The organism is Nitratireductor sp. XY-223 (genome assembly GCF_004959855.1).
Classification (GTDB): Bacteria; Pseudomonadota; Alphaproteobacteria; order Rhizobiales; family Rhizobiaceae; genus Hoeflea_A.
The window spans coordinates 1-49324 of the sequence record NZ_SPNT01000017.1 but is presented as its reverse complement, the minus strand read 5'-3'; the positions used below and the strand labels follow the sequence as shown (position 1 = coordinate 49324).

38 protein-coding genes and 9 pseudogenes are annotated in these 49324 nt (G+C 62.4%); 21 read left to right on the top strand and 26 right to left on the bottom strand.

Annotated features, from left to right (window positions below; genetic code table 11):
• Window positions 1-535 precede the first annotated feature (535 nt).
• Window positions 536-1897: a TolC family outer membrane protein gene (locus E4M07_RS26635; protein WP_136661453.1), complete on the bottom strand. Its 1362-nt coding sequence runs from the start codon at window positions 1895-1897 to the stop codon at window positions 536-538.
• 165 nt (window positions 1898-2062) lie between these two features.
• Here E4M07_RS26635 and E4M07_RS29730 point away from each other — a divergent pair.
• Window positions 2063-2188: pseudogene (locus tag E4M07_RS29730) on the top strand (conjugal transfer protein TraF); the annotation flags it as partial.
• Window positions 2189-2381: 193 nt separating this feature from the next.
• On the opposite strand, the gene E4M07_RS26625 reads toward E4M07_RS29730, so the two are convergent.
• Both E4M07_RS26625 and E4M07_RS26620 read right to left on the bottom strand, forming a co-directional pair.
• The gene (locus E4M07_RS26625) at window positions 2382-3074 is read right to left on the bottom strand and encodes a calcium-binding protein (RefSeq protein WP_136661451.1); all 693 of its coding nucleotides are present in this window, start codon (window positions 3072-3074) and stop codon (window positions 2382-2384) included.
• A 38-nt stretch (window positions 3075-3112) separates the two neighbouring features.
• Window positions 3113-3505: a hypothetical protein gene (locus E4M07_RS26620; protein ID WP_281405004.1), complete on the bottom strand. Its 393-nt coding sequence runs from the start codon at window positions 3503-3505 to the stop codon at window positions 3113-3115.
• A gap of 1211 nt (window positions 3506-4716) precedes the next feature.
• Here E4M07_RS26620 and E4M07_RS26610 point away from each other — a divergent pair.
• From E4M07_RS26610 to E4M07_RS26595, 4 genes are all read left to right on the top strand, one after another.
• The gene (locus tag E4M07_RS26610) at window positions 4717-5058 is read left to right on the top strand and encodes a type II toxin-antitoxin system VapB family antitoxin (RefSeq protein ID WP_246660630.1); all 342 of its coding nucleotides are present in this window, start codon (window positions 4717-4719) and stop codon (window positions 5056-5058) included.
• Entirely contained in the window at window positions 5045-5479 is a 435-nt protein-coding gene (locus E4M07_RS26605; RefSeq protein WP_136661449.1) for a type II toxin-antitoxin system VapC family toxin, read from the top strand. Before E4M07_RS26610 ends, E4M07_RS26605 begins: the two co-directional genes overlap by 14 nt.
• Before the next feature lie 218 nt (window positions 5480-5697).
• Window positions 5698-6531 (top strand): IS5 family transposase, encoded by an 834-nt coding sequence (locus E4M07_RS26600; protein WP_136661448.1) that lies wholly within the window; start codon window positions 5698-5700, stop codon window positions 6529-6531.
• 255 nt (window positions 6532-6786) lie between these two features.
• A complete protein-coding gene (locus E4M07_RS26595) occupies window positions 6787-7566 on the top strand; it encodes a hypothetical protein (RefSeq protein WP_136661447.1) in 780 nt (259 codons plus the stop codon).
• 244 nt (window positions 7567-7810) lie between these two features.
• On the opposite strand, the gene E4M07_RS26590 is transcribed toward E4M07_RS26595, so the two are convergent.
• Entirely contained in the window at window positions 7811-9040 is a 1230-nt protein-coding gene (locus E4M07_RS26590; RefSeq protein ID WP_348640545.1) for a helix-hairpin-helix domain-containing protein, read from the bottom strand.
• The gene (locus E4M07_RS26585) at window positions 9007-9486 is read right to left on the bottom strand and encodes a thermonuclease family protein (protein WP_136661446.1); all 480 of its coding nucleotides are present in this window, start codon (window positions 9484-9486) and stop codon (window positions 9007-9009) included. Before E4M07_RS26585 ends, E4M07_RS26590 begins: the two co-directional genes overlap by 34 nt.
• 391 nt (window positions 9487-9877) lie before the next feature.
• Between E4M07_RS26585 and E4M07_RS26580 the strand changes: the two genes are divergently transcribed.
• Window positions 9878-10300 (top strand): helix-turn-helix domain-containing protein, encoded by a 423-nt coding sequence (locus tag E4M07_RS26580; RefSeq protein ID WP_136661445.1) that lies wholly within the window; start codon window positions 9878-9880, stop codon window positions 10298-10300.
• Window positions 10301-10499: 199 nt separating this feature from the next.
• Window positions 10500-10802: a hypothetical protein gene (locus E4M07_RS26575; RefSeq protein ID WP_136661444.1), complete on the top strand. Its 303-nt coding sequence runs from the start codon at window positions 10500-10502 to the stop codon at window positions 10800-10802.
• 274 nt (window positions 10803-11076) lie between these two features.
• On the opposite strand, the gene E4M07_RS29940 is transcribed toward E4M07_RS26575, so the two are convergent.
• Complete coding sequence (locus E4M07_RS29940; RefSeq protein WP_136661443.1) at window positions 11077-11427, bottom strand: transposase; 351 nt, start codon at window positions 11425-11427, stop codon at window positions 11077-11079.
• A 78-nt stretch (window positions 11428-11505) separates the two neighbouring features.
• Between E4M07_RS29940 and E4M07_RS29935 the strand changes: the two are divergent.
• The 5 genes and pseudogenes from E4M07_RS29935 to E4M07_RS26540 all read left to right on the top strand — a co-directional run.
• Window positions 11506-11925, top strand: a pseudogene (locus E4M07_RS29935) (transposase); the annotation flags it as partial.
• A gap of 60 nt (window positions 11926-11985) precedes the next feature.
• Window positions 11986-12138 (top strand): annotated as a pseudogene (locus E4M07_RS29715) (plasmid partitioning protein); the annotation flags it as partial.
• 456 nt (window positions 12139-12594) lie between these two features.
• Window positions 12595-12843 (top strand): hypothetical protein, encoded by a 249-nt coding sequence (locus E4M07_RS26555; protein WP_136661441.1) that lies wholly within the window; start codon window positions 12595-12597, stop codon window positions 12841-12843.
• An 82-nt stretch (window positions 12844-12925) separates the two neighbouring features.
• A complete protein-coding gene (locus E4M07_RS26550; protein ID WP_136661440.1) occupies window positions 12926-13234 on the top strand; it encodes a hypothetical protein in 309 nt (102 codons plus the stop codon).
• A gap of 974 nt (window positions 13235-14208) precedes the next feature.
• The gene (locus tag E4M07_RS26540) at window positions 14209-15981 is read left to right on the top strand and encodes a calcium-binding protein (RefSeq protein WP_136661439.1); all 1773 of its coding nucleotides are present in this window, start codon (window positions 14209-14211) and stop codon (window positions 15979-15981) included.
• Between the two features lie 27 nt (window positions 15982-16008).
• On the opposite strand, the pseudogene E4M07_RS29700 reads toward E4M07_RS26540, so the two are convergent.
• A pseudogene (locus E4M07_RS29700) lies at window positions 16009-16173 on the bottom strand (transposase domain-containing protein); the annotation flags it as partial.
• 305 nt (window positions 16174-16478) lie between these two features.
• Here E4M07_RS29700 and E4M07_RS26530 point away from each other — a divergent pair.
• A complete protein-coding gene (locus tag E4M07_RS26530; protein ID WP_169054414.1) occupies window positions 16479-16805 on the top strand; it encodes a transposase in 327 nt (108 codons plus the stop codon).
• Window positions 16806-17282: 477 nt separating this feature from the next.
• On the opposite strand, the gene E4M07_RS26525 is transcribed toward E4M07_RS26530, so the two are convergent.
• The 4 genes and pseudogenes from E4M07_RS26525 to traA all read right to left on the bottom strand — a co-directional run bounded on the left by E4M07_RS26525 (window position 17283) and on the right by traA (window position 24717).
• Window positions 17283-18953, bottom strand: coding sequence for a transferrin-binding protein-like solute binding protein (locus E4M07_RS26525; protein WP_136661436.1), 1671 nt, complete (start codon window positions 18951-18953; stop codon window positions 17283-17285).
• A gap of 730 nt (window positions 18954-19683) precedes the next feature.
• The gene (locus E4M07_RS29695) at window positions 19684-20826 is read right to left on the bottom strand and encodes a conjugal transfer protein TraB (RefSeq protein ID WP_246660628.1); all 1143 of its coding nucleotides are present in this window, start codon (window positions 20824-20826) and stop codon (window positions 19684-19686) included.
• Window positions 20827-20860: 34 nt separating this feature from the next.
• Window positions 20861-21358: pseudogene (traF, locus tag E4M07_RS29690) on the bottom strand (conjugative transfer signal peptidase TraF); the annotation flags it as partial.
• Window positions 21355-24717 (bottom strand): Ti-type conjugative transfer relaxase TraA, encoded by a 3363-nt coding sequence (traA, locus tag E4M07_RS26505; protein WP_136661456.1) that lies wholly within the window; start codon window positions 24715-24717, stop codon window positions 21355-21357. The pseudogene traF and the gene traA, both read right to left, overlap by 4 nt.
• 256 nt (window positions 24718-24973) lie before the next feature.
• Between traA and traC the strand changes: the two genes are divergently transcribed.
• From traC to E4M07_RS26485, 4 genes and pseudogenes are all read left to right on the top strand, one after another.
• The gene (gene traC / locus E4M07_RS26500) at window positions 24974-25237 is read left to right on the top strand and encodes a conjugal transfer protein TraC (RefSeq protein ID WP_136661433.1); all 264 of its coding nucleotides are present in this window, start codon (window positions 24974-24976) and stop codon (window positions 25235-25237) included.
• A gap of 4 nt (window positions 25238-25241) precedes the next feature.
• Complete coding sequence (gene traD, locus E4M07_RS26495) at window positions 25242-25457, top strand: type IV conjugative transfer system coupling protein TraD (protein ID WP_136661432.1); 216 nt, start codon at window positions 25242-25244, stop codon at window positions 25455-25457.
• Entirely contained in the window at window positions 25444-27366 is a 1923-nt protein-coding gene (gene traG, locus E4M07_RS26490; protein WP_136661431.1) for a Ti-type conjugative transfer system protein TraG, read from the top strand. The genes traD and traG overlap by 14 nt, the downstream gene beginning before the upstream one ends.
• 77 nt (window positions 27367-27443) lie before the next feature.
• Window positions 27444-27709: pseudogene (locus E4M07_RS26485) on the top strand (WGR domain-containing protein).
• 50 nt (window positions 27710-27759) lie between these two features.
• On the opposite strand, the gene E4M07_RS29685 reads toward E4M07_RS26485, so the two are convergent.
• Entirely contained in the window at window positions 27760-28020 is a 261-nt protein-coding gene (locus tag E4M07_RS29685; protein WP_348640544.1) for a type II toxin-antitoxin system VapC family toxin, read from the bottom strand.
• A 336-nt stretch (window positions 28021-28356) separates the two neighbouring features.
• Between E4M07_RS29685 and E4M07_RS26475 the strand changes: the two are divergent.
• A pseudogene (locus tag E4M07_RS26475) lies at window positions 28357-29457 on the top strand (IS4 family transposase); the annotation flags it as partial.
• A 272-nt stretch (window positions 29458-29729) separates the two neighbouring features.
• Here E4M07_RS26475 and E4M07_RS26470 read toward each other — a convergent pair.
• From E4M07_RS26470 to E4M07_RS26455, 4 genes are all read right to left on the bottom strand, one after another.
• Window positions 29730-32498 (bottom strand): DEAD/DEAH box helicase, encoded by a 2769-nt coding sequence (locus tag E4M07_RS26470; RefSeq protein ID WP_136661429.1) that lies wholly within the window; start codon window positions 32496-32498, stop codon window positions 29730-29732.
• Window positions 32499-32686: 188 nt separating this feature from the next.
• Window positions 32687-33751, bottom strand: a complete 1065-nt coding sequence (locus tag E4M07_RS26465; protein WP_136661428.1) for an IS630 family transposase — start codon at window positions 33749-33751, stop codon at window positions 32687-32689.
• An 89-nt stretch (window positions 33752-33840) separates the two neighbouring features.
• Complete coding sequence (locus E4M07_RS26460; RefSeq protein ID WP_136661427.1) at window positions 33841-34101, bottom strand: helix-turn-helix domain-containing protein; 261 nt, start codon at window positions 34099-34101, stop codon at window positions 33841-33843.
• Window positions 34085-34369, bottom strand: a complete 285-nt coding sequence (locus E4M07_RS26455; protein ID WP_136661426.1) for a BrnT family toxin — start codon at window positions 34367-34369, stop codon at window positions 34085-34087. Before E4M07_RS26455 ends, E4M07_RS26460 begins: the two co-directional genes overlap by 17 nt.
• Before the next feature lie 125 nt (window positions 34370-34494).
• Here E4M07_RS26455 and E4M07_RS29380 point away from each other — a divergent pair.
• Window positions 34495-34653: pseudogene (locus E4M07_RS29380) on the top strand (transposase); the annotation flags it as partial.
• A 54-nt stretch (window positions 34654-34707) separates the two neighbouring features.
• A pseudogene (locus tag E4M07_RS29375) lies at window positions 34708-35018 on the top strand (transposase); the annotation flags it as partial.
• Between the two features lie 100 nt (window positions 35019-35118).
• On the opposite strand, the gene E4M07_RS26445 reads toward E4M07_RS29375, so the two are convergent.
• Both E4M07_RS26445 and E4M07_RS26440 read right to left on the bottom strand, forming a co-directional pair.
• Window positions 35119-36114 (bottom strand): PD40 domain-containing protein, encoded by a 996-nt coding sequence (locus E4M07_RS26445; RefSeq protein WP_136661425.1) that lies wholly within the window; start codon window positions 36112-36114, stop codon window positions 35119-35121.
• A 36-nt stretch (window positions 36115-36150) separates the two neighbouring features.
• The gene (locus E4M07_RS26440; RefSeq protein ID WP_136661424.1) at window positions 36151-37182 is read right to left on the bottom strand and encodes a carbon-nitrogen hydrolase family protein; all 1032 of its coding nucleotides are present in this window, start codon (window positions 37180-37182) and stop codon (window positions 36151-36153) included.
• 225 nt (window positions 37183-37407) lie between these two features.
• On the opposite strand from E4M07_RS26440, the gene E4M07_RS26435 reads away from it, so the two are divergent.
• Window positions 37408-38331, top strand: a complete 924-nt coding sequence (locus tag E4M07_RS26435) for a helix-turn-helix domain-containing protein (protein WP_136661423.1) — start codon at window positions 37408-37410, stop codon at window positions 38329-38331.
• Between the two features lie 55 nt (window positions 38332-38386).
• Here E4M07_RS26435 and E4M07_RS26430 read toward each other — a convergent pair whose 3' ends face one another.
• The 8 genes from E4M07_RS26430 to E4M07_RS26395 all read right to left on the bottom strand — a co-directional run bounded on the left by E4M07_RS26430 (window position 38387) and on the right by E4M07_RS26395 (window position 49197).
• Window positions 38387-39406 (bottom strand): IS5 family transposase, encoded by a 1020-nt coding sequence (locus E4M07_RS26430; protein WP_246660627.1) that lies wholly within the window; start codon window positions 39404-39406, stop codon window positions 38387-38389.
• A 333-nt stretch (window positions 39407-39739) separates the two neighbouring features.
• A complete protein-coding gene (locus E4M07_RS26425; RefSeq protein ID WP_246660626.1) occupies window positions 39740-40156 on the bottom strand; it encodes a hypothetical protein in 417 nt (138 codons plus the stop codon).
• Window positions 40128-40382, bottom strand: a complete 255-nt coding sequence (locus E4M07_RS26420; protein ID WP_136661422.1) for a type II toxin-antitoxin system prevent-host-death family antitoxin — start codon at window positions 40380-40382, stop codon at window positions 40128-40130. The genes E4M07_RS26425 and E4M07_RS26420 overlap by 29 nt, the downstream gene beginning before the upstream one ends.
• A gap of 108 nt (window positions 40383-40490) precedes the next feature.
• Window positions 40491-41078 carry a hypothetical protein gene (locus tag E4M07_RS26415; protein WP_136661421.1) on the bottom strand — a complete coding sequence of 196 codons (588 nt, stop codon included), beginning with the start codon at window positions 41076-41078 and terminating at the stop codon, window positions 40491-40493.
• 495 nt (window positions 41079-41573) lie between these two features.
• Window positions 41574-41783 carry a hypothetical protein gene (locus tag E4M07_RS26410; protein WP_136661420.1) on the bottom strand — a complete coding sequence of 70 codons (210 nt, stop codon included), beginning with the start codon at window positions 41781-41783 and terminating at the stop codon, window positions 41574-41576.
• Window positions 41780-42154, bottom strand: a complete 375-nt coding sequence (locus E4M07_RS26405) for a hypothetical protein (RefSeq protein WP_136661419.1) — start codon at window positions 42152-42154, stop codon at window positions 41780-41782. Before E4M07_RS26405 ends, E4M07_RS26410 begins: the two co-directional genes overlap by 4 nt.
• An 86-nt stretch (window positions 42155-42240) precedes the next feature.
• Window positions 42241-43890 carry a ParB/RepB/Spo0J family partition protein gene (locus tag E4M07_RS26400; RefSeq protein WP_136661418.1) on the bottom strand — a complete coding sequence of 550 codons (1650 nt, stop codon included), beginning with the start codon at window positions 43888-43890 and terminating at the stop codon, window positions 42241-42243.
• A gap of 249 nt (window positions 43891-44139) precedes the next feature.
• Window positions 44140-49197 carry a DEAD/DEAH box helicase family protein gene (locus tag E4M07_RS26395; RefSeq protein ID WP_136661417.1) on the bottom strand — a complete coding sequence of 1686 codons (5058 nt, stop codon included), beginning with the start codon at window positions 49195-49197 and terminating at the stop codon, window positions 44140-44142.
• Window positions 49198-49324: the final 127 nt, after the last annotated feature.

Genomic DNA, 49324 nt, shown 5'->3' with positions numbered 1-49324 from the left:
ATAAACCGTTTCGTCGCGTGCCATGTTCTTTCCTCTCCCGTGATTGCGTGTCGTGCGTCCGCTGCAGCACCCTGTTGCGATACCGTGTCAACCGGCGGTCTGCGGACAGCTTGCCCGGAAGGGTACCCCCCCCCCCTTGGGGATGTGACTATGAAATCAATAGGCAAACGCCCCGGAACAGACACCCCGCCCGACAGGAAAACAGACACTGCGTCTTTCAGGCAACAGATCCGACGCGCCTGAGCAACGCGGCCCTTCAACATGCCGACGCAGGGCCATCGGCCAGCCATCGCAAAAGCGCCGGCCGGGAAACAGGGCGCCCGGGTCAAATGGGCCAGAACGGCCCTCGGCAGCCGGCGCCACCGGTCCGCGCAACCGCCGCGCCAGGAATTCCGGGCGCAAGATCAGGACAGATGGAGCGGGCGCCCGGGCGCGCCGTGTCCTACGCTATATCGGGGGCGGCGAATTGCTTGTGGTTGCGACAAATATAACCGGGCCCGGAAGAAGCGCCCTCGATTATCCGTAGCAAAGTCGATTAGCGGCCATCCACGGTGCGCAGTCCGAACCACTTGTCCTTGACGGCATCGTAGTGTTTTTCGGGCCGGTATTTGGCCACTCTCAGGCCAAGCCGCGACACCGTCAGCCGGCCCATGGAACTCAGCAGGCTGTAGCTGGCGACGACCGCGTCACGCCGGGACTGGGCAAGGCTTTCCTGCGCGGACAGCACGTTGGACTGCGTCTCGAGCACATCGAGGGTCGTGCTCTGTCCGACCTTGCGCTCCTCGACAACGCCCTGCAATGCCAGTTGCGCGGCCTGGACCCGCGCAACGTTTGCCGCGGTCGATGCTTTCGATGCTTCCAGCTGAGCCCAGTCGGTGACGATATTCTGCTGCACTTCGCGGCGCGCCGAATCGACCAGCATGCGCGCCCGCCCGAGCGTCTCCTTGGCCTGCCGCACGGTCGCCGAAGCGGCGCCGCCCTGGTAGACCGGGACACTGAGCGCCGCCGAAACGCTGCCGGATGTCGTGCCGCCATCGGCATGGCTGACCGATCCCGAGAGCGAAACGCTCGGCAGCAGCGCACCTTCCGCGGCCTTCACCGTGAACGCGGCCGCGTCTACCGAATATTGGGCGCTCAGAATGTTGGGATGCTCGCGCAGCCCGATCTCGACCGCACTGGACGACGATCCGGGAATGGCCTTGCGCGTCGGGCTCGGCGATTTCAGGTTCTTCGGCGCGATGCCGATGATCTGAACATAGACCGCAACGCTCGATTTGTACTGCGCCTGGGCGGAAAGCAGGGACGCGCGTGCTGATTCAAGCTGTGCCTGGGCAAGGGCGATGTCGGTTCGGGTGCCTTCGCCGACATCGAACCGCGCCTGCGCCGCGTTGCGCTGCTCGCGCAGGAATTCGAGATTCTGCCGCCGGACGCGAACGATCCGGGCATCGCGCACGACATTGGCATAGATCTGCGCCGCCGACAGCAGGATTGTCATTTCCGTGTTCAGCAGGCTCTGCTGGCCGCCGAACACATTGGCCTGCGCCGCGCGGACATTGTTCCTCGTCCGAAATCCGTCGAACAGCGATTGCGTGAACGTCACGCCGACCGACGAGTCGAGGCTGTCGACCGTCACCGGCCGGCCGCCGCCGTCAACACGCTTACCGGAGACGCTCGCTGATCCCGCGATGGTCGGGCGGTACCCGGATTTTGCGATGGCAACGCCCTCGTCCGTGGCGCGAAGCCCGGCGCGCGCCGCGTTCAGGTCCGGGTTGTTCTCATAGGCTTTGGCCATGGCGCCGAGGATGGTTTCAGCCGAGACACCCGCAGGTGCCAGTGCCGCCACGCCGAGTGCAGCGGCCAGCAGCAGTGTTCGACGCAAACCGGACGAGATTTCCATGGATTTCATCCCTCTCGCTTTGTGCTGCAGATTTAGCCCCTTCCTGTGGCACGCGACCTATGGTTTGCATGCGCTGCGGGCAATGTTCGTGTGGGAGGTCTTTCGTTCACGGCCGCCCCGCCCCTGCCTGATTGCGGCCGCTCACACCCCGTCCCGGCAAGTGCGGTGCCGCCGGGTTTCCTGTTTCTCCATTCTCCCTCCAAAGGCTCCTGTGACTCGCGATATTTCGGGCCGGGCCTGGATGGCGGCGTTCTCGGACTGGCCGAACCGTTGTTCGCCTTCGGTCCGTGACACGATCGCCGCACGCGCTCCTGTTGCCTGCGCCGCCGCGGCCGGCGCAATCGCATGGAGCGGCAATGTCCTCGCACTGCCCGTCGCAGTCCTGTTTCCGGCGCTGTTGCGCGCAAGCGCTCAACCCCGGGGCGGCGCCTGGCAGGCGCTCCCGGCAATACGATGGGCGTCGATGCGATGCCCTGACAGAGCCTCAGACGAAGGTGAAGTCGGACTCGCTGAGTTCGGATGCATCCACGCCTTCCAGCGTGACACTGTTGCCGTGACCATATCCAGTGACGACCGCATCCCCATTCGAGTTGTTTTCGATGGTAAGATCGTCGAATTCCGCCACTTCGCCAAAGCCCAGTTTATCCCAATAAACAAAAGGATAGTCAAACTCCAGCTTGTCTTTCCCCACCTCGAAATCCGTAATGGTGTCCGAACTGCCCGTCCAACTAAACACAAACGTGTCCTCACCCTTACCTCCAGTCAGAGTGTTGGAACCATTACCACCATTAATTTCGTCGTCGCCCTTACCGCCATGGATGGTGTCGTCACCGGCACCGCCGCCCAACTGGTCATTGCCTTTGCCGCCCTTCAGCGTATCGTTGCCCTCGTCGCCACTCATCCTGTCGTCGCCGGTGCCACCATGAAGCCTGTCGTTGCCCTCGTTGCCGATCAGTGTGTCATCGCCGCTGCCGCCCCAGAGCGTGTCATTGCCCGTGCCTCCAGCTATAGTGTCGTCTCCTTTATAGCCCCACAGACGGTCATGGCCTCCACCGCCCCAGAGCGTGTCATTGCCATCGTTGCCCTGCCATTCGTTGTCGCCTTGCAGGTCCCATTGGACTAACGAGTTATCGTAATATATGGGTTCCCCGAGAAAATGAAATAGTAATAGTCGCATGATATCTCCTATACAGTTTGTGCAGATTATACAGAGCCTCAGACGAAGGTGAAATCGGACTCGGTGAGTTCGGAGGCGGTGGCGTTAAGCAGCGTGATGCTGCTGTCATCCGCGTAGCCGGTGATCACCACGTTGCCCTCCGCGTTGGTCGTGATGGTCAGATCGGAGAATTTCGTTGCCTTTCCGCCCTTGATCTCGATAACGTCTCCGTCTTCTTCCACATACTCCTGGCCGGTCCACCTTTTTCCAAATGCTATTATCGTGTCGTGGCCATTGCTGTTGCCGCCGAACACATAGGTATCCGCACCCGAGCCACCGTTCAGGGTGTCGTTGCCCATACCACCGATCAGCCTGTCATTTCCAGCGCCGCCGTTCAGGGTGTCGTCGCCCTTGCCGCCGCCTAGCGTGTCATCTCCACTATTGCCATGAATCCAGTCATCGCCCTTGCCGCCCCGGATGACATCATTCCCGTCGGCAGCGCTCAGCCTGTCGTTTCCGTCTCCCCCATAAATCCTGTTGTTCCCATCGCCGCCATAAATCCTGTCGTCTCCATCGCCACCCCAGATACGGTCGTTGCCTTCCTCTCGGCCGCCGTAAATCCAGTCATCGCCCTAGTTTCCGAATATCGTGTCGTTTCCCGAGCCGCCGTATATATTATCCGAATTGGCAGTGCCCCGTATGGTCTCATCCGAAGTGCGTTCGAAAAGTGAAGGCCCGATCTCGAAAGTATAGTCCGATAGCCATTGATGAAAGCTCTGATTGTGGCGCATGCTTAACCCTCCCTTTGCAAAATAACGATGGTACCCGAGCGTCCGAATTCCCACATGGTTGTCTTGTCGTCGGGGTCGAGGAATTCTCGCCGCGGCGCCGGCGGCGCGCCCGCGTCACAGGAAAGGTTACCCCCCCCCCTTGGGGAATGTGGCTATGGAATGAATAGGCAACCGCGCCGGACCGGACCGGGCCGCAAGGCCCGACACCTGGGCCGGAAAGGGGCAGCGCCGCCTTGGAACCGGCATGTTCTGACGGCTCACCGCCGCAAGCAGCCCGCCGCTCGGCGCAGACTGAAGGGGATCGTGCCTTCACGGCAGACTATGCGGCATCGTATCAGCGGGCCGAACCGGGTGTGGATCAAGCCGCCGGCACGCCTTTATTGCCGGCACGCCTGTATTGAACGGGATTGCGGTATGCGCGGCCGGCGCCGTTCAACGCGAGGCTCCCGGCGCCTCCCGGACCGCGATACGCCGGACCGTCAGGCCATTGCACAGGGGCGCAACACAGGACGTGTTGACATCGTCATCCGCGGGCGTTCGAGAATGTTGGGGGTTTCCCGCGGACGATGCGCGTGTCGCCTGCGATCCGCATACCTTGGTTCGCTGATGACAAAGGCAGCGCATTCGCCGGGCTATCGTTTTGATTCCTGCCATGCGGTATCGCACTTTACCGATACCGCATGTCCGACATAATCCTGACCATGGCAGTGACCCATCACCACCGCCAACAAGACATGGTGCGCTGAAGGTTTCCTGCGGCGCTGTCGTGGCGTTTCGAGCAAGTATCCGGGGAACTGCATGCGATGGTTTGAACGTTGTGAACTGCTTGACGCATCGTCCAGATCCTGTCTGGCCAACGCGATTGGAGTCTGATGCATGCGATTTCCGAACTGAGCCTGCATTTTTCATTGTCGGCATATGAGGAAGAGGATATCAATATATCCTCGAAAGGATATGCTCTTATGCCGCTCTATATCAAAGACCCCGAGGTCGACAAACTCGCCGAGGAACTTATCGGCCTCACCAAATCCAGCAAGGTCGAGGCTGTCAAACTGGCGCTCAAGCACGAGATCGACAACCGCAAGACCAAACTGCATGTTCGCGATCGTCTTGCAAAGACCCTTGCCATGGCCCGCGAGGCTGGGCCAATGGTTCACCTTGATCACAAGAAGGTCACGGATGAACTGTGGGGGGAGACTGATGCTGTTTATTGATGCGTCGGTCATCGTGGCAATCATCGGCCTGGAAGATGATGCAGACGACCTCATGAATCGGCTGACACCGCATGATGGCCCGTTCTACGTGTCGGCAGTTACCCGAATGGAAGCCGTCTTGTCGCTGACGCGGCAGTTTGCCGAGGTTGAAGGTCCAAACAAGCCTGCTACACCGGCTATGCTCGACAAGGCGCGGCGGTTGGTCGACCAGTTTATAGCCGATATGGCCGCGAGGGAAACGATGATCAGCGGCGACGTGGGCAGCAAGGCCCTCGATGCCGCGCAGCGATACGGCAAGATCGTCAATCATCCAGCGCGCCTCAACATGGGCGACTGCTTCGCCTATGCCTGCGCCCAAGCGTACCGGTTGCGGATAGCATACAATGGCGATGATTTCACCGAAACCGATCTGGCCTGGTAGCGGCAATGGCCTGGTCAGGTTCCGGCCTTTCGCTGGCGCTCCGCAGCAAAAGACCATCTGCATCAACAGTCCACCTATTGAGCATGTCTGACGTCATCGAATTTGCAGGCGAGAGATTCCGTGTTCGCCGCTATCCCTGAGAGCCGGATTTAAAAGTAGTTGAGCGATATCAATGGTTTGTGATTCAACAGTCTTTTCAAAGAAGATGGAGAATCACGATGCCATGGAATGATATCGCCCGCGCCGAACATAACAGAGACCATTTGAGATTTCCAAGCGATTTAACCGATGGGGAATGGGCGATACTTGCCCCGTTCATTCCGCCGGCAAAACGGGGTGGACGACCGCGTACGACCGATATGCGCGAGGTGATGAACGCGATCCTTTATATCGCAACCAGCGGCTGCCAGTGGCGCATGCTGCCGAAGCAGTTCCCACCGGTATCAACGGTACGCGGCTATTTCTACACCTGGAGCCGCATTGGTCTTTTTGCAGCCATCAATCACCTCCTGGTCCTCAATACCCGCGAACTGGAAGGCCGCGCGGCTTCACCGACGGCCGGCGTGATCGACAGCCAGAGCGTGAAAACCACCGAAAGCGGGGGCGTTCGCGGCTATGACGCCGGCAAGAAGGTCAAGGGCCGCAAGCGACACATCGTCACCGATACGATCGGCCTGATGCTGTTCATCATCGTTCACGCCGCCAACATTCAGGACAGGGACGGGGCCTGCGACCTGCTCAGGGCTGTCGGCGACCGCTTCCCCTGGCTGCGCCACATCTTCGCCGATGGCGCCTATGCGGGACCGAAGTTGCGAGCGGCGCTCGCGGGGCATGGCGACTGGACGGTCGAGACCGTCAAGCGCTGCGACAGCGCAGTCGGTTTCAAGGTTCTGCCGCGTCGATGGGTGGTGGAACGCACTTTTGCCTGGCTCGGGCGCTGCCGCAGACTGGCCCGGGACTGGGAGAGGACCATCCAGAACTCAACCGCGTGGGCGTTCATAGCAAGCATCCGGTTCATGACGCGGCGTCTCGCAAGGTATTGTTACGTTTGAATAACTTTTGAATCCGGCTCTGAGAGAATCGGCCTTCTTGAGTTGCGGTTGGCCTGCGATTTCTGAAAGGCTGTAAAGTTGTTCGGCGGCAGGGACGGCAGCGATGCGCCGGGGCGCAGGCCCGGCGGCGATGCGGGGCGGCAGCCCCGAAAACAGGCCCGGGAGAAAGGCGCAGGGGCCGCGGATGACGCGCGGGCGCAGGCATTGCGCGGGTAAGTGTGCGCGGGCAAGTGTGCGTGGACGAGAAGGACGTTCATGGCGAAAGACACGATATCGAAGCCGGCTTCGGGACGTGGCAGCCGCGGTCCCATGCGTTCCGACGCGGAACGCATCGCCGCGCTCGAGGCGCAGCTTCCGGCAATGCGGCGGCGGGCCGAGAAACAGTTGCTGAAGGCGGCATGGAAGGCGGGGCTCTTCGACTTCGCCTTTACGCAGCCGGAACTGCGGACCCTGCTTGAGGACGCCCTGGCGCAGGAGCCGCGCGCCCTGTCGCGTCTGCACAGGCGCGGGAAGGAGATCGGCCGGCTCAGGAACCGCAAGGCGAAGAGGGAACGCGCCGACCTTGCCCGCGTCAAGGCGCTGCTCGGCGGCTTCATGACGGCGCAGTTCCGCCACGGGCCGGACCTGCATGCCGAACTCGCCGGCGATCTTCGCGATCACCTTGCCGGCCACGCGAATCCGCGCATGGCGGCCTCCAACATCGCCTTCATGGCCGGGATCCTCGACGATCCGCGATGGGAGGAAGGGCCGGCGGACGCCATCGCCTCCGGCACGGGCATCGCGCATGAGCAGCAGCGCCGCAACCGGGCGCGGCGCATGATCCTGATCGGGTCCTGGGTGCTGGACCGGCGCGGCGGCGCCCCGGACGGCGTATCGGGCGTCATCGACCGGCTCATCCGCGACGAACTGGCGAACTTCCTTGCCCGGGAGAGATCGGCGGCGCGCAACGTCGCCCTGCTTGAGGCCGCGCTCGGACCGTTCCGGGGCCGGCCGGACCGTCGCGATGAGGATAAACATCGCTGTCCCGATATCTGAACTCGACTTTGTACAAAAACCAGCCACGTCCATGTCCAGAAGATTTCGTTTGTTGAGATTTCTTCCAGCGCTTGGTCGAGGGGCAAAATGATCCCTGCGAAGTCTCCAACATCTTGCCACCGCTCTCGGTAGGACCAGAACATTATCCTCATTTCGTCACCAGAACCGGTTGGCTGAAGTCGGGCGATCGGTGCCTCTGTGTCCGTGAGGTGGAGATTGTAGCCGTTCCGTATCCTGGTGATTGTCACACCACCCCCCCGTATCGTGTTGAACGCTTCGATACGTGCAAGATATGGATCAGGTTTTGCCATGGCGGTGTGATAGCAGAGCAATTTCCGACTGACAGAATGCGCAGGATCGAATTGACGGTCGTCGTCTTGCCCACGCCCGGCCCGCCGGTGATCACCATGATCTTGGAGGCCAGAGCAAGGCGGATGGCATCGGCCTGGCCTGTGGCAAGGCTCAGGCCGGTTTTCCGTTCGATCCAGGGCAGCGCCTTGTCCGCATCGATTTCCGGCCAGGGCAGGCACCCTTTCCCGATCCGAGAGATCTGCTGCGCCATGCCCTTTTCAGCGTGATAGAGCCCCGCGAGAAACACGCAGTCGGTCTCGCCCACCCGATCTGCGATCACGGTTCCCTCCTGCAACTCTTCCTGCATCGCGGTCTCGATCAGATCTGACGGCACCTCGAGCAGCTTGGCTGCGAGACCTGCAAGGTCCTGACGTGGCAGACCGCAATGGCCATCCCCCATGGCCTCGCTCAGCGCATATGAAATCCCCGCCTGCACCCGGATCATGGCGGTTTTCCCGACGCCGAGCTTTTCCGCGATCATGTCCGCGGTCCGAAACCCGATGCCGCGGATGTCCTTGGCTAAACGGTAAGGGTTCTCGCTCATCACTTGCACGGCGTCCGTGCCATAGGTCTTGAAGATCCGCACCGCCCGGGCAGTGCCCACGCCATGCTTGTGAAGAAACACCATGATCTCGCGGATCACTTTCTGGTCCGCCCACCCGCAGGTGATCTTGTCGGCGCGTTTCGGGCCGATGCCCTCGACCGCGCGCAGGCGTTCCGGCGCGGCCTCGATGATATCGAAGACATCCTTGCCGAACATCCGGATCATGCGCTTGGCATAGACCGGGCCGATGCCCCGGATCATGCCAGAGCCGAGGTATTTCTCGATGCCGTCGATCGAGGACGGGGCACAGGTGCGCACAAACTGCGCCTTGAACTGCAGCCCATGGCTGCGGTCGTTGATCCAGCCCCCGCAAGCCGTGATCCACTCCGCCGCGGAAATCATCGCGGCATGGCCCGCGGTCGTAACCGGATCCCGGTGACCCCGGGCTTTCACGCGCAGCACGCAAAAGCCGTTTTCTGCGTTGTGAAACGTCACACGCTCAACAAGGCCCGCCAGGACCTCGGTCCGAGGCGTGTCGGTCCGCGTCATCCGCCGCGCTGTGCGCGGCGCCAGTCCCATGGCATGTCAAAGCGCCCGGACCAGATATTGCGCCCTACAGCGCGGGCATCCGTCTCAGCGCGGATATAGTCCCGACTGTATCTGCGATAGGCGACGGCCCACCCTTCGCGCACGAGCCAACCGTTCAGGTCGACGCCGTCCTGGTGGCATACCGCAATAATGCGGCCATATCGATCGGTGTCGCGCGCGGTGCAGCTGACCTGCCCGCGGCCGATCCTGTCGGCCAGGGCAAATGCCGCCTGCTGCCCACAGCGCCAGCGTTGGCCCTCGGCCGTCATGCACAGCTGACGGCTTTCCGGCGCATCGATCCCATGCAGTCTAACCCGCTGGCCGCGAATTTCCAGAGTATCGCCGTCAACGACACTGGCAATGCCCGTCAGAGTGGTCGCAGCGACCGGTGTGGTCGCGAAAATAGAGACGAAAAGAAGGGCGAGAACGAAGCGCATGGATCAGGTCTTTCGTACACCGAACGGATAAGTAAAGTCAGATTGGGAAGTACGAAGTACCGCAAAGTGCGGAGCAGTGGTGCCGGGCACGGATGTAACAAACATTCAGGTGCACGTAAATATCCAAAGGGACCGCTCTCGCAGCGTGATTGTCCCACGCTTTGCGGTACTTCCCAAATCGAGCAACATCCGGCATCACCGCTGCCGTTTCGTCGTGGTGGTCCAGGATGCGGATTTAAACACATGGTTTACGGAAGAACAGCACAAGGACTATGGCCTCGTTCATTCGCCGCCTGATGACGCCATAAACGCCTATCATGTCAGCAGCCGCGTAAACAAAGTCTGTAGTTGGTGTCTTGTGCCGCGGCTTCGGGAACGATACAATCCCCGCATGAGAACTGCCGGATCGACAACCGTCCTGCCGAGGAAACCGCATCCCGTCGATGTGCATGTCGGCGCGCGCATCCGGCTGCGCCGCAACACGCTCGGCATGAGCCAGCAAAAGCTTGCCTCGGCGCTCGGCATCACTTTCCAGCAGGTCCAGAAATACGAAAGGGGCACGAACCGCGTCGGCGCCAGCCGGCTGTGGCATATCGCCCAGCTGATGAAAACGCCGGTGGCCTTCTTCTTCGAGGATGCGCCTGGCGATCCGTCGCCCGAACAGCCGCGCGCCGTCGGCCCGTCGGACACGGACCGCGTTCTGGAATTCCTGTCGTCACCGCAGGGCCTTCGCCTCAACCGCGCCTTCGTCGGGATCGGCGATCCGAAAATCCGCGACCGGCTGGTCAAACTGGCCAGCGCGCTGGCCGTCTAGCGCCGCCGCGGTCCGGGACAAGCCCTGAAACCCGCCCGCAAGCCGGCACCCGGTGCGGCGGAGCGTCGCAAAGCTGCGAAGGGTACGGTCGGGCGGCGCCTTTCCCGCCCTGGCACGGGCGCAATGCCCGCCAATCTTCGCCGCCTTGTGCCTCGGATGGCGTGAATGAGCCGGCAAGGCCGCACAAGGGGAAGAAACCATGGCAAAACGGTCCATCTACGCGCAGATCGATGAGGTTGCCGGGATCCTGGAACGGCGCCGGTGCGGGATGAGCCGCGCGCGCGGCGCCGAACGCAGCCGGATGGAGGAACATGTCCTGCGTCTTCAAAGCGTGCTCGCAACGCTCGAATTCGTCCGCGATCACCGCGACATCATCCGCCATCTGGCGGCGCGCGACAGGCCCGCCAGCGGTACGGACACGCCCGCTCCGGCGGCATCACCGGCAGCGGCGGCGGCGCCGACTTCCGGGATGTCCGGTGCGGCGGACCGCAAGGCAAAATGACGATGCGCAAGCGCGCAGCGGCTATAATCCCGGGCGGATCATGGAGACGTGAAATGCTCTGGTCGCCGTCAGGCAACGAAGATGAAGTCGGAATCGGTCAGGTCCGATGCGGATAGTATGTATTGCGCTCCATGATGGGTTTCGATGAGGTGGTCGTCCTCGCTGACGGCACGTGCTCTGGTGATCACAGGGATGGCCCCGCACTGACCGGCACAGGGATCGCGACGGACTGACGTTTCCCCTCGGAGCTGAACGTCTCCGGCGCAATCTCAGGTCAGGTGGTCACGGCGCCAGATTGATCATCATTGCCGAAGCGGAAGCATTTGCCCGTGATCCATATCTGATGCATGACGATGGCGATGCGGCGCGCGAGCGCAACAGTCGCCTTTGTTGTCCCGGATCGCTTTGCGACCTTCATCGCCCACGCTTTGAGGGAGCGCCATTTCTTCGACACCAGCATCGTCGAGGTCGCAGCCTCGACCAGCAGATAGCGCATGCGCCTGTCGCCGGAATTGGAGACATGCCCCGACCGGTCGATCTCTCCCGATTGACAGACCCGCGGCGTTGGCCCTAACTGGATGCGCCGGAACCAGTTTCGATTTCTTGAAACGGCCGGGATCTTCAATGGTCGCCTTGAACGCGAGAGCTGTCAGTGGACCGACGCCCGGTATCGTCTGGAACAGCTTGCGGATCGGATCGGCGCATGTCGGCGCGGATGCGGCCACGTCGCTGGTTGAGGAACTGGCGCTCACGCCGGGCAATGCCCACGATGGGAGGAATGGCGAACATGTGCCTCCCGACGATCCTGGCGATGTGTATGCCGACAGTGCCTGTCGGGGGCCTGTCGGGGGCCTGTCGGGGGCAGGTCTTTGCGGACGCCGTGACACTGCGCGGTGGTGTGGCCTTTGTGGTCCAAACCGGCGTTTGGACGAAAGACGATCCCGTGGCACTGGCGCAGGCAGAAAAGAAGATGGCGGATCGGAACGCGGCCATTCATGCCATTCGCTGTCGGATCGAGAAGATCTTCGGAACCTGGAAACGCTCCTGTGGTTTCCGCCGCATGCAATGGCGAGGCATCGCAAAAGCCCGTCTGCAAACGCACTTCACCGCAATCGCCTACAACCTCAAACGAACCCTCAACATCCTCAGCCCCGCGTCAAACCATCCTTCCAGGAATCAAAAGTGGCTCGCGAATATGGGCACGGAGGACTTCCTTGCGTGCCTGTCGCGTCCGGCGCTGGAAGCTGTCTGCGAGGGAACGCCCATTCAGCCGCGCCGGCGGGTGAAGGACACGCGCGCCGCGCTCGTCGGGCATTTCCGGGAAGGACGCTTCGTCGATGCCAGCCCTGCCGGTCCCGGCAGCGCCTATTCTGCGCCTGCCGATTCCGCAGACCTCAGCGAGGCCGCCGAATTGCAGCCTTGCCCGATTCCGGTCGATCGCAAGACAGGAATATATTCCATGAGCGCAACGCGCGATCGATCGGCGGTGGTTCGCCCGTGTGCGCCCCGCCGCGGTGGAGCGACGGGGCGCGTAACCGGACCCTTCTTCCATGGCTCAGTTCCAGGTTCCGGCGCGCCCGGTATGGCCCGCGCCGGCGCGGCGGTCAAGCCTGCACCCCGCGACGGCACCGGTCCGTTCGGCACGTTCCGTGCCCGCCCCGCGCCGGGCCTGCCTGCGCCCCGGGCGCATGCAGACGCCCGTCCGCGAGCACTTGCCATGTGATCCGGTCATACCGGCCGTCCGGTGAAGCCGGACCTGCGCATCGGGGCCGCAACGGTCCCGGCGGCGTCGATGACCCCCTGGCTGTCGGCGAAGGCGATGCAGGAGGCCATGCGCCGCACCCTCCCGCGTTGTCGTGTTTCTCATGGATGGACATGGCGCGGAACCCGCGCCCTGTTCACGCCCATCGAAACACAACCCCGGGAGAGTACGATTATCAATATCGCAAAGTTCAACATCACCGGCCGCATCGGGTCGGACAGCTTCGACAGGAAGGAGGAGGAGCCAAAGCCGGCGGCGAAGCCGAAGGCGAGGAAATGACGAACGGACCGGGGCCCCACAGGGGGTCCCGGTCTTTCCCGCCGCGAGGCAATGGTCTATATCACAGGGAACGGAGACGAACATGCTGATGATAGACACACTCAAGCTTGCCGAAGACCTGAAGAAGGGCGGCTTCAACGAGAAGCAGACCGAGAGCCTGGTCAATCTCGGCCGCGATCTGAGCGACCGGGTGATCGAGAAACTTGCCACGAAGGACGATCTGAAGGCGCTCAATGAGAGCGTGGATGACAAGCTGAAGGCGCTCGACAAGAGCGTGGATGACAAGCTGGCCCTGCTCGAGCAGCGCATGGTTATCAAGCTCGGCGGCCTGATGATCGGCGGCCTCGGCATTCTCGTCCTGCTGGACCGCTTGCTGCCGCCGGCAGGCTGACGCTTTCCAGGCCCGCTCTTCCTGTTCGGCCGGTCCGTCCTGCATCCCGAAGTGTACGTGCGGCAACGCTGGACCGGCGCGATTACGGCGCCCCGCGCCCGCTGTTCGGGCCGCAGGCGCGGCGGGACACGACCTACGCGCTGTGGACGACGCTGTCCAACCGGAACATCGACATTGGCGGCTTCACGCCGCAACTCACCCTGCGACACGAACGGCGCGACAGCAACATCACGCTGCACGACTACAGGCGCAACGTCATCGAACTGGGTGTCGTAAGGTCGTTCTGAATGCCGGCAGGGCAAGGCACCCGCGCCGGTTGCGCCCGCTGGGCCGGTGTATTGGCGCATTGCGCCTGGCGGGCAGTTCCGCGTGTCGGGCATGGCGGTCCGGTTCGGGCGGCCCGGTCCGGCGCGTTGCCTATTGATTTCATAGTCACATCCCCAAAGGGGGGGGGGTACACTTCCAGGCAAGCTGTCCGCAGACCGCCGGTTGACACGGTATCGCAACAGGGTGCTGCAGCGGGCGCACGACACGCAATCACGGGAGAGGAAAGAACATGGCACGCGACGAAACGGTTTATGTGTGCCTGGACGAGACCTCCAAGCAGTTGACCCGAGAGACGCGCGCGCATTTGCAGTTGACAGCCACAGACCCCGCCGCATCATCTGTCATCGGGGGATGACTTGCGCGCGTTCTCGAGGCTCTGGTCTGTACGGTCGGTCTGACGGCCAGCTCGCCGGAGCTTCACAGTCCCCTGACCATTTTCCTGAACTTTCGCGCACCGCTTTACAGGCGAGCAGGGACATTCCATGGCCCCTGACCTGCTGTGGTGCGCGCAATCTTCTGCGGCCATGTTCCTGCCTGGCTCCGGATGCCCAACCCTTGAAACCCTAATTCGACCCGGTTTCCGCATGAGCCCATGCGGCAGCGCTGCGGGCGGTCCACATGAAACCCAATAGGAGGACTTGAAGAAGATGAGCGCAGTCAGATATCACATCGGCGACGAAGCCGCGAACACAATCACCGGCGACGTCGGCACCGAAGCTGCCGATGCCCGCAACGACCAGATATACGGCCGGGAAGGCGATGACACCATATCGGGCCGCAGGGGCGACGACACGCTGCGCGGCGGCAAGGGCAACGACACGCTCAACGGCGGCGACGGCAACGACCGTCTCCATGGGGGTCGGGGCAACGACACGCTGGAGGGTGGCGCGGGCAACGACATGCTCTTCGGCGGCAAGGGCAATGACACGCTGCGCGGCGGCACCGGCAATGACCGGCTCTTCGGCGGGCGCGGCACCGACGCGCTCTACGGCGGCGCGGGCACAAATACATTCGTCTTTAGCAACGGAACGGATGCCTTCACAAACTCCGACGGTACTAACGTGACCTACCGGGATACTATTCACGATTTCAAGGCCGGTGACAGGATCGAGCTCAGCGGTTTTGCGGACGGCTTGACGTTCGATGATCTGAATATCACCTATGCAAGCGGCGACGCGATCATCACATTGCCGGATTCATCCGAAATCAGGGTTATCTTCACGGGCGGCAAGACGGCACTGGTTGCGGCGGATTTCAGCTTCGTGGCGAGCCTGACGCCGCCCGAGCCTCTCGGGTTTGACGGCACGGGAACCGGCGACACCATCGAGGGCACGTCGGAACGCGACGAGTTGTCCGGCGAGGACGGTGATGACACCATCAGGGGCCTCGGGGGCAATGACCTGATCTGGGGCGGGGACGGCGCTGACCGGATCGAAGGCGGCGACGGTAACGATCTCATCTACGGCGGCGGGGACGGCGATGTGGTGCGGGGCGGTGATGGCAACGACTTCATCTATGGGGGCGAGGGCGACGATTTTCTCTACGGCGGGGAGGGTCGCGACCATCTCTACGGCGGCTTGGGCGTTGACCAGCTGTACGGCAATGCCGGCAACGATGTGCTCTACGGAAACGAAGGCGAGGACAAGCTCTGGGGCGGCGGCGACAACGACAGCATGTACGGTGGCGGCGACAAGGACCAGATGTGGGGCGACGCAGGCAACGACCGCATGTGGGGCGACGCCGGCGACGACAGTATGTGGGGCGGCGGCGACCACGACAGCATGTGGGGCGGGGCTGGCAACGACACCATGCGGGGTGAGGGCGGCAGCGACAAGATGTACGGCGGCGCGGGCAACGACAAGCTGTACGGCGGCAATGGCAACAACACGCTGGAGGGCGGCACAGGAAACGACACGCTGGAGGGTGGCGCAGGAAACGACACGATGCGGGGCGGGGCTGACAACGACACCATGCGGGGCTGGGCCGGAAACGACCGGATGTGGGGCGATGACGGCACTGACACGCTCTACGGAGGCACGGGCAACGACACGCTGGATGGCGGCGATGGCACGGACACGCTCTGGGGCCATGGCGGCAACGACAGGATGATCGGCGGCGCGGGCAACGACACGATGACCGGTGGTCCCGGTGACGACATTTTCGTGTTCGGCGCGGGCAGCGGCCAGGATACGATCAAGGATTTTACCAGGCCATCGATTGTGGACTTGAATTTGGGTATCGAATATGTCGACCGGATCGAGATCGGGGGCAACGCGAGCAGGACGAAAGCCAACCTGACCATCACACAGGACGGGCAAAATACCGTGATAACCGGCTTCGGGGAGACTGGTGACAGGATCACACTGGAGAACGTGGTCGCGACAACCTTGACCGATGATGACTTCATCTTTGTTGCCTGAGGGGGGCAATTCGCAAGCGCCGCGCCGTTACCCTTGTTGACGGGTGACGCCCGGGATTGTAGGGGCGAAGTTCCAGGACATGAGTTCGTCGATGCGTGACTGGGGGTGCATGTCGATGATCCGGCGCAGGGTGTCGGTCAGGTAGACCTGCGGATTGACGCCGTTGAGCTTGCAGGTGCCGGTCAGGCTGGCGCACCGCGCCGGCTGATCCGTATTGTCGCCGTCGTTCCCATCGACCCGGATGCTGGCGTTGTAGCCGGTGATCGCCGCATGGCCTTGCGCGTTGTTGGTGATGGTCAGGTCGGAGAACTTCAACCCGCCCTTGATGGTGATTGTATCCGTCCCGTCCTCGAAGTCGTGCATGGTGTCGGCACCCTCCCCACTGCCGAAATTGAAGTCGTCATCGCCGGCCCCGCCATAAAGCGTGTCGTCACCGCCCTTGTTGAAGCAGCGCGATGACAATATCGCCCGGGACAAGAACACCCCAGCACCACGCCATGGTCGGACAACTCGCGACGATCCGTGGTTTGGGAGTCGACACGGCCGACATGCTGGTGGGCAAACTCTTCTTTCGCGACATCCCGGATGGTGGCTTGACGGGATCGCCGGACGAGAGTGGCCGAAAACGGCGTGAGAAAGGGCTGGCCCGCGCTGGTAACCCGCGCATTCGAAACGCCATGATCCAGCTCGCCTGGCGTTTCCTGTATCACCAGCGGGACAGCGAACTGGCGCGTTGGTACAGGAACCGCACACAGGACGGGCGGGCTGAAATCCGCAAAACGATGATCATCGCTCTGGACCGCAAGCCGCTGATTGCCTTGTGAAGTTCGTCACGTTAGGCGAAGTGCCCAAGGCGTCATCCTGAAACCCGCAACCTGATCCCGAATACAGAACTCCGAAATTCATCGGCCGGATCCGGATGGCCTCTGATCCAACCATGAAGATCCGGGGTGATGGCAACCCGATATATTGCCAAGGCTTCAATGCCGTTCTGGAGAATTGGTCCACCACTGCGGAGCAAGACCGCCGATGTGTATGAATTCATCACGGTCCCGATCCGAGACATGATCGACCGAATACAAGGCTGTGGCGCGAGACGTGTTACGCGGTAAACGGCTCCCCCGGACCTTCCGTAAACCGAGGAACACAGATGGACTGAAAACGCAGTTGACAAAAAATTCCCCATACAAGGCAATATGTGTGGCGGTGCATTTGTGTCTCGGTTTTCGAATTGTGCAGCAAGGCTCGACGCCCATCTGTTGCGGGGCCGGGCGCCGGGGTTCCGGTGTGGATGGGTCCCGTTACTCGGTGCCCGTCCTGCGGCCGCCGAAAGCGCCGCGGGCCTCGCCCGCCTTGCGGCCCTCGGAGGTGATGTCGAACACACCGCCGATCTCCTCGGCCTTCGGGCCGAAGAAGTTGCCGCTGAACTCGCCAGTGAATTCGCCTTTATTGTCCAAACCCAACGAGCTGTGACTGCTCACGGTTATATCGGTACCTGAGAACCTGTTGTCGTCGATCGTGCCCTTCAGCCAGGCCAGGCTGTTCAGCGTGGTCGTGAGGGTGTTATCTCCGAAGTCGACCGTTGTCGTCATGCCACTGTTCCAGTCATCAATGGTTCCATTGCCGTCTGGTGCGGCGGCGCGGATATTTGCCGTCCAGGTGCCTTTATACTCAGCGTTTCCGAAGTTCGGCATATCGCCGGTCGGGGTAACAACCCCGTCAGGCAGCTTGCTGACGAAACTTGTGCCGAGGTCAGCGATTGTGTTGCCATCCTCTTTCAATCCCGTCCAGAGGCCGTAGTTCAGGTGCTCGAAGGACCTCGCTTCCGGAAACCGGACATTTTCAACGACAGCCGGCTTATTGAACGTGAACGTTGTGGTGCCGTCGTCATTGACGATAGACGACTCCAACTCCAGATATGTCCTTACGCCATTGATCTCGTAATAGTAGATGTGCTTGCTGCCCTTCGCGTCGGCTGCGATGGTGAACTGGTTTAGGTTCTCTTTGGTCGGTGCGCCGTTACCAGTCACTGGGTAGAAATCGCCCTCCGCCCGCTTGATCGCATATTTGTTGCCATCCGCAGTATGCTCGCCGTAGGGTGCTTCCCCGGTTGATGTGGGTGTAATTCGTGTGCTTGGGCCGCCGGACTTATACACTTTGACCATCGTGTCTGTTTTCTGGGTCACGTATTTGTCGTACAGAACCAGGCGTATGCTGTCATCAGCGGACTCGATCACACTTCCACGAGGGAGCCGCGCGCTCTTGATGGTTGGCTGGGCCATGCGCTCCGGGGTTTCCCCGTTCGCCGCCTGATACCTGATTGCCCCGCGACCGGTTCTTCTGGTATGCAAAACATACCCTAGCTTCCCGGTCACCCGCTCCACGCCATTCACTGTCATTGTTTTCTTTTCCGCGTCAGAAAATACCGTGACCTCCCCGACCCTGTAGGTCGGCTTGCCGTCGTCGTCATAGGTGACCTTGACCTCCATCCCGGCGGCCTTGACGGCTGCGGCGGCCTTGTCCATGGCGATCTTTTGCTGGGCCTGCGCCGTCTTCAGCGCCGCCTGCGCCGCAATGCGGGCCTCCACCGCCGCCGTGTCCGTGGTCGCGGCGGCCGCCTTCGCCGATTCCGCCTTCGCCGTATTATAGGCCGTCATCGCCGCCCGCGCGGCGGCGCGCGCCGCATCGGCATGCGTTTTCGCCATCGGGTCGCCGGTCTGCAGCATGGCGAGACCCGTCAGCGCCGCCTCGGCCTTGTCCGCCTCCGTATCCGCCGCGTCGGACTGCGTCTTGGCCGCCTCCATCGCAGCCTTCGCCGCCGCCTGCGCCTTGCCGAGCTCGGTCGTCGGGGCCGCACCGCCATTGCCGTTCATGGGCGACGTCACCGTGCCCGTGCTGTTGCAGGCGGCAAGGCCGAGCGACAGCAGCGCCGCGGTGCAGCATGGAAGAAGTCTGTCGATCCTGTTGTTCATGTCTGACCTCATGTCGTTATCCCCAAAAATGCCGCTCCCCGGGATGGCGGCCTGTCCCGGCCGGCCCGGGCACCGGAACCGCAGCGGCGGCGACGCCGGCCAACCCCTCCGGCGGGCCGGACCCCGCCAGCACCGGATGCCCCGGATGCCCCGGATGCCCCGGATGCCCCGGATGCCCCGGATGCCCCGGATGCCGATGACGGCGGCGCGTTCGCGTCACGGGAAGTGTTACCCCCCCCCCCGAGGAATGTGGCTATGGAATGAATAGGCAAAAGCGCCGAACCGGACCGGACCGCCATGCCCGACACGCGGCACCGCCCGCCGGGCGCAATCCGCCAGCAGACCGGACAACAGATCCGCCGCAACACCGCAGACACACCCGCCGCGGACCGCCCGTACGGCCCGCCACACCTCCGCCAGACCCGGGCCGGACCCGCGAAAAGGCGAAACGAAACCATAGGCAAACGCCGCAAACGCCCCGGAACAGACACCACACCCAACAGGAAAACAGTCACTGTGTCATTCAGGCAACAGATCCGACGCGCAACAGCAACGCGGCACGGCAAAACGCCGGCGCAGGGCCATCGGCCAGCCATCGAAAAAGGCGCCGGCCGGAAAACAGGGCGCCCGGGTCAAATGGGCCAGGACGGCCCTCTGCAACGGGCGCTGTACGGTACGGAACCGCCGCGATTGTTTCTCCATTCCAGCCTCGGGGTTTTCACAGGTCCCATCAGGTGTTGAAGGCGATGACGAGCGGCAAACCGAACAGCGACGCCCATGCCCTGGCGCTGGCTTTCTGGATCGGAACGATGTTGGTGTCGCCGGTCCACCAGCCATTGCCTGTCGCAATGATGACATCGCGATCAAAGAGCATGGATTGCAGGACCGGCCAGATGATGAGCTGTTCGTAACAGATTAGCGGCGCGATGGTCGCCCCGGCCAATCTGCCGGAGGGATTGCCGAAGAAATGCGCCGATGCGCCCCCGGATGCCCAGGGCCGCCACATCGAAACCGGAACCGGCATGCGCTGCCTGTAGAGGATCCTCGCGCCCTCGCCTGTCAGTTCGACCATGACACTGTCATAGCCGCTCTCGTTGACGACGACGGCGCCGCCGGCGACGACGACATCGAGGTCGGCGAGGTTTCGGGTCCAGAGGCTCTCGGTGGTCGGCGTCCAGATCCCGAGCGCGCTCTCGGGCAGAACGACTGTGCCGGCACCATTCTCCACGGCGCGCCTGACAAGCGCGACCGTCGTCATATGCTGAGCGTAATCGGCATGTTCGCCGGCGACCTGGTAATCGAACGTCGTGTCAATTCCGACCCATCCCTCCGGCGGTCCGGGATCGGTCCAGGTGATTGAGGACAGTGCCACCGCCACGCTGATTGCGACACCCGCGAGCGGCCAGGCTCGTGTGGTCATCGCAAAGAGGACGGCAACCGTGGCCGCCAGTCCTGCCCAGCCCCAACCGGGAAAAAGCACACCGGAGGCGGTGATCGGACTGGCCCACCCGACGATGCCGAGTGGCGGGACGCTCATCAGCGTCACCGCCAACAGATATCGCAGCGGCCGATGCCACCCGGGCTTCGGCGACCAAAGGACCGTATGCACCGTGACGAACGGCAGCGACGCGGCGATCCAGAGAACGAGCCCCACCCGGATATCGCTCGCGTAGAAAATCGATACGCCGGCGGGCAAGCCTCTCGAAGCCGCCATGAAATACGCCATCGAGACCAGGCCTGCGGTCACACGGCCCGGGGCGAACGCCCAGAGTGCGGGAAAGAGGCACGCGAGCGGGAGGAGAAGCACTTCGCCGCTCCATCCGAATGCACCGACCGCGGCGGCGGCGGCGACGAACGTTGCCGCGGTGAACATGCCAGGGCGTGAAGGTGAAAACGGGTTTCGCCAACCCGAGAACGCCGGCGGCCGGGACCGGCCCGAAATAGCGCGAGTCATAAGACCCCCTGTAGGATGAGTGAAGAAACAGCATGCCGGGCGCAACAACCCCGCCGGGATCGGACGTCAGCGCCCTGCCCGATCCGTCACGCGGCTGAATCGCCGATCGGGGCAGCGCGAGACCGTCGACCGTCACGGATGTGCCGATCTCGACCGACTGCCCGGGCAGCGCCACGACGGTCTTGATGAGCGGGCTGAGCCAGCCGGGGCACAGGCCCCGTCGCACATATCCGCGCTCGCGTGCCTGACGAAATGCGTCGGTCAGCGGCGGGCAGATGAATATCCGATCCCCGACCCGCACATCGCGGTTCAGCGTTTCGATCCGCCAGAGCCCGAGCGGATAGCTCGGTGTCAGATTGACCCGAAAGCCCGTTCCATATCCCAGGCCGAACAGCGCAGGAGGGACGCAAGCGAGAGTGCCGACGATGACGATCCGGCGCCGTCGGCTCACTGCTTCAGCCCCTGGCTCCTGGTCTGCGTCTGCCGCAACGCCCCGGACTGTTTCAGGGCCTGCCGGGTACGCTCATGGGCGGCAAGCTGCTGGCCGGCACGCATTGCCTGCCATGCGGCTGTGAGCTTCTCCCGGTCGGCGGGCGACATGCCCTGGGCCGCCTTGTCGAACGTCGAGCCCGACGGGTCCCTTGCAGTATTTTCAAGCAAGGTGCGCTCGCCGAAGCGCTCCGAAACAGCCTTGTTGAGGGTGTCGAGTTCGGCTTTCACTTTTGCGTCGGCCAACGCAAAGCCGAGCGCGGCCGGCAGGTCGTTCCTGTCGATGGCGTCCCGGACCTTTTCCATTGCCCGCGCCGCCGCCGGCGACAGGGACGGAATGTCGATCGAAGTCCGCTTGCGGTGTCCTTCCTCTTCCAACCTGTACCTGGCCGTCGCCCTCTCCCTCATGTCGAGATAGCGTTCGAGGTCCTTGCGCAGTGCCGGCACGTTGACTTCCGCAACACGACGGTCCTCCCGGTCCGCGCGGCTCGCCAGCAACCCCTCTCGACCCTTGAGCGCGCCGAAGCTGGCCGCATTCCGCTCGATCTCGCCGAGGCGCTGCCTGGCCTCATTCGGGTTTTCGACAACGGCCTCCATGCGCATTGCCTTGAAAGCGCCTTCCGGATCCGCATAAACGAGCCGGATACGGTCGGAAAAGTTGTCCCACTGCTTCTGCAGGGCCGGATCGGATTGCAGTTTTGCCTCGGCGGCGTCGGTGACCGACATCGTGAAACTCGAAATGCCCTTGACCATCGCGGTGGCCTTTCTGATTGATTGCGGGGATTGCCGAAGCGGCTGGTCGACCAGGCCCAGACGCGCGCCGGCGGCCCGAAGGCGTGCGCCGAGGTCGAGGAGTTTCTGTCTCTGCAGGATCGTCCACTGCACCCGGCCGCGCATCAGTGTCCGCGCGACGCGGACGATATGCAGACCGCGATTGTCGGCGAACCGGAGCGCCTCGGCGTAGAAGCGGCCGCCCGCATAATCGAGCGTGACTTCCTTGGCGTTCTTCCTGGAAAGGAGCTTCTCGAGCCCGCCGGCGAGGTGGAAGGACCGGCTGCCGTAATAGAGCGCCATGTCTTCGCGATGCCTTGTCATCGCGACATAGGTCAGGTGCCGGTCGAGCGAGAGGGAAGCCAGCACCTTCACACGGTCAACGGTTGCGCCCTGGCTCTTGTGGATCGTCGTCGCGTAGCCGTGGTCGAGGTTGCGATAGAAGCGCTCATGGATCTCGACGCGCTTGCTTGCCTCCCCTTCCCCGACCATCACAATGATGCGGCCAGGCGTGGCTTCCGCCACCTTGCCGATCATGCCGTTCCTGACGCCAAGCGCGTTGTCGTTTTTCAGGAAGACGATCTGGTCGCCGGCCGCGAAATTCCGCACACCGTCCTCGGTCCTGAAGGCATGGCCTTCCCCGATCAGGCCGCGTTCGATCAGTTTCCCCCGCGCCATGGTATTGAGCTGACGCACATCGCGGCGCAGATGCGCCAGGATCAAACTCGACATCTCCGGATCGTAGTCCCGGTTCCAGTCGGCAATGAGCGTTTCGATCGCATCGGCCTTCAGCGTCTGCGCGATCAGCTTGCCATTGGCGCGATAGGCAGAGAGCGCTTCCGTCACCCGACCCCGCGCCAGATCGAGCGACGCGGCGCGCATCCATGGTTCGTTCTGGCGATAGATGGTTTCGAGTTCGGCGTAGCCGGTACGTTCGACGATCGCGCGGAAGGCGGCGCCGGCCTCGATCGGCTGCAACTGCTCGGCGTCACCGACCAGAATGAGCTTGGCGCCGGCCCCGGTGACGGCTTCGACGAAACCCGCCATCTGTTTTGACGAGACCATGCCCGCCTCGTCGAGAACGAAGACGGTCCTGTCGTCGAGCGGGCGTGTGCCTTCCTTCCAGCCGAGCTCCCAGGACGCCAGCGTGCGCGAGGCAATGCCCGCCTCCTTCTCCAGACCCTCGGCCGCCTTGCCCGCGAGCGCGCCGCCGACCACTTTGTAGCCGGCCAGTTCCCAGACTTCGCGGGCGGCCTTCATCATGGTGGTCTTGCCGGCGCCGGCGCGCCCGACGACGCAGGCAATCCGCTCCGCGCCCGCCGCATGTTCGATGGCCGTCCGCTGCTCGTCCGACAGCCGCCCATGCCTGGCAAAGACGGTGTCGAGGGCCCTGCCCGCAACCGCAAACCCGCTCCTTCCCGAAAGCCAGGTGGCGCGGCTGGCCATTTCGGCCTCGAGGCGGATCATCGCCCGCGTCGTCAACCGCGCCGGTATCCGTGCGCCGGTCGCGAAGTCGATGGTCTCATCGGCAAGCTTCAGGCAATCCGGGCTCTCCGTGATGCGTGCCAGGAGCCGCTGGAAGCTCTCGGGATCGTCGATATGGCGATTGAGGACCCTGGCGATGTCGCGCCGGTCGAAGACGCTCCTTTCGGCCGTGAGAATGTCGAGCACCAGTTCCGGGCGCGCCTCGATGCGCGCGGCGTTCCTTTGGCGAACGGCCTCATGCAGCGCCAGCCGTTCGAGATCGATGGCGCTGCCAGTATCGCCGGCCTTGCGCTGTAGCGCCTTTGCCGCAACCCCGATATGGGTGGTCGGCTCGATGTCGATTCCGCGTTCGGCGTAAGAACGCCCATCGACACGGACCTCCAGGCCGGCCAAAGCCAGATGACGGTTCTGGAGATCGAGCCATCTTTGCCGTTGTTCGAGGCACTCCGCCTTCTCGCCGGACCAGAGGGTGTAGCGGATTTTCCCGGTCTTGGTCCGAAGCGGTTGTCCATCCTGTCCGAGCACGGCGACCTTCTTGGACCCGAACCCATCCGCCGTCAGCGGGCGCAACGTGGTCATCAGGTGGATGTGCGGGTTGCGCGCGTCAATCCGGTTCCGATCAGGATCAGGGGTATTGACGCCACCGGAAAATCCCTCGTCATGGTAGACCCAGTCGGCGACCTGGCCTCGCGCCAGCACCTCTTCGCAGACGAACTGCCGCACGAGCGCGATGTTCTGGTCCCGGGTGAGCTCCACCGGCAGCGCGATGACGAACTCCCTGGCGAGCTGGGCATCGCTGCGTTTCTCGAAGGCTTCGACCGTGTTCCAGAAGGCCTCAGCCGCGCCGGCAACGGAGCGGTCCGCGATCATGTCGCGCGCCCACTTCGGCGCATCGGGCGGCAGCAGGAACTCCTCGTGGGCGAGGTTCTTCCTGTTGGAATAGTCGACCGTGCGCGCTTCGGCCTCGTGGCTCATCTTAGCGCAATGGCGATAGGCGGCCGACAGCACGGCGCTGCGGCCGCTTCCGCGCGAAATCAGCCGGGGTGTGAAATGCGTGATCGCCACGGCGCGGCAGGCTCCCGGGAACAAGTGCGTCATTGTTCCGCGGGAAAGTCCTCTGCCACCGGCGAGGGCCGCCGCTAGCCACGTCGCGTTACGCGACGTATTACTGCGCCCTTGGACGCATTCCTTCGGAACGCCGGGATGATCTCGCAAAGTGACGGGTCTGCCGACCCGGCATTTGTGCCGGGGTGCGCCGGGCGCGCACCCGGTTCATTTTGCTCATGGCGTTTCAGCATTCGCGGCAACCGGGAGACACGCAATGAAAAAATCCTCATCAAGGATCAGGCAAGAGATCGCCAGATTGCAGGAGCAGCTCAAGGCCGCCGAAACCCGCGAGGCCGAACGGATCGGACGGATCGCGCTGAAAGCCGGCCTGGGCGAGATCGAGATCGACGACGCCAGGCTCGTCAAGGCCTTCGAGGAACTGGCGAAACGGTTTCGCGGCGGCCGTGGCGACACCCGGAAATCCGCGCCCGCGCAAAACCCGGCCGGCGCGGCTTCGGGCGCGCATGGCGAGGCTTGAGCGCATGCGACAGGCAAGCCAGGCGCAAGCGCGCAAGAAGGACACGCGCGAAAAGATCCAGCTCGGCGGGCTGATCGTCAAGGCGGGACTTCGCCATGAGAAGCGCGCGCTCCTGCTCGGCCTTCTGATCGACGGCGCACGGCGCATCAGGGCGCACGAGGCAGAGCGCAAGCGCCTGACGGCGATCGGAACGGAGGCGTTTGCCGATGACAGCGACTAGGGTCGTTCTGCTGGTTGCGCCCGTCGGCCTGATGATCGCTGTTTGCATCGGCCTTACCGGCGCCGGGACCTGGCTGGCGCAGTTCGGGAATTCCGCCGGGGCGCAACTGACGCTGGGGCGGATCGGCATTGCCCTGCCCTACGTCTCCGCCGCAGCGCTTGGGGTGGTCGTTCTCTTCGCCGCCCGTGGCGCCATGGCGATCAAATCCGCCGGCCTTGGTGTTCTGGTGGGTGCGGTCGGCATGATTACCATTGCCGCGATGCGCGAAGTGACGCGCCTTGCCGGTTTCGCCGACGCGGTACCGGACGGCCGCCGGCTGATCGAATATGCCGACCCTTCGACCGGCGCCGGCGCCATGCTGTGCCTTGTCGCCGGCATGTTCGCGCTTCGGGTCGCACTGCGCGGCGATGCCGCCTTCGCGACGATGAAACCAAGGCGCGTGACGGGCAGGCGCGCCATTCACGGATCGGCGCACTGGATGGCGATGCCACAAGCCAGACGCCTGTTCGGCGCGAGCGGCGGCATCGTCATCGGCGAAGCCTGTCGCGTCGACAGGGACAGTGTGGCAGGTCACACGTTCCGCGCCGATGACAGGCAGACCTGGGGCGCCGGCGGCAAATCCGCCCTGCTGTGCTTCGACGCATCGTTCGGATCGACCCACGGCCTGGTCTTCGCCGGATCGGGCGGCTTCAAGACGACGTCCGTCACAATCCCCACCGCGCTCAAATGGGGCGGCGGGCTGGTGGCCCTCGACCCATCGAACGAAGTCGCACCCATGGTCATCGATCACCGGCGCAAGGCGGGCCGCGAGGTCTTCGTGCTGAGCCCCGCGGATCCGTCCACCGGCTTCAACGTGCTCGACTGGATCGGCCGCTACGGCGGGACGAAAGAAGAGGATGTCGTTGCCGTCGCAAGCTGGGTCGTGACTGACAGCGGAAAACAGGTTTCCCCGCGCGACGACTTCTTCCGCGCCTCCGCCCTTCAGCTCATCACCGCGCTGATCGCCGATGTCTGTCTCTCGGGACATACGCAAAGAGAAAGACAGACCTTGCGGCAGGTCCGAATGAACCTTTCCGAGCCTGAGCCGAAACTGCGCGAGCGGCTGCAGCGCATCCATGACAATTCCACGTCCGCCTTCGTGCGCGAAAACGTCGCTGTCTTCGTCAACATGACCCCGGAAACCTTCTCCGGCGTCTATGCCAACGCCATCAAGGAAACGCACTGGCTCTCCTATCCGAACTATGCCGCGCTCGTTTCCGGTTCGAGTTTCCCGACCGGGGACCTGGCGAACGGCAGGACGGACATCTTCGTCAATCTCGATCTGAAGACCCTTGAGGTTCATCCGGGCCTTGCCCGCACCATCATCGGCGCGCTGCTCAATGCGATCTACAACCGCAACGGTCAGGTGAAGGGCCGCACACTGTTCCTCCTCGACGAGGTGGCCCGGCTGGGTTACCTGCGCATTCTGGAAACCGCGCGCGACGCCGGCCGCAAATACGGGATCAGCCTGCTGCTGCTCTTCCAGTCGATCGGCCAGATGCGCGAGACCTGGGGCGGGCGCGACGCCACATCGAAATGGTTCGAGAGCGCGTCGTGGATTTCCTTCGCCGCGATCAACGATCCGGAAACCGCCGACTATATCTCCCGGCGGTGTGGCAGTACGACCGTTGAGGTCGCCCAGCTCAGCCGAACATCACAGATGTCGGGATCGTCGCGAACCCGCTCGAAGCAACTGGCCGCGCGGCCATTGATCCTGCCCGAGGAAGTGCTGCGCATGCGCGGCGACGAGCAGATCGTCTTCACCTCGGGCAATCCGCCGCTACGATGCGGCCGCGCCATCTGGTTCCGGCGAGACGACATGAAGAGCGTGGTGGGCAAGAACAGGTTTCATCGCGAAGACCAGGGATGAATGGCGTCAATCGATGATTGCGTATCGGTTCACAAAACCGGGTGGACACGGGAATCCCGCTCGGCGAGACGCTTCCCATGCCTTCACGCCAAACCGAACCGGTCCATCTTCGCCGCATCGACCCTGCCCGGAACATGCGGCGCTTCCATTGCCTCAGCGTTCAGCCGACGCTGTTCGGCGGCGCCTCGCTCATTCGCGACCGGGGAGGATCGGAACGCGCGGCCGAACCATGATGGAGACATTCGACAAGCCCGATGATGCCGACCAGGCATTCGATCGCCTCGAGCGCAGCAAGCGCCGCCGCGGATATCGCGAAGCCGGCTTCGGCAAGATGGAACGGTAGAGCCACGCTTGCCTGTCGACGGGAATATGGCTTCGCCTTGCCTGGCGGGTTCAAACTGCCCGCACCGGCGCCGGATATCGGGTGATCTTCGCATCTGTGGTCATCAGAACGATTTCTTCGGCAATCGCCTGTGCAATGAGCATTCGATCAAAGGGATCCTTGTGAATGGGAGGAAGCGTCGAAAGGCCGATTGCATGTTCGCCGCAGATCGCCAGTTCATTATAGCCGTTGTCTACAGTCCGCGCCTCGGCAAGCGCGAATCGACCGCAAATTCCGAGCGTGCCAACCCCGCCTTGATAGCGACTTCCCAAAGACTTGCCACGCTGAAGACAAGTTCATTTTCCGGGTTCAGGATTGCTTCACGCGCAATTGCCGGCAATCGCTCCGGCTCGCCAGCCGGACACAAGAGAAGATGGATATCAAGGAGCAGCCTCACACGTCTCCTCCAAACATGGCTTCGACACCTTCTCGCCCATGCGATCGAAATCATCCGGCACCACTAGTGTCCCAAGAACTTAAGGTAGCCTGGCTATAAGACAATGATTTAATGCAATAATAAGCCGTTTTCGTCTTTTATCGACTTGAATTCGCGTTGAGCCAATTTCCACACTCCCTCACCCCACATGATAACCAGGAGGGAGATTGTGATGTTTTCTGGCAGCCTTGTCTTTGCCCAGATTATGGAGCACTTGCCATGGTACGTTTTCCGTCAGTGTGTCGCTCGATACGACGGCGACAAATACGTCAAGGCATTCACCTGCGCTGATCAATACCGATGCATGGCTTTTGCCCAACTCACCTATAGGTCGAGTTTGCGGGACATCGAAGCGTGTCTGCGCACCCAATCATCCAAGCTCTATCACATGGGCATTCGGGGTGGAATTTCCCGCAATACTCTTGCCAACGCGAACCAGTGTCGCGACTGGAAGATTTACGCTGACTTCGCCCAAGACCTGATCCACACCGCGCAGCTCTTGCATGCTGATGATACGCTGTCCGGTCTGGATATCCATGACCCTGTGTATGCCTTGGATTCATCCACCATCGACCTCTGCCTTGCACTGTTTCCGTGGGCGCAATTCCGCAAGACAAAAGGTGCCGTCAAACTGCACACTCTGCTCGACTTGCACGCTAACATCCCAACGTTCCTGCATATATCCGATGGGAAGTTGCATGACGTCAACATTCTGGACTTGTTGCCGCTGGAGGCTGGGGCGTTCTACATCATGGATCGCGCCTATCTCGATTTCGCACGTCTTTATCGCATGCATCTCTGCGGGAGTTTTTTTGTCTTGAGGGCCAAGGCGAACACCAAACTCCGCCGCTTGAAGTCCAAACCGGTAGATCGGAGTACCGGTGTCATTTGCGACCAGACTGTGAGGCCGAACGGGATCAACAGCAAGACCCGGTTCCCCCAAAAAATGCGAAAGATCAGATACCGTGATCCTGAAACGGGAAAGACTTTAGTGTTCCTCACAAACAACTTCTCGTTGTCCCCAAAAACCATCGCCGACCTGTACAAATCCCGGTGGCAGATTGAGCTTTTCTTCAAATGGATCAAGCAACATCTGCGCATAAAGTCGTTTTTTGGCACATCCGAAAATGCTGTGAAGAGCCAAATTTGGATTGCGGTTTCGGTTTATGTGATCATCGCGATCATCCGCAAACGCCTGAACATCGAAGAAAGCTTGCACACAATTCTACAAATTTTGAGCCTTACGACTTTTGAAAAAACGCCGCTTAAACAGTTACGGCAGACCTCGCCATGCGCGCCAAATAAGCAGTTGAATTTATTCGATTATTAATGGGACACTAGTGATCCGGCACAGTGAACTGACCGGCCATGAATCCGGTGCGTTTTGTCGCGCCGGGCATCGGTGCATCCAGCGCCACGACCTTCACCAACGGTTTGCCGGCTTTTGCGATAATGAAGGCTCGCCTTTCGAGGCTTTCTCGATCAGACGCGGTTGTTGTTGGGGCGCGGCCAGGTCAACAGCATGCCATCTTCGCCTTCCACCTTTCAACCGCGCGCATGAGCCAGCAGGTCGCTTGCGGCGATCAGGTCCGATCCGTCTTTTAGCGCGCCCTCGACGCTCCGCTTGAGATGCAATGGCAAGGTGCCCTCTTCGAACAGCCTGTCGGCCAGTTCGCCTGCCTGCGCTGTTTCGCCCGGATCGTCAGCGCCGGTGCCGACGGTCAAGGCCCGCAAGGCGGTCGTCATCGCCTCGGCGGCAGGGGCGCGGGCCTCGGCTTCGAAGTCGCCTCCGGCAAGCAGGCTCGCCATGCGCAGCTTGCGGTCGGCCTCGGCCGTCAGTTCCTGCACCCTGCGCTGCCGGTCTGCGGCGCCGCCGTCATCGAGATGCTGCGAGCGGTACAATTCGCCCCGGTCACCGCCGGCGAACCGCAGGACCCCGGCCGTCTCCAGGCGGCACAGCATCTCCCAGGTCCGGCGGTCCATCACCTCAACGGCGACATGTCCTTCTGCGAGCCGCCGACGTTCCTCTTCGACGTCTTGCGGCGATGCATCGACAACCGCCATGAATGCCTCGTCCGCGCCACCGGGTGCGAACAACGCAAGGAAGCGGTCGCCGTGACGTTCCCGCAAGCCCTCACACAACCGCGCGGCCGGGTCTTGCGGTGCCTGATCCTGCGGTGCCTGATCCTGCGGTGTCTGGGGTTTGGTCCCCGCCATGACCGCTTCCATGCGTTCCAGGAAGGCGCCTCTGCCGCTCGGCATTCGGATATTGCCGACATCGCCGAGACCGTCCAGCACGCCATCGGCCAGTTCCTGTTTCTGGTCGAGCAGGAAAAGCATACGGTGTTCGATGCTGTCTTCGGCAATCAGGTTGACGACGCTGACCGGGCGGCTCTGGTGCTTGCGCCAGGCACGGGCAATGCGCTGTTCCAGTTTGGCCGGGTTCCAGGGCAGGTCGAGATTGACCACCGCATCGGCCACCTGAAGGTTGAGGCCGACGCCGCCCGACTCCGACGAAAGCAAGAGCCGGCAGCCCGGATCGCCGCGGAAACGCGAGATTTCAGCACGCCGCCGGTCCTGAGGAACCGCGCCGGTATGCCAGGCGAAGTCGAGCCCCATTTCGATGGCCAGTTCGCGGACCAGATCCAGCATGCGCACCCATTCCGAAAAGATCAGGACCTTGCGCTGCGGCCTGTCCGCCAAGAGGTCGCCAAGAATGCGTTCCAGTTCCACGAGCTTGGGACAGTCGCGCACATCCGGATCGAGTATGTACGGCGTGTCGCAGGTCATGCGCATGCAGCCCAGCAGCATCTGCAGGCGCTCGAATTCCTGTTTGGTCAGCGGACGGTTCCTGGCCAGCTTGAGCAGGCGACTGGCCGGCCCCTGGTAATCGTCGTAACGCAGCCGCTGTTCGTCGGTCATGGAAACGAAGTAGTTGCTCACCGTGCGGCCCGGCAGTTCACCCTCGACGTCCTCCTTGCGGCGGCGCAGCATGACCGGCTGCAGGCGGCGGGACAGGTCGTCCAGGTTGCGGTAGTCCTCCGGCCGGCCGCGATCATCGAGCACATAGTAGTCGCGGTTGAAACGGAACAGCGGCCCGAGCAGCCCCGGGTCGAGAAACTGGACGATGGAATAGATCTCCTCGATGCGGTTTTCCAGCGGCGTTCCGGTGAGCACGAAGGCATAGCGGCTTTCCAGGCCCTTGATCGCCCGGGCCGTCTTCGTCTGCCAGTTCTTGATGCGCTGGGCCTCGTCCAGGATGACGACATCCGGAGCGAGGGTGGCGTTGATGTCGGGGCCGTCGGCGAGTATCTGTTCGTAGTTGGCAAGGGTGAAGAAAGCCGGCTTGCAGTACTGCTTCAGCCTGTCGCCGCGCCGGCCTTGCACGATCATTGCCGAATGGTCGCAAAAACGCCTGATCTGCTCCTCCCATTCGGCCTTCAGCGAAGCGGGAGAGACCACCAGGACCCGCCCGATGCCGCGGTGCCGGCGCAGCAACTCGCACGCGGCGATGGCCTGGACGGTCTTGCCCAACCCCATGTCGTCGGCCAACAGGGCCCGTTCGCCGAAGGCCAGATGCAAGACGCCCGTGCGCTGGTAGTCGAGCAGTGGAAACCGGACGAGGTCGAAGGCCGCCGGTTCGGCCGCGACCTCGGCGAGGAACCGTTCACGATCCTCGGCCCGAAGTGCGACGCGCTGCCGCTCCTCCAGCCAGTTCGCCAGATAGCGCGACACCCGTATCCTGTCGGGATGATCCGAGGCCATGGCGCGCAGTGCGTCAAGGGCACCGTCGTCGCCATGCTTCAGGGCCTCGACCCGCAGGCCGATTGCGGCGTTCAGCGAAACATCATCGGATTGAGCCGCAAACAGCACGTCAATCGTGCTGCCGCCATCGCCGGGCACGAACACCTCCGCGCGGGGACTGCCGGCTTTCGCAGCGGCCGCGAAAGCCCGCCTGCCGCGCTTCTTCAGATGGTGCAGGACGCCTTCGATGTGCTTGCAGGTGCCGAGACCGTTGGTGGCGAAATCGCGGCAGCCGCAGGAGTTACGGTGTCCTGTCAGGTCTCGGATCTCGACGTCGTAGGACCCGCCGGTAACAGAAGCGGTTCGGAAGCTTCCGAAGCAGTCCAAATCCGGCTCCAGCGGCTCGACCGAAGCGATTTCCGTGCGTCCGCGCCAGCGGCGCCTTTCGATCTCCTCGGCGTCGCTCGTCGCCCAGCCCCGGAAAGCCGGCTGGCGCTTCAGGACAGCCTTTGCCTTGCCGCCCTTGCGCTTGCTGCCCCGTTCTGCAGCCTGCGGCGGTTTCCTGTTCATTGGCCTTCCCACCTTCGTGGCAGATAACGGTTTCGCAACGCTTGCAGGTCGCTCTTCAGTCTTCTAGCAGCGGAACGGTCGCCTGCAATTGCAAAAAGTCGACTTTTCTACCTTTTGCACAGGGCTATATGCCGAAATCGAAAAAGTTGTTGTATACTCCCGCGACCGAATTGCCCTGAATTTGTTGCTCATATCACCTTGTAGTTTTCTGTCGAGATGATACGGAAGTTGTCGGTAACAGTGTCTCGGAATTTGGTCCAGTTTTCGGGCAGCGTTTTTCGGAAGAACTCGAATATGGCGGCTGTGAAGGCGTCAAGGCTGGGGTAATGCCGATTGTGGGTGACCCACTTGTGCATGATGCCCCAAAGTCGTTCGATTGCGTTGAGATGTGGGGCGTATGATGGCAGGAAGTGCAATTTCACGCGCCGCTGCGGGCTTTCCAGCCAGGGTTGGAGTATCCTGGCATGATGGTAGCGCGCGTTGTCGAGTATGACGTGGATTGCTGTCTGCGCAGGGGAGGCCCGCTCGATCTTTTCCAGCATTTGCCGGGTCGTTTCGGCATTGATCTTCTCGCCCTCCACAAAGGTGAATTGGAAGGTTTCAAGATTGAGCGCTCCCTGAATGTTGAGCCGCTTGCGACCCGATGTGGTCTTCACGGCGGTCTTTTGTCCTTTTGGAAACCAGCCATGCGCGGGGCGGCTCTGATATTCGGGGTGTACGGCGTCGCAGAACACAACCGTCTCATCCGGCGACAGGACGGTCATCAGCGCATCGTACCAGTCGACAAATGCCTGCTGCTGTTCTGGATCGGCTTGCGCGCAAAGCGCGAGGGGCTTCTTGTACTCGAACCCCAAACGCCGCATCAGTTTGGCCGCCCCCGAAGCGCTGTAGCTCTGACCAAATTCGGCCTGAATATAGGCGCGGACTTCATCAACACTGCGGGCCGGATGCTCGCTGAATCGCTCTTTCACCGCCTCTTCCTGAGTGAACGACAGGAGCCCCTGGCGAGGGCTGTAATCCTTCAGGCCAAAGAAGGCGAGACCTTCAGCTTTAAAGGCAAAACGCCATTGCGTCAGAACCGATGGGCCGATGTCCAATATCTCGCAAACAATCCTGGGGTCATAACCTGCATCCAGAAGCAGAAAGGCCCGCGCGCGCTTCCAGACCAGCGCCTCGACCTTGCGACGACGGCAGAGCGCTTCAAGCGCGGCGCGCTCGTCATCTGTCAGCAAAACGGTTGCGAAGGTCGACATGCACAGAGTCATGCAGATCAAAACCCATCTGGCCATGTGACAATTTGAATCGCCCAAACGAAAGCCACACTCAGGACAATTCAGTGAAATCAGTTCGCCTTGAGCGCTTTGCGAACCATCTCCGGTTCGCAGGCGATCACCTTCAAATAGGCTTGCGCGGCCTTGTCAGGTTCAGACCGGTTTTGCTCCCAATCGCGAAGCGTGCCAATCGAAATCTGATAACGGGCTGCGAATTCTTCCTGGCTCAGTTTCAACGCCCTGCGGATGATTTTCGCCCGCGGCGTTCTCTTCATCCGCTTCAGGTCGCTGTCCGTCAGCGGTCCGTTGTCGGGGTCAGCGGTTCTCTTCATGGTAAAATCTCTGCTCGTTCGGTTCAGCCTTGCGGGCCGATATGATGCGGTGTCTGTCATCTCGCTCCGTATGGACAACGACCAGCACACCCTTCACTGACATCCCGATAAGAATATAACGCTCTTCGTCATACCCCTCCCGGTCATCAAGGAGTTCAACGGCAAACGGGTCATGAAACACCGCCTGGGCATCCTCGAAGCGAACACCGTGTTTCGACAGGTTGGAGGCTGCCTTGGCATCATCCCATTGGAATTCGTCATCAGTCATAATATACGGGATATCCGTAGTCAGTCAAGAAGTCCAGCCACAAGCAACCTGCTATCGATAGCATTACTCCTGGAGTTCCCCCGGTTTGATGGACACTTTTCTGTTTGTGAAGGAGAGTGCTTATCATGCCGAGAACCAGGAACCCGTACCCTGCGGAATTCAGGGACCAAATCATCGCCTTGGCGCGAGCCGGGCGCAGTGTTGAAAGTCTTGCGCGCGAATTCGAGCCGTGCGTTGCCACGATCCATGGCTGGGTCAAGCATGCAGAGATTGACGGCGGGGCACGCGATGACGGCCTGACCAGCGCGGAGCGGGACGAGCTGCGGCGTCTGCGCAAGGAGAACCGAATCAAGGAGTGCCAGTTCGACCTTTATGCCGACCGCACCAGCGCCTATACCATGCGGGCCAACAACTGCGGCTCTGGTTCGCTTCATTCGCCTGTGTTCTGCTCTGTGCGCTCCGACGCATAGGCCTGGCGAACACGACGCTCGCCGAGGCGACCTGCGGAACCATCCGTCTGAAACGTCTCAAGATCGGCGCTTTGATCGGCATATCAGTGCGCCGCATCAAGATCGCCGTGGCGCCGGCTTGTCCGCAGGCGCAGGAGTTCGCCGTGGCGCACGCCCGAATATGCGCCGCGGCCCGGTGATGCCGCAGGACACGAACCCTTGCCGACAACGACACAGGACACATCGCTGAAATACGCACGCCCTGAACTTGATTTCACTGGATGCGGCAAGAGAACCGGGCTAGTCCTTTGATGCCTGATAAATGTCAAGGCCGCCGAATCCGCCAGGACGATCCGAAACGAAACTGATCAGACGTCCGTCATCTGTGGCTGACGGCATATGTTCTTCCGCTTCCGAGTTGATTTCCGGCCCGAGGTTTTTGGGTCTCGCCCATTTTGCTGGATCCGTTTCTGTCGTGACGTTCTCGAATATCCAAAGGTCACTGCCGCCTTGGCCGCCCTCGGGATAACCGGCCCAGATCAACCCATGCCGCGGATCAAAATGGGCGTCCATGAAATCGGTGCTCATGGACATGACCGATGCTTTACCCCCAGTGCGGCTGGACATGTCGAAGGCTGCTTTCTTGAAATCCAAAGTCTCGGGATTGGGAGTATTGGAAGAGGTGAAATAAACCGTTCCGTCAAGCAGGATCGGACAGGAATCGATCGCCGCGCCGTTGGGTCCACCCTGGTCCGCACAGCCGAGATTTTGCGCCTCTCCCCAGGCCATGTCATCGGTTGTGTCGTGCCGGTAGCTCACATAAAGATCGAGCTCACCACATCCACCCGGACGATCGCTGGCAAAAAAGAGATAGTGTCCGTCGTCTGACTCATAGGCGCTGTGGTCCACCGCGGTGCCGTTGATCGTGTCCGGCAGCAAGTTGGCCGCACCCCAAGGGGCCTCCACACTGGATCGATGGGCAACATAGATGTCGTACCGGGTCCATCCGCCCGTCTTCGCAAGAGCCCAATGATCGTCCAGATTTGCCACGGCCTTACCACCTGGACGGTTTGAGGCGAAATAAAGCGTCAGTCCGTCTCCAGTCATCGTGGCCCAGCCGTCATGATATTCCGAGTTCACGCCTGAACCGGCATTCGTCACGGTCCAGGTGGTGTCAGTAGCGTAAGCACTGAAGCTGGTTGTCGAGAGAAGGCCCGCAAGCGCTGCAAATAGCAGCCCGCGACCGGTGGGAAAACATCTATCGCTCATGTCGTCACCTGTTGAAATCTGTTGCATCCGGTTGGTTCCGTAACGGAACCAATCGTCTTTTCGTTACCCGGCGGCGGCCTCATTCAATGTGGCAACCTGCTCTTCGGCGGCGGCTTCCACCCCGTCGTCGACGGCTTTGCCGCCATCGGAGAAATTGACAACGGCGGGAGCCGGCTGGTCGTTGAACATCAGACGGAACACATCAGGCCTTGCATAGTGGCCGGCCGGGTCTGCCGCGGACTTGGCGACCGCAATCGCCGCAAGATCGATTTCCGCGATCTGCAGGCCTTCGGCAGTCGGATCAAGTGGGTCACACAAGGGTGCGCCGTCGGGGCCGAATATGTTGGCATGACCGCCTCCGACCTGCAGAAACTGCTGTTTGGCCGGGGTATCGCACAGCAAATCGAACATGTCCTGTGAGACAGTAGCGCAGGCCGCGAGGACGAAACACTGGCCCTCGGCCGCATACATCATGCTTGCCGCCGTGTTGAGTTCGGGCCCAAGCGCATAGGCGGCTCCGAGATAAAGGCTGAAGCTTGGCCAGGCTGCCACATGGATCTGCTCATTCTGGCTGTACATGGCGTATTTGTTGAGGGGCTGGAGGTGTTCCCAGCAACACAGAGCGCCAATGCGACCAACATCGGTGTCGTTTACCACCATGTCGCTTCCATCACCCTCACCAAAGACAGTGCGTTCGACATGGGTCGGCTTCAGCTTGCGGCGGCGGCAGATGACCTTGCCATCCGACCCGTAGTGCCACTGTCCCATGTAGAGGGAGCCGCCATCCCGCTCGCAGACACCCATAATAACATGCATGTTGTTCCGCTTCGCTGCCGCCGCCAAGGCTTCGTCCTGTGGGCTGCCCGCTTCGATGGAGTTCATCGTATAGGGCACGACATGCTGCATACCCATGGCTGGTGCATCAAGCCAGATCCACCATGGATATCCGGGTATCCATGTCTCCGGAAATGCAATGACCCTGACGCCGTTCGCGCCGGCTTCATCGATGAGCTTCAAGGCTTTTTCGACGGTCTTGTCGAGGTCCAGGAACACGGGTGCCGCCTGTACGGCAGCGACTTTGATGGGCCCTGTCATCTTCACTCCTCCCGACTGGCGCATTGGAAGGAGTCAAGCAGCAATGGGTCCGTTCTGTCCCGCTGTTTTGGGCGGAAAATCCTTCGATTTCGAGCGGGATTTGAGTGAATATTCATTTTCATGTAAATTGACAGGGGAACAACCGGGAAAAACCAATTGTCGGAGAGGCGATATACGACCGCTGACGCGGCACCACGTGACAGAATTGCATACTGGCGGAAGGCCGTGTGTGAGAGCTATGTGCGCCTGCAATGTGATCCGGATCGCCCGAAAGGCTTCCATGGCGAGATCACCCTCAACGCGTTGCGTGACATATCCGTCTCCAATGTCTCCGGTAGCGCACAAAAGGTTCGACGTCGCAAAACCGATATCAGCAGATCTTCGGATGCTTTTTTTCTTCTGAGCCTGCAGATCGAGGGGGGCTGCACGGTCGAGCAGAGAGCAGGTTTGGCGGATCTCGCTGTTGGTGATTTCGCGCTTTACAGCAGTATCGAACCCTATTGCCTCCATCTTCCCGATCACTTCCGGCAACTGGTGCTGCAGATCCCGCGCGATGCGCTGCTTGAACGCTTGCCAAATGCCGATCAGCTGACTGCGACGCGAGTGGCGGGCAGTGAAAAGACGGCTGCGGCCGTGCAGTCATCGCTTCTGGGAATGGCGGCATGTATTAAACAGGCGGATCCGGTAGTTCGGGCCTGCCTGGAACAGGTGCTGATCGATCTTGTCGCGACCGGCTTGGCAACGAGGAGCGGAGATGGTGCCCATCTGAAGGCCCATGAGCAGACCCTCCTGATACGGGCCAGGAATTATATTGCGGAAAACCTGTCTGATCCGGATTTGAACCGCTACAGGGTTGCCGACGCGGCGGGTGTTTCGGTAAGAAGACTGAATGAGGTTTTCCAGAAGCAAGACCAGTCGATCTCGCTGGCGATCCGTGCGGCTCGTCTCAACCGTATTGCCGCCGACCTCCGTGATCCACGGTTCAACCATGACTCCGTCAGCACGATTGCGTTGCGCCGCGGTATTCGCAATCTGAACCACTTCTCCCAGTCCTTCCGAAAGAATTTCGATGTCACACCACGGGAGTACCGTCGCCAGAACTGGCTTAGAGCCTCTGTGGTTGCCGCCGTTGATGCAAGAAGAATTTGATTGTCCGGACGCGTGATCGAGTGCGGTCTTCTGTCAGGCCTTTCGCACGGCGTTTTCAGAAGCCGCTAGCCGGTATGGTGACCCGCGGATTGGGTCCATGTGCATTTTTTGCTTGCCTGGCAATTAAACGTGTCGCCCGTCTGATTGCTGCGAGCATCAGCCAGGCATGTGATGAGGCGACCGTGCGTTCCCAATCCCTGGCCAGCCTTCGACACCGTCCCAGCGATGCAAAAGTGCGTTCAACTACCCACCGTCTTGCGATCACGACGAAACCGACCGCCCCGTTCGGGCGTCGTACGATCTCGATTGTCGGGCTCGGTTCAAGATTGAGGACGGCGCAATGAAGCTTGTCGCCTGCGTCCCCGCCGTCGCCGCCGTCGGCGAATATGGAGGCTACCGTGGGAAAGCTCTGCAAAGTGTCGACGATAAGGTCGGGCGCGCCATCGCGGTCCCGAATGTCGGCGCCATGGACGTGTGCGCACAGAAGATTGCCTTGCGTATCGACGGTGATATGGCGCTTGCGTCCCGTGACCTTCTTTCCCGCGTCGTAGCCCGATACGCCGCCGCTTTCGCTCGTCTTGACGCTCTGGCTGTCAATGATTGCGGCACCCGGATCGCTGTCGCGGCCCGCGACAAGGCGGCTGGCGACTGTCAGAAGCTCGCCGATAACTGCAAACGTCCCATCATTGCGCATGCGGTGGAAATGATACCGTACGGTCGAAACCGGCGGGAAGTCCTTCGGCAGTTGCCGCCACGGACACCCGGTCGTCGCGATGGACTGGATTGCTTCCCAAACCCTGCGCATGTCTACCTCGCAAGGCCGGCCAACCTTGACAGGCTGGGTTACAATCGGGGCGATTAATTTCCATTCCTCGTCGCGGCAATCGCTTGCGTAGCGGAGCTCGCTTCTGTATTCGAAGAGGAGGACGATCTCGGCGTCCTCGACTTCGTCGGCGGGGAGGACGCCGTATTCGTCGTCGGACCTGAACAGGACGACCGGGGTCATGAGGGTGCGGGCGAGGCTCCGGGCGTGTTTCCGGGCGTGTTTCCGGGCGAGGGAAAGATCGTGCTGCATCTGAGGGCTCCATCGTTGGAGCGGGCCAATCCCGCTCCTGATGGCTCCGTCAGTGTGCGGCTTGGCGGACGCGATCACCGCGCAGGCCAAAGCCGGGCGGCCGCCGCTTGCGAGCGGACCCTTTACGGGTTGATCGTGGAAGTCCGCGCCGCACCAGGAATGCCATCCCTAAAAAGAGCGGGTTGGGCTGCGTCCGGGATAGAGTTCTGGCGATGTGCGGGTTGATTGGCCGGATCGAGGCTGGATAACCAGTACGGCGCTCCGCGCGGGTGCTCACAGGCCGACGACCGTGCGGGAGACAAGGTGTTCAGTCGGGAAGGTTCGGAGCGGACGTCAGGTCCGTTTCACGGCCTTGATTGCTGACGCGCGGGCGGCCTGCTTGATTGTCGCGGCCATCTCGCGGAGAAACGCCGCGCTGACGGAACCGATTGGCTCGGTGGAAACGAAGTCGTAGTCCTTGTCCATCTCGACGCGATTGAACTCGTCGAGAATGATCCAGCACGGAGATGCGAGTCCGATGCGACGGCACTCGATTTCGGGGACAGGCAGCGCAAGCTGGCCGTCGAGCGGCTGCTTTGAAGTAAACGGAAAGAGAAACACAACGTCCGGATTGCCGGGCGTCTTGATGACGATGCAGACAGGGCGGGGCTTCCGGCCGGATTCCTCACCCTTTTCCGCTTCGCGATGCCAGAGATAGTGGAACTCGGCGACGTCGCCCTGCTCAAGCATCTTCTTTGGCAGGTTCGACAATGGCGTCGATGCCGGACATCAACTCCGCATGGACATCGTCCGGGGCATCATGCAGAGAATAGGACTTGGTCGGGCTCGGGTCGCCGCGCATGCGGTGATAATCGCGGGCGGACAGAACAAAAAGCTTCTCCTTGCCGTGCTTGGTGAGGACGACCGGTTCGATCATTGCCGCCTCGAGGATTTCGCCCGAGGAGCGGTTCATGTCAGAAAAAGTGTACTGTTTCATCGCAAGGCTCCATCATTTTACGTAAAGTAGGTATTTTACGTTGAATTGTCAATTCTGACCTCCGGAGCGTCATAGAAAAGGGCGGAGCCGAAGCTCCGCCCGAGCGGCTCATCCGAGAGCCGCCATCTGCAGTTCGGCCGCCTTGCGGTCGACGGTCTGGCCGGGGTTCTCGACCTGCCGTTCGAAGGGCTTCCAGGCTTCGCCGACGACTTCTTCGTAGGCGGTCACGACGCCCTCGGCCGCGCAGCGGAGCGCATGGGCCTGAATGCCCATATCGGCCGCGAACTCGCGCTTGCGTTGGGCATTGCTGTCGAACCCGACCGGACCGTCGAGATCCTCGTCGCGGGTGTCATTGGCCGACTTCGCGGTCGCGTCTCGCGCTTCGGAGACCGCCCGGGAATAGAACTGGCCGGCACCGTGGGCAGAGCCGACATAGGAGCCGACGATTCGCTGCAGATGGATCTGCATGGCACGGTCGCCGAGGCCGTCGTTCAGGTATTCGGCCGTGTCGACGATGATCTTGTGGTGGAGATCGCGGATGCCGTCGCTGTCGATGACGGGAAGACCGAAACTTTCGGAGATGAGGGAGGCCTGGGCGCTGTCAGGGCAGGCGAGCCGGACCATTTCGAGGGAAGCGCCTTTGCGGAGCTGGACGATCTTGCCGGATTGACGGGAGGGGCGAGCGTTGCTGGTCATGTGAGGTCCTTTCCTTCACGATTTGACCGAAGGCTCGAGCCGGCCCCTGCCGGCCCTCCCTTCGGGCGCGGGCAAACGAAACCGGCGGAAAGACGGGGGCTTCAGGGTCCGCACGGACCGAGACGAGCGAACCTGTCCTGCGGGCCAGCAGGGCTTGTCAAGCCCTTGCGCAGTTCCGCGGAACCGGTTTGGCGAGGATGGTGCGTGCGGCCGCATCGCGGCGCGTCAGCGGCCTTGAAGGCTCCGGCCGCCGGTTTACGACCGCGACCAGAACCGAAGGGAGTCCTGCAGGGGTGGCATTCCACCGGCGACCAACGTGAAGGAAATGACCGTGGCCCGCCGCACTTGCTCCTGCCGTCACAATACGGCTTGCGCATCCGCTTTGCTGGTCGGCCCGTTGCTGATGGTCTTTGCCCTGACGACCGTGATCGCATGCTCCTGCCGGGTGAGCTTACAACTGAAGGCATCGATTTCTCCGCGCCGCTCGAAGCTCAGCTAGTCGATGCAGGCCCTGAACATGGCTTCATCCGACCGTGTCCAGCGCGGTTCCCTACCGGGATGTCTTCGGGCCTTCGCCTTGGCTGTCGTGGTCATGCGTTCCGCCCTGGCCGATATCTGGCGTTCGATCCGTTCAAGATGCGCCCTCGTTTGCCGGTGCGCCGCTTCGATCCGAGAGAGCAGGTTTGTTCCCCCGGGAACACTCACGCCGCCCTCCCGGCATCCGGCCCCGGCACCGTGACCTCCTGCAGCTCGGCTTCGGGATAGCCGTGCCGGGTGAGCCGGTCTTCCGCCTCGCTGCGGTTTGCGGCGAGATGGACCAGCTCCCCGAGGTCGCCCGGCCGGCTCATGACGACGACCGACCCGGGTTTTGGCAGCTCGCGCACGGTGAAGGAAGCGGGGATCGTATGAGCGCCCCGCTCGACAGCCGCGCGCTTGCAAATCAGCCGGCCGGCCCCGTTACGGCTTTTCCAGTCGGCAAGTTTCCTGCGGCGGCGCTCCGGCGGGCGCGGCGTGCCGTCCGAATAGGCGATGATCGCACCGATCGGCGCATGGTCGAAAATGAGCTTGGCGGACATGGTGTGCTCCTTGTTCAAAGAGTGGAAACGGACCCGCCGCCGGACGGTGCCGGCGGCGTGACGTGCGTTCGGAAGGAAGAAGACCGCTATTCGGCGGCTTCACGGAAACCTTCGGAGACAGCATCCGGTTCGATGTCGCCCTCGTCCGGTTCGTCGACGGAGCCGTCGGCATCCCCGGCGTCCTCGTCCTCGACGATCTCGTTATGGGCCTTCCAGTCGGCGAGTTCGTTCGCTTCGGGCGCGAACAGCGCCGACCCGTGAACGAAGCGTTCCTCCTGGAAATGTTCGACAAGCGCGGCGCGGGTCTCGCGGACCTTGTTGCGTGGGAGCACCGACGTGTCCGCGCACGCGGCCTCGAGGGCCTGCCGGGACAGGCACAGAAGAAAATCCTCCGTTCCCATATTGGGCAGGAAGCCGTCGGCTCCAAGAACCGCGCCGGCGATCCACGATACGATGCCGCTGTTCGACATGTTGCGGCGGCACGACAGCACCTCGATCAGCACCGAGCGGACCGCGATGCGCAGCGTGTCCTTGTCGAACGCGAGATTACCGGTCTCGTCGACCAGGTTGACGGCATGGGGCGCGATCTGGCTGCGGAACGAACCGGAATCGACGCGAACGTTCTGACCGGCAAAGGCGATGACGAGCAGCGCCATCAGCGTGTCGTCCTCGATCGGCGCGCGTTGAAGCGCTTCGTGCAGCGCGTCGGTGCGGAAATCGCCGATCATGTCCTGGCCCTTCCGGGTAACGTCGGGGCGCTGCGCCGGCGCGACGGCGCCGCCGTCCCCCGCATTGCCCTTGGCCGCCCGCGGCTCCGGCAACCGGTAGACGACCGACTGCACCTTGCCCTCGCGGTCGAGATACATCGCCGTGCAATCCGACTTTTTCGGCTTGCCGTAGACGCGTTCGGCCTTTTTGGGCAGTTCGGGGCCGTTCCATCCGTTGAGCTCGGTAATCATGCCGTTCTTCGGCAGGTTGTCGGTCATCCACTCCTGCTGGGCGCCGAGGAAAGCCTCGACATCGGTGGTATAGCGGCTGTCCTCATCGGCGGGCGCGAAGAGGTCCTCGACCCAGGCGATGCCGTAGGCCTGTGCCAGCTCGTCGTCGAAGCTGGCGTCGCGCGCATACATGCGGGTCTTGGAGAGGCCGTTGGCGACCGACCACCACGAGGTCGTTTCGTTCCTCTTGGGCTTGTGCGCCTTCCAGACTTGCCTCTGCTCGGCAATCGAAGCCGCGGCGATGGTCCGGAGCTGCCGCTCGTCCGGCATGTCGCCCTTCGCCATCCGGTCCAGCATGGCGGGCAGCACGTTGGCGAGCAGCCGCAGCTTCCTGATCTGGCGCACCGACAGCGACAGCGCCGCGGCGATGCCTTCCTCGGTCCAGCCGAGCGCAACAAGTCGCTCGATGGCCCGCCACTGGTCGACGGGATTCAGCGGTTCGCGGGCGATGTTCTCGACCATGGAGCGCATGGCGCCGCCATCGTCGGCGGGATCGGTCACGATGACCTCGATCTCCTCGAGCTCGGCCGCGATCGCGCCCCTCGCGCGGCGATGGCCGGCCTGTATGATGAAGCCGTTGCCGCCATCGGCCTCGGGGGAGACGACGGGCGGCTGGATGATGCCGACGGCTTTGATGGTCGCGGCCAGCAGCGCATCGCCCTGCGGCGTGGATTTGGACTTGCGGGCGTCGTCGGGATTGTCTTTCAGCGCGCGCGGGTCGATCCTGATGATATGCATGGGAAGCTCCTGTTCGGGGATTGTGGGCCCGGCATGCCGCCGGCTCCCTTTCTCGTCTTCTTCTCGAAGACCTCCCCGGGACCGCGGAGCGGGCGGGCCGGTGCAACTGCGGCCGAGCGTCCCTGCCCGGCGGGACGAGCGGGGCTATCAGCCCTGCGAAGGACGACGGACCGGGATGGCGCAGGCGGCGGTTGAGCGTCACCGGACCCGGCCGGTCTGCGACCGGTTCCCTTCCCGCTCTTTCCTTCCTCAGGCCGCCTCCATGGCCTTCTTCCCCTCCTTAAGCACCTCGTCCGCCAGATCGGCCTCGATGGCATCGAGTTGCCGGCGTTTGTCGGCAAGCTCGTCTTCGAAGCCGAATTCCCCGCCCTTGCGGGACTGGCAGGAGGCCAGCCGGCGCCTGGCGTCGTCGAACCGGTACCGGCACTGCGACCGCTCGTCGTCGAAGCCGGCGAGCACATGCTCGATGCGCCAGACCGCGCCGAGCGGCGTGACGGTCAGGGCGAGATCGATATCGGTCTGCGCGCCGGTTCGTGCGAGCACGACATCGTACTGGAATTCGTCGTTTCCGAAGCGCTGGCCGCAGAAGACCAGATCGAAGCCGCCGATCGCGGCGAGGGATGTCTCGTCCTCCTGCCGCAGATGCACCAGCGTCATGATTTCCTTCATCAGGGCGCGGCCGGCGGGCTTGCGATCGGTGAAGGATTGTTCGCCGACTGTCATGGCAAAGGCGTCGCCGGCAGTCGGGATCCTGCGCTCGATGTCCTGACCGATCCCGGCGATCCGCCGCGTGTCATGGTCGATATCGCGTTCGGCGTTGCGGATCTGGCGGTGGACGGCGAAGAGACCGTCGCGGTGCGCCGCGCGCAAGCGTTCGAGCCGGGCGATATCGGCTTCGAGGCCAGCCTTCCGCATCAGGCGCTGATCGCCGGACGCGATCGCCTTGGCCATGGCGAACCGGTTGGCCTGGCCCTCGCCGAGATCTTCGAACCGGCGAACGGACGTGTCGCCGCAGAGCGCGGCGGCGATGAAGCGGGCCTTGCGCTCGTTGTTCTGCCACATCTGCGCGTCCATCGAGCCCTCGGTGGCGTAGGCGAAGATATCGATTTCGTCATGCTGGTTGCCCTGCCGCTCGATCCGGCCCTCGCGCTGTTCGATCCGGGAGGGCAGCCAGGGAACATCGAGATGATGCAGCGCCTTGAGGCGAAGCTGGGCATTGACGCCGGTGCCCATGGTCTCGGACGAGCCGATCAGGAAGCGGACCCTGCCGGCATTGACGTCGGCAAACAGTCGATGCTTGGCTTGCGCCTTCTTGTAGTCCTGCATGAAAGCGATTTCCGAGGCCGGAACACCGAGCCGGACGAGCTCGTCGCGGATCCAGCGACAGGCGGAAAAGCCGCGTGATTTCTCGACGCCGATCGTGCCAAGATCGGAAAAGGTCATCTGCGCCGCGCCCGGCAAATCGAAGGATTTGCCGTCCCGGGTCTGGTAGGTGTTGGAGGCTGTCTCGCGCCAGATGCGGAAGCTGTTCTCGATCAGCTTGTTGTCCGGCTCGTTGTCATTGTCGGGATCAACGAGCCGAAGATCGATCGCGGCATGGCGGCCATCGGTGATGACGGACAGGAGGATGTCGTCGCCGGGCTGGGCCGGCCCCTCGCGTTTCTCGATCGCCTTGATGCGCGCGTCGAGCACCTGCTGATAGAGCTTGAAGTCATCAGTCGGCTTGGCGGTGACGATCTGGCGCCTGCCGGTCGCAATGGCGGGGATTTTCACATATTGCTTCAGCTCCTCCGGCAAGACGACATCGGCGAAGGAGCGGAACATGGCGATCAGTTCCGGAACGTTGACGAAGGTGGCGAAGCGCGAGACGGGCTTGTATTTGCCCGACGGCTGCAGTTCGAGCTCGGTCGCCACATCGCCAAAGGTCGAGGCCCAGGCATCGAATTCGTGCAGGCCGCGCTCTTTAAGGGCTTCGAATCCGAGCAAGCGCTGCACCGAGAACATCTCGCCAAGCGTGTTGGTGATCGGCGTTCCCGAGGCAAGCACGAGCGCCCGGCCCGGGTTCTTCGTCTCGATGAACCGCGATTTGACATAGAGGTCCCAGGCGCGCTGCGATCCGTTCGGATCGACGCCCTTGAGCGTCGACATGTTGGTGGCAAAGGAGAGCTTTCTGAACGCCTGCGCCTCGTCGACGAGGATCTGGTCGACGCCGATCTCCGAAATCGTCAGGAGATCGTCCTTGTCGGTCGCCAGCGACTCCAGTCGGTCCTTCAACCCCTCATTCAGCCGCTCCAGCCGCTTGCGCGACACCCGGTCGTCGTTCTCGACCCGGGAGAGCAGATCCTCGTAGAGCGTGAGCTCATCCTCGATCATCTGTTTTTCGAATTCGGCAGGGACGGCGATGAACCTGAAGGCGGAATGGGTGATGATGATCGCATCCCAATTGGCCGTCGCGGCGCGCGACAGAAAACGGTGGCGCTTGTCCTTGGTGAAGCTGGTCTCGTCGGCAACGAGGATCCGCGCCGTCGGATAGAGCGCGAGGAACTCGCGGGCGGCCTGCGCCAGGCAATGGCCGGGAACGACCAGCATGGCTTTCGAGATCAGGCCCAGCCGGCGCTGTTCCATGATGGCGGCGGCCATCGTCATGGTCTTGCCGGCGCCGACGGCGTGGGCGAGATAGGTCGCGCCCGACGAGATAATTCGCCAGATGCCCCGTTTCTGGTGGCCATAAAGAACAAAGGCGCCAGAGGCGCCCGGCAGTTGCAGATGATCCCCGTTGAAGGATCGGGGGGCGATATTGTTGAAGGTGGCATTATAGAGGCGTGCCAGCCGGTCGGTCCGCTCGGAATCCGACCAGACCCATGTCTGGAAAGCGGTCTTGATCCTGGTGAGCTTTTCCTTGGCCGCCTCCGTGTCGACGACATTGAGGATCCGGCGTTCGCTGTCCCCGTCTTTGATCGTGTCGAAGATCTGCGGGATGCGGCTGTTGAGCGCATCGGCGAGCAGCTCGCCCGCATGCCGGCGCTTTGTGCCCCATTCGCAGGTGCCTTCGGCGCGATAGGCGAGCATGCGGGCATCGACTGTCCAGGAAGCCAGTTCCGGCATGTGCCGGATCGTGATGTCCGTTCCCATCGACTCCTTGACGAAGTCGACGACATCGGAGGCGGGGATCCACGGCGCGCCGAGGCGCGCGGTGATTTCGGAGGGGCTGAGATCGGCCGGCTGAACCGCCTCCAAGGCCTCGACATTGCGCTTGTAGGCCGGATCAAGCCCGGCCGCAGCTTCGGCGACGGCCAGCTTGTCGCGCACGGGACCGGAGAGATAGGCGTCGGATGTCTGCCAGGAACCATCCGCCGGATCGCGATAGATCGCGCTGCCCAGCTCCTCGATAACCGTTGCCCGATCCTCATGCAGCAGCTCGGCGATATGGTCGGGATCGACATGGCCGCGCTCATTGAGAACGACAGCGAGCGCATCGGCGGCACTGGTGATGACGGGGGCGGATGGCGGTGCAATCACCCGTTCGGAGAAGATCGGGCCGGGCTTGGCAGTGTCCGTATCGAGGTCGTAATTCTCGATAGAGGCGACCAGCCAGCAGTCCGGATCGTCGAGGAAGGGTTGCAGGTTCGGGCGGCGATGCGTCTCGCGGGTCTCCCCCGTCGCCTCGTTCTGCGTGATCGACACCCTGGTGTGATTGATCGGACCGAAGTCGCGCACGAAGCGCGACCAGGCGATGCGCAGCTTCACCTGCAGGTCGCGCCATGCCTGATCCGTCTCCTGGGCCTTGAGGACCGCGCGCACCGCGCCGCGCACCGGGATCAGCTTCCTGACGATGTTGATCTGCTTCTCCGAAAACCCTTCGCCCGACCGTCCTTTGCGGACAGGAACCGGAGCGGGCTTGCCGTCGAGCACCTGCATGAGGCCTCTCGAGGCGTCGAAAACAAAGCTGCCCTCGCGGACATGCGCATCCTCGGGTCTGACAACATCGCTCAGGCTCGTCCCAGGTTCGAGATCGATATTGATCGCATCGGGTTCGCCGTCATAGATGGCGTCCGGAAGACAGAGGATGGCATCGTCCAGGTGGGCTTCGAGATCGCCGTCACCGGAGAGGCACGTATAGGTCTCGCCGAAGGGTCCGGATTTGGTCGCGTGGCGGCCGAGCACATGATCGGGGTGGTCGGCGAACCAGCGATTGACACGGATGGCCTCGTTGTCTTCGCTGGCGGGGATGACCTCCGCAAGGTCCAGCCAGCTCGCGTCGTCCTGTGGCTCGCCCGGCTTGCGCTTGCGGAAGAACAGGACGTCGACTTGCGTCTCCGTGCCGGCATCGGCGCGAAAACTGCCTTCGGGCAGGCGGATCGCGGCGACGAGATCGGCGGATTTGGCGATGTGTTCGCGGGCCGTGGCGTCCGACTTGTCCATCGTGCCCGACGATGTGACGAAGGCGGCGAGCGCGCCGGGTTTCAAAAGGCCGATTGACCGCGCAATGAAATAGTCATGCAGCCGCAGGCCCATCGAACGATAGGCGCGGTCGGACCGCACGGTCCGGTCGGAAAACGGGGGATTGCCGATGGCAAGATCGAAATGCGCCGGCAGGTCGGTGCGCGCGAAATCGCCTCCGACGATGCGGGCGACCGGCTGCAGGAGGCGAGCGATCCGGGCCGTGACCGGATCGAGCTCGACACCGGTCACGAAGGCGGCTTCACGAAGCGCCTCCGGCATCAGGGCGGGAAACAACCCGGTGCCAATGCCCGGTTCGAGGACGCGGCCGCCGCGCCAGCCGAGCCGTTCGAGACCCGTCCAGATCGCCCGGATGATGAACTCGGGCGTGAAATGGGCATATTGCGTGCAGCGGGCAAGCGAGGCGTAATCCGCCTCGTTCACGGATGCCTGCAGATCTTCACCAAGCTCTTCCCAACCCTTGCGGAACCCCTCCTCGCCCGGCCGGGTGAAGATCGCATTGGCGAGGTCGGACGCACCGAAGCCGGTGAACCGGATGAGCCGGGCCTGCTCGGCTGAAGTCGCGGGCCGGTCCTCGGCCGCGATCGCCGCGGCAAGAGCGATGGCGTCCAGGTTGTCGCGGGCGCGGGGTTTCCAGCCCTTCGCAAGCGCCCTGCTTCCGGATAGATGGAAGTTGCTGCCGCGTTCGTGCGCTTCGCCGACATGCGGATAAGCGGATGTTTCGGATGCGGGCCGGGTGGGCGATCCCGCCATCGGCGCAGGTTCGCTCTCGCCTGTTTCCGCCTTCGGGTCATCGGCAAAGGCGGTGACGCCGAACCCGGAGGACAAGGCCGAGCTACCGAACATATCAAGAGTGAATAACTACCGGCTGGCGCCGGTAGCGTCAGGCAGGTGATTGTCGAGGTACTGAAGTACAAGTTCGTCTGTGATGGCCCCGGTGGTTGTCGAGAAGTAGCCCCGGCCCCAGAATCGG

Bases quoted from the DNA above. Each gene is read 5' to 3' on its own strand.
- E4M07_RS26635 (WP_136661453.1), bottom strand. From the start codon at position 1,897: ATGGAAATCTCGTCCGGTTTGCGTCGAACACTGCTGCTGGCCGCTGCA.
- E4M07_RS26625 (WP_136661451.1), bottom strand. From the start codon at position 3,074: ATGCGACTATTACTATTTCATTTTCTCGGGGAACCCATATATTACGAT.
- E4M07_RS26610 (WP_246660630.1), top strand. From the start codon at position 4,717: ATGCATGCGATTTCCGAACTGAGCCTGCATTTTTCATTGTCGGCATAT.
- E4M07_RS26605 (WP_136661449.1), top strand. From the start codon at position 5,045: ATGCTGTTTATTGATGCGTCGGTCATCGTGGCAATCATCGGCCTGGAA.
- E4M07_RS26600 (WP_136661448.1), top strand. From the start codon at position 5,698: ATGCCATGGAATGATATCGCCCGCGCCGAACATAACAGAGACCATTTG.
- E4M07_RS26595 (WP_136661447.1), top strand. From the start codon at position 6,787: ATGGCGAAAGACACGATATCGAAGCCGGCTTCGGGACGTGGCAGCCGC.
- E4M07_RS26590 (WP_348640545.1), bottom strand. From the start codon at position 9,040: ATGGGACTGGCGCCGCGCACAGCGCGGCGGATGACGCGGACCGACACG.
- E4M07_RS26585 (WP_136661446.1), bottom strand. From the start codon at position 9,486: ATGCGCTTCGTTCTCGCCCTTCTTTTCGTCTCTATTTTCGCGACCACA.
- E4M07_RS26580 (WP_136661445.1), top strand. From the start codon at position 9,878: ATGAGAACTGCCGGATCGACAACCGTCCTGCCGAGGAAACCGCATCCC.
- E4M07_RS26575 (WP_136661444.1), top strand. From the start codon at position 10,500: ATGGCAAAACGGTCCATCTACGCGCAGATCGATGAGGTTGCCGGGATC.
- E4M07_RS26555 (WP_136661441.1), top strand. From the start codon at position 12,595: ATGACCCCCTGGCTGTCGGCGAAGGCGATGCAGGAGGCCATGCGCCGC.
- E4M07_RS26550 (WP_136661440.1), top strand. From the start codon at position 12,926: ATGCTGATGATAGACACACTCAAGCTTGCCGAAGACCTGAAGAAGGGC.
- E4M07_RS26540 (WP_136661439.1), top strand. From the start codon at position 14,209: ATGAGCGCAGTCAGATATCACATCGGCGACGAAGCCGCGAACACAATC.
- E4M07_RS26530 (WP_169054414.1), top strand. From the start codon at position 16,479: ATGGTCGGACAACTCGCGACGATCCGTGGTTTGGGAGTCGACACGGCC.
- E4M07_RS26525 (WP_136661436.1), bottom strand. From the start codon at position 18,953: ATGAACAACAGGATCGACAGACTTCTTCCATGCTGCACCGCGGCGCTG.
- E4M07_RS29695 (WP_246660628.1), bottom strand. From the start codon at position 20,826: ATGTTCACCGCGGCAACGTTCGTCGCCGCCGCCGCCGCGGTCGGTGCA.
- traC (WP_136661433.1), top strand. From the start codon at position 24,974: ATGAAAAAATCCTCATCAAGGATCAGGCAAGAGATCGCCAGATTGCAG.
- traD (WP_136661432.1), top strand. From the start codon at position 25,242: ATGCGACAGGCAAGCCAGGCGCAAGCGCGCAAGAAGGACACGCGCGAA.
- traG (WP_136661431.1), top strand. From the start codon at position 25,444: ATGACAGCGACTAGGGTCGTTCTGCTGGTTGCGCCCGTCGGCCTGATG.
- E4M07_RS26470 (WP_136661429.1), bottom strand. From the start codon at position 32,498: ATGAACAGGAAACCGCCGCAGGCTGCAGAACGGGGCAGCAAGCGCAAG.
- E4M07_RS26465 (WP_136661428.1), bottom strand. From the start codon at position 33,751: ATGTCGACCTTCGCAACCGTTTTGCTGACAGATGACGAGCGCGCCGCG.
- E4M07_RS26460 (WP_136661427.1), bottom strand. From the start codon at position 34,101: ATGAAGAGAACCGCTGACCCCGACAACGGACCGCTGACGGACAGCGAC.
- E4M07_RS26455 (WP_136661426.1), bottom strand. From the start codon at position 34,369: ATGACTGATGACGAATTCCAATGGGATGATGCCAAGGCAGCCTCCAAC.
- E4M07_RS26445 (WP_136661425.1), bottom strand. From the start codon at position 36,114: ATGCAACAGATTTCAACAGGTGACGACATGAGCGATAGATGTTTTCCC.
- E4M07_RS26440 (WP_136661424.1), bottom strand. From the start codon at position 37,182: ATGACAGGGCCCATCAAAGTCGCTGCCGTACAGGCGGCACCCGTGTTC.
- E4M07_RS26430 (WP_246660627.1), bottom strand. From the start codon at position 39,406: ATGCAGCACGATCTTTCCCTCGCCCGGAAACACGCCCGGAAACACGCC.
- E4M07_RS26420 (WP_136661422.1), bottom strand. From the start codon at position 40,382: ATGAAACAGTACACTTTTTCTGACATGAACCGCTCCTCGGGCGAAATC.
- E4M07_RS26415 (WP_136661421.1), bottom strand. From the start codon at position 41,078: ATGACCAGCAACGCTCGCCCCTCCCGTCAATCCGGCAAGATCGTCCAG.
- E4M07_RS26405 (WP_136661419.1), bottom strand. From the start codon at position 42,154: ATGTCCGCCAAGCTCATTTTCGACCATGCGCCGATCGGTGCGATCATC.
- E4M07_RS26400 (WP_136661418.1), bottom strand. From the start codon at position 43,890: ATGCATATCATCAGGATCGACCCGCGCGCGCTGAAAGACAATCCCGAC.
- E4M07_RS26395 (WP_136661417.1), bottom strand. From the start codon at position 49,197: ATGTTCGGTAGCTCGGCCTTGTCCTCCGGGTTCGGCGTCACCGCCTTT.